The sequence below is a fragment of the Rhizobium sp. CCGE531 genome (genome assembly GCF_003627795.1).
GTDB lineage: Bacteria > Pseudomonadota > Alphaproteobacteria > Rhizobiales > Rhizobiaceae > Rhizobium.
Genome location: NZ_CP032684.1, coordinates 449,265 through 502,562 on the forward strand (window position 1 = coordinate 449,265; position 53,298 = coordinate 502,562).

Below are 53,298 nucleotides of genomic sequence, written 5' to 3' on the forward strand. Positions count from 1 at the left end.
GATGGGGAAGCATGAGAACTATGTGGATGTTCTCGGCTGTCCCGTTGAGGTGACGCTCGACCTCATCGACGGCCGATGGAAAGGTGTCGTACTATTCCACCTCCTCGATGCCGGTTGCCTTCGATTCAACGAGCTGCACCGCCGCTTGCCGGGGATCACCCAGCGGCTGCTCACCAAGCAATTACGCGAGCTCGAGGAAGCTGGGCTCGTGCTGCGAACAGTGTACGCGGAAGTTCCGCCGCGCGTGGAGTACCGCGTCACCGAGGAAGGCGAAGCCTGAGGCCAGTTGTCGAGATGTTGACGCAATGGGGAAGAGCCCGGCTGGATCGACAAAGTGCAAAGCAGACCGCTAAAGGGCAGCAAAAGTCGTTGACGCAAGGCTGAAGCCTTACGCTCTCGGTTCTCGGGGTTGCAATTCCCTACGGCTCCAAGTCGCCGCAGAGTCAGCTATTCGCGGCCGGCGGCGGCCGGGAAGTGTTGCGGCGGGAATGTCGCCTCGTCGCCTGATCGGACCGGACTATAGGTCACCGATATGGCGCCGTTATTGAACATTTTCGCCTGTTCGACCGAAAGGCTCATGGGGCTGCTCGTCTCGTCGAACAACCGCAGGCCGGAGCCGACCACCACCGGACAGATGACGAGGCTAAGCTCGTCCAGCAACCCTTCGCGTAGCAGCGAGCGCACCAGCCTCGGACTGCCGGGAACCTGGATCGCCTTCCCGGACTGCGCCCTCAGTTTCGCCAGCGCAGGCGTGAGATCGCCCTCGAGCACCGCCGCCGGTCCCCACGCGAGCTCGCCCAGCTTGCCGGGGGTCCTTGTCGCCACATATTTGGGCGAGTGGTTCAGGAACCTGGCCATAGGCACATCGTCCGTCTGGTGCGGCCACAGGTTGGCGAAGATCCGGTAGGTCGCTGGGCCAAGCAGGACGGCGTCCGCCTTCTCAATTCCGGCGACGATCCTTTCGCCCATTTCCTTGTTCAAGTACTGGAAGCCCCAGCGCTCGGGCAGCTCAACGACGCCGTCGAGAGAGATGAAAAGCCCCGCCGTTATTTTTCGCATTCTACACCTCCTTGAGTAGCGTGATCGCCCACCAGATCATGGGCGCTAGGGCAGGAAATTAGGGTCAGGGTACGCATTCGAACCGAAGGCTCTATAGCGTGCCGCGGAATTCGCTCTGACCCGAATTCTTCCTCGATGACCTCTGAATTTTTAGTCTTGACTCATTAATTGCTTACTAGCTATATAGCCATATGGCAATTGAAAAATCTACTGCGGACCAGCTGAACCAGGCCTTTTCTGCTCTTGCCGATCCGACGCGGCGCGCGATCCTGGCTCGGCTCGCAACCGGCGAAGCCACGGTGTCGGAACTGCTGGCGCCGTTCGAACTCAGCCAACCGACGATCTCGAAGCATCTCAAGGTGCTGGAGAATGCGGGCCTCATCGAACGCGGGCGTGACGCGCAGCGGCGACCGCGCAAGCTGGTGGCAACGGCTCTTAAGGATGTCGCCGACTGGGTAGAGCCCTTTCGCAAACAATGGGAAGGCAGGCTCGACAATCTGGATCGCCACCTCGCGGAAATGAAGAAGTAGGAGAGAGGCATGACGCTGACAATCGCCGACAGCGGAGTCGTGATTGACCGGGACACGCACACGATCATCGTGACGCGCGTCCTAGCCGCACCCTGTGAACAGGTCTTCGAAGCATGGACGCGGCCCGAGCATGTGACATGCTGGTGGGACCCAACAGGCGAACCGCTGGCAGAATGCGAGATCGACCTTCGCCCGGGGGGAACGTTCAGGTTCCTTAACCGGCATTCCGCCGCCACCCACCAGTTCGCGGGTGTCTATCGCGAGATCGCACCGCCACGTCATCTCATCTTCGAAGCGATGGGGGCGATCGGGCGCGTCACTTTCGACGAGACTGCGGGCGGGACGCGTTTGACGATGAGGATTGAATGCGGCTCGGCGGAACGGCTCGATCAGTATTTGAAAATGGGCATCGACACTGGAACGGCGAAGACCCTTGACAATCTCGTCGTATATGTCCGTGCGACGCCCCAGCGGACGTCAAGCGCGTTGTCAGATGTTCCGAGCACCGAGGGGTAGTATTGCGATGCAACGGTCAGTTTGGATTGCAGCACACCCAGCCTTCCTGGCGTATGCCATCACCTGCACTGTTCTGTGCGTCAATCTTCTGATGCTCTGGGTCTCCAGCGGGGCGATCCGCGCCAAGGGCCGCGTGGCAATCAATCCGGAGGATGGCGCACGCTTTGGTGTCCCTGTGTCAGAATTCGACCCGCCAATTGTCGCACGGCTCCTGCGTGCGCATCGCAATGCCGAGGCTACGATCTATCCATTCCTGCTGCTGGGGCTGCTTTACGTATTCCTGGGAGGAAGCCCTGCAATTGCGATTCCCATTTTCACAATCTTTGTAGCCGCGCGGATCGTGCATTCGATCATCTATCTGAAGGCCATACAGCCATGGCGGACGATCGCTTTTGCGGTCTCCCTCCTCGCAATCGTTGTCCTGATGGGCGCCGTAGTCCACGATTTGATTGTTGCCTGACCGATCCTGAATACCGTCAGCGCCAGTAGTACGAAACTATCATGCAGTGACCGACGAGCCCGAAGTTGATCGATCATGCGTGAAAACCGACACCGCGCCGCGCCCTCGCGCGTCGCGCTTTGTTCAACCCGCTATTACGACCTCCGCACCTTCAATCGCATAGCGGGCATGGCGAAAATCCCGGATGTTGGTGAACTTGTCCCCCACCCACTGTAGCAGAACGAAATACGACGGTGCCGCGGATGGATCGCGAGGGTCGCGCACGAGAAGCGCCGGGCGTCCGTCAACCAGCCCGGGGACAAAATGCCAATCGTCGACGTCAGAGTAATTGTGAAAGTATCGTCCGACCTCGCGCTTGCCATTCATGCGTGTCTTGTTGACGAGTTCCAGTCGCACCTCATCGGCGAGCATGTCCCGGACGGCGTCGAAGTCACGCGCGTTGAAGTTGTCGACGTATTTGGCCAGGAGTAAACGCTCAGGCTCGGCCAGGGCCGGAACGGATAAATCCTCGGGTTCATTGGCAATCTCTCGCAGACCCCTGCGGCCACGGTTTAACGCTGCCTTGACGGCCGGGATGCTGGTTTCTGTCACCTGACTGATTTCGTCCAGCGAGTGACCGAGCACATCCATCAGGATGACACAGCTCCGCTGCGTCACCGGCAACCGCATTAAGGTCCTCAGGCTTGCCGCCGCAGCCTGACGATCGGAGACCGGGTTTATCAAAGCAGCGGTCATCTCTGCCTCCTCATTGGAATGGATGGCCTCGTAGCGCCGCCGTCGGCGCAAAAAATCCAGCGCCGCGTTGTGTGCGATGCGAAACAGCCATCCGTCGAGATTGGCGACCCGTCCAGCCTTCGGAAGCGCCTTGATCGCCTTCATCAGCGCCTCTTGAACGACGTCCTCGCCATCGATCACCGAGCCCGTCATGCGTGCGCAGTAACGGTGTAGCTTTGGCCGCAGTTCGCCGAGACGCCTATCGAAGGCGCTACGGCTTTCGTCGGCTTCAGCTCCGGATGGAGTCATGGCCTTGTCCTCATGCTCTCATGGCTCGCCAAGCATCCGGTAATTGCCGACGACGGTGGCGTCATTTTGCTGCGGCGGCTCGATGCAACGCTCTTTGAGACCCGATCGGAAGGACCGGAACGCCTCCAGCGACGGGATCGGACTGGCCTCGTCCTCGGTCTCTGCGATGCTGACATGAACGAACGTGTCGTCGTCCAGCCTCAAGGAAAGATACCGGACATCGTCCCGCGATTTCGCACGCAATTCCTGAAACACCGCCTTGATCAAATGTTCGTTCTCGTCCGCCGTCTCCGGCTTCGTCCTGTAGCGCACCACGGTCATTTTCATCGAATCCTCCATTGGCCACACGTTTCGATCGTCACCCCCCTAAAGACGTCCCGAACTGCGAAAAGATTCGCCGGAACAAGAAAATTTCCTCCACCGAATCCTTTGGCCGACGCGGTTCGTCTTCGTGATGTGGACCGTTGAACCGCAGCCACGAGGAGATTGCCATGAGTGAGCAGAACAACAAAACGAGTAAATCCTGGGTGTTAGCGCTCGTCTCGATCGCATCGTGCATGGTAGCGCTCGACGCCATGGTCGTCACCACGGCCCTGAGCGCCATCCGGGTCAGCCTGGGGGCTTCGCTCGAATCGCTTGAGTGGACCGTCAACGCCTACAACCTTAGCTTTGCCGTGCTGCTGTTGACTGGCACCGCGCTCGGCGACCGCTTCGGACGCCGGCGCATGTTCTGCTACGGCATCGTGCTGTTTGCCGGCGGATCGGCCGCATGTGGGCTTGCAACCACTGTTGGCTGGCTGATTGCGGCACGCGCCCTCCAAGGAGCCGGCGCGGCCCTTGTCGTGCCGCTCGCGATGGCACTTCTGGGCGCGGCCTTCTCCCGCGAAGAGCGCGGGAAGGCCCTTGGCGTCTTCAGTGGTGTCACGGGCGTCGCGCTCATCGGCGGACCGGTGATCGGCGGCGCAATTGCGCAGGGCTTGGCGTGGCAGTGGATTTTCTGGATCAATCTGCCGATCGCCGCGATTGTCATCCCGCTGGCGGCGCGTCGAATCGACGAGAGCTTCGGATCGGGCTCGGCTCTCGACATTCCAGGAATTGCGCTGGTGACCGGCTCCGCGCTCGGCTTGGCTTGGGGCCTGATGCGCGGGAACAATGCGGGCTGGAGCAGCGTCGAAGTTGTGGCGACGCTCGGGGCGGGCCTTCTGCTGGCGGCCGCCTTCGTCGGCTGGGAACTGCGGGCCCGCGAGCCGATGGTGCCGATGCGATTCTTCCGCTCGTCCGCCTTTGCATCGGGCATCGGGTCGAGCTTCTTCTTCTATGCCTCGATGTATGGCGTCCTGTTCCTCCTGCCGCAGTTCCTGCAAACCGCGCAGGGCCACGGAGCATTCGAGGCCGGCGTGCGACTGCTGCCCTGGACCGCCACGCTGTTCGTGGTGGCGCCATTCGCCGGGAAACTGGTCAACCGGATCGGCGAACGCCCTCTCGTCGTCGGCGGCCTCATCCTGCAGGCGCTCGGCATGGCGTGGATTGGCCTGATCGTCGCACCTGACCTCGCCTACGCGCAACTCGTTGCTCCGATGGTATTTGCGGGTGCTGGTGTGTCGATGGCGATGCCTGCCGCACAGAATGCCGTACTGGGTTCGGTCGCAGGCAGCGAAATCGGCAAGGCGTCGGGCACCTTCAATATGCTGCGCTATCTCGGCGGGGTGTTCGGCGTTGCTGTTCTTGTCGCGGTGTTTGCGCACACGGGCAACATTCACTCCGCCAAGGCTTTCAGCGAAGGCTTTGCAGTGGCGATTGGCGTCTCCGCCGGTCTGTCGGTCGTGGCTGCCATCGCAGGCTTGTGGCTGCCACGCGCCGCAACGGCAGCAGGATCAACCATGACCGTGGTCGTGCGCGGCGAGGCGCAGATCGAACCTGCGATGAGTAGTCACCAGGCGGACCAAACGTAGACCGGAGGCTGCCCGAAGTTTGGCCTCCCCACCGGCTTGGCCTCAGCGACCGACCTATGGGTAGGCGGCGAGATGCTTGCAACGCTAGTCCGAATTATGTGCGGCACCTGCGTGAGTGCGGAAAGTGTTTGAAATCGCTACGATCGTCGGCAACAGGTGTGCATCAAGCTGTCCTGACTAAAGTCGGCGCGGCGGCATTCTGCGGTGTCGGTCAGTAACAATCCACGACCTCGAACTCACGGAAACAGCGCCAGGACGATCCGATCGGCGGCAGCGACGATGATCAGCGCGATCGCCAACGCCGGCCAGCCGACATAATTCAGGATTAAGGCCGCGCCCAGGAAGAATCCGGCCTCAAGAATCAGTCGTCCGGCCGACCCGATTTCGTATTTCCGTTTTGGGGAGAGGAACGTGCCCCAGACGACGGCGCCCGTCGCGCAGAACGCTATTCCCAACAGTGCTTGCACCAACAATGGCACGGCCAGATGCGCGGCCAATGCGGCAAGCGACGCAAGGATGCAAAGTTCAAGGGCAAATCTTATACCAAGCGCGATCGCTCTCATTCTTCCTCCACGCCGGTCAAACGATGGCTCACTCGTCTTGGCAGAAGCCCGAAGCCGCCAAGAAGGCGGATGATATATTCTCTGAGCTGTTCCTCCGTTTGACCCGCAGGTTCGAGGAGGATTTGATGGAGCAAGGCCCCGCTCAGCATGTCTTGAATGAGATCAGGGTCGAGACCCTCGGGAAGGGCGCCGCTGCCCCGGGCACGCTGGATCAGCACGGAGAATGCTTCCCGGCGAGGACGCAGGACCGCCTCGGAATAGATCGCCTTGAGCTCCGACGAGTCCTCCAGGGCCAGTACGCTGCGTGACAGGCTCCGATAGAGCGGATTGAGCATCTGCCTGGGTACATTCTCGACGAACCAGTCCATCACCTCGAAAATCGGACGCTCGGCCCAATCCGAGAACGTCTCCTCCGCCTGCTCGCGGAGGCGACCCAGGGCTCGGGCAATGATTTCTTCCCTGGATCTCCACCGACGGTAGATCGCCGTCCTGCTGACGCCCGATCGCTTGGTGATCTGCTCGAAGCTCACCGCCCCGAGCCCGCCATCGACGAACAGCGCGAGCGCGGCGTCGAGAATTGCGGCATCGACATCGGGACTTCGCGGCCGGCCGGTCGCAGGGTTCGGGGGTGGGCGCATTGACAAGGCTTCCAAGGATACGATATTGTAGCGTATCGTATCGCACCATAAGTCAGACCGTCAATATCGGAAGCTCAGGGAGCTGCACTGACGCTGGAGGGTGGAGAGCAATGGTGGCAACGGTCCTCACAATCCTCGTCACGATCTATGCCGTCCATGCACTGGCGAAGTTTGGCTTCTTCTTCGTGCTAAGTTATCGCAGCCGCCGCAAGGCGCTCGACCGCGTTTATGCTGGGAAGACGAGCGCGACAAAGACCGCGGATGCCGTTCTTTTGGTGTTTGCGATTATTCTGGCAGGTCTGCTCGGCATCCGGGGCGCTGACCATGTGAGCTTTCTCACGGGTCTCCTTGTAGGAATGACCTTGATACAAATCTACTTCCACCAGTTCTCGGTCCCGCTGTCCTCTGACGAAGCGCCGGAGCCACCGTCCTCGCCAATCAAGATCATGTCGTATGCCATCCAGGCCAGGCCCAGCCGGCCCTGGAAGGAGCTGGTTGTGATCGCGTGCTTGCTCGCGTGGTCGCTCTACGGCGTCGCACATCAGTACGGACTGCTATGATGACGCGCCGGTTGCGATGCGGCGCAACATTCGCGGATTGAACGACACTGCTTCAGGCGATCGCAGCTCGGCTTCCGACCGGATTGCGGCAAGCGTCGCCGGCGACCTGCCGGGCGTCAGTCGCGTGATATGGACAGCCCCGTGAGAAGCGGAGCGTACGCGGCGAGCCTGCGGGATACGAACTCCGTGAAGAGCCGCACGCGCTTCGTCTTGCGTGTCTCCCCCTGTGTGAGAAGCCAGAGCGTTCCGTACATGTGCAGGCCGGTGCCCGGCACCCTCACCAGCAGGGGGTCGGCATCTCCGATGAAGCATGGCAGTGTCGTGATCCCGAGCCCTTGCTGTACTGCAGCGATCTGCGCCTCGCCGTCCGTGACCCTGAACGGAACCCCTGTAGTGCGAACCTCACCCTCGCTGGCCCAATCCGGAATTCCATGAATACTTATGACGATCCACCGGATGGGATCAGCCGCGCCCGCGCGCCATGCGGCTAGTCGATCGCGGGACATGTAGACGCCGCCGAACAGCTCCGGTCCCTTCATGCCGTGAAGATTGAGCGGCAGGGTTTTGCGGTCGTAGACGACCCGGATCGCCACGTCGGCCTCTCGGTTGGTCAGATTTGCCAGCTCGCCTGACGACAGGATTTCCATCTCGATGTCCGGATGCAGACGCGCGAAATCGGCGAAGTCCGGCATGAGCAGGTGTGTCGCGAGGGGTGGAGCCAACGTCACCCGCAGAAGCCCGCGCACGCTTTGGTCGCGCCCGAAGACGCGCGTCTCCAGCTGGTGCGACGACGCTTCCATCTGGTTCGCGAGCTCGAGGACCTCCTCGCCCGCAGCCGTCAGGCGGTAGCCTGAAGGCAGCTTTTCGAACATCTGCGCCCCGAGGCGTTCCTCGAGCTGTGCGATGCGTCGCAGCACGGTCGAGTGATACACCCCGAGGCCCTCGGCGGCAGCCCGCACTGAGCCTCCGCGCGCTACGGCAAGAAAGTAGCGAATGTCATCCCAGTCGATCATGGTGCAATCCTGCACCGCGCGGTGCGCCTTCTTAAGCCGTATCTAGCGCATCGTACAGCAGTACGCGCGGTCATCATAGCTTATGTCGACGAGCTCGGCCCAGTTCCGAACAGCGGACACCGATCGTCGCGGCTGGCGTCAATCGTCCAGCCGGATCGATTTTGCACCACCGATGTGCGCGCTTCCGCACTCAATAACTGACGCCGGCGGACCCATTTCGAGGTTCTCGGAGGCAGATGCTGTCCCGACACCACAAAAGGAGAAGTCATGGGAAAGCTTGAGGGTAAGGTTGCAGTCATCACGGGCGGATCGAGCGGCATGGCGCTGGCGAGCGCCAAGCGGTTCGTTGAAGAAGGCGCCTATGTTTTCATCACGGGCCGGAGCCAGGAGGCGCTGGACGAGGCCGTCAAGCTGATCGCCCGGAACGTGACCGGCGTGCGCGGCGACGCGTCCAATCTCGACGACCTCGACCGCCTGTTCGATACAGTCAAGCGGGAAAAGGGCAAGATCGACGTCCTGTACGCGAGCGCCGGCATGGGCGAAGCCGTCCCATTGGGCGAGATTACCGAGCAGCACTTCGATGCGGCCTTCAACCTGAATGCGCGCGGCACGCTGTTTACGGTTCAGAAGGCGTTGCCGTTGTTCAACGATGGCGGATCGATCTTCATGACCGGGTCAGTTGCTTCGGTGAAAGGTTTTCCTGGTTACAGCGTGTATGCGGCGAGCAAGGCGGCGTTGCGCTCATTCGCACGCACTTGGCTCAACGAACTGAAGGGCAGGAATATCCGGGTGAACGTGCTGAGCCCGGGGCCGATCGCCACGCCGATGCAGGACCAAGTTCTCACCGAGGAGGCGAAGCGGATGTTCGAATCCCTGATCCCGCGGGGAAAGATGGGCCGTCCTGAGGAAATTGCGGCGGTCGCGGTGTTTCTTGCTTCAGACGATTCCAGCTTCGTGAATGGGGTGGAGCTATCTGTCGACGGCGGCTTCTCGGCCATCTGAAATCGCGCCTGATCACGGGAAGCGGCTGACCATCCGGCCGCGCGGAAATCATTCACGGCTCTAAGCGTCAATTAAGGAATTCGAACCGATGACGCGCATCGCTTGGGGCGGCAGTCCGAAGATCAGCGAAACGGATAACCCGGCGCCGTTGAGGCTCGGGGAACCAATATCAACACGGATCGGAGAAGTATCATGAGCTATGCAATTATTGGCTTTGGAGCGGTGGGCCAAGCACTCGCTCGAGCGTTCGCCCGCAAGGAAATCGAAGTCACGGTCGCGAGCCGCCGGCCGCCGGAGGCATTGATGCCGCAGGCTCAAGCGATCGGCCCCACGGTCGTCGCCAAATCGCTGCGGGATGCAGTCGAGGCCGACACAATCATTTTGGCGGTCCCGTTCGGGGAGCATCGCGAGGTTGCGAAGGCCCTCCCGAGCTGGGAAGGCAAGACAATCATCGACGCGACGAACGCATTGGTTTCCTCAGAGGAGCTGGGCGGCCTCCCGTCCTCGGCCTTTGTCGCCAGGGCATTCACCGGCGCCAAGCTCGTGAAGGGATTCAATCACCTGATTGCGGCCAAGCTGGCTGCCGATCCGATCGTCGAGAGCGGGCACCGGGTCATCTTTCTGTCGAGCGACGACGAGGATGCGACCGCTCCTGTGGTGGCCCTGGCCAAACAACTCGGGTTCGCACCCGTCAAGCTGGGAAAGCTCGACGAGGGTGGCGCGCTGGTGCACGCCCGCGATCGCATTTGGGGCCAGCTCATCTTCCAGGATTTGTTCAAGAAGGAGCAGTGATCGAAGGCGTATAGACGCTGTTCGGGCACACCAGGACGATCCTCTTGATGTATACGCCGTATATGTATACGATGTATACATGACGACCAAACAGCAAATCTTCGACGCCGCAAAGCGGCGGTTTGAGCGGGAAGGACTTGCCGGCGTCTCCATGCGCACGATTGCCAAGGACGTCGGCATTACCGCGATGGCCATCTACCGGCACTATCCGGATAAGGAGGCCCTGACGAACGCGCTCATGCGAAACGGCATTTCGGCATGGGAGGAACGGGTACGGGCCATTCAGGAGAGCGACCCCATTCAATGGCTCCATGCGGCGAGCGAAGCATTTCTTGCTTTCGCGCTCGAGGAGCCACGCCAGTACGAGGCTGCCTTCCTTCTACCCGCCACTCAGGCAAGGCGTTATCCGGACGACTTCGCTGCCGGCCGTTCCCCCGCGATCGCCATCCTCCACGATCGCATAGAACACGCCAGGAAATTGGGAATGATCGGCAACGTATCCGCGACGGATATGGGGCTCACGCTCAGCGCGCTTGGCCAGGGATTGGTTTCACTTTACCAAGCCGGCCGCTTTGTCGGCGAACCGGAATTCCGCGCAGCCTACCGTATGGCTATGCTGCATTGCATTCACTCGTTTCTAAGGAACGATTGCCGATGACTGCGATCATATGCGCGCTGCTTGGCGGCGTTCTATTCTTCTTTTCTGTAGAACTGAACACGATATGGCCGTTGATGTGGATCGCGCAGGTGCCGCTTCTGTGGCTTGCCTACGGCCCGGCACGGGCCTGGCATGTGTTCGCCGCGAGTTTTACCGCATATGCGATCGGGCAGCTCAACCTGTTCGAAGCATATTGGCAGATGGCGCCTGAATTCTCCATCGTCATCGCCATAACCGCAGCTATTTACGCAGCGACAATGCTGTTCGCGAGAGCAGCGCAAAGACGTCTACCGGCGACAGCCGCTGTGCTCGGCTTTCCCCTACTTTGGACCAGTGTCGAGTACCTTAATGCACGCATTTCGGCGTATGGCAGCTTCGGTGCGTTTGCTTATAGTCAGGTCCCCGCGCCGGTGTTCATCCAAAGCGCCTCCTTAATCGGCCTGTGGAGCGTCAGCTTTCTTATTTGCGCCGTTGCGAGCGCATCAGCTCTTTTGCTCAGGGAGGGACGCCGCGCAACGGTTCCCGCGATTGTCGTGGCTGTTCTCTTCGTAGCCAATTTGGCGTTCGGTTTGGCGCGACTAGCGGCACCTTCCACCGAAACTGTGCTTGTGGCGGCAATCGGAAATGGCGAAACAAACCTCCCCTCCACCGAAGCCGCGGCGCGAAGAGTTTCACAAGACTACGTCAAGGCAATAACGGTGCTAGCAGCTCAGGAAATACACACCATCGTTCTACCGGAGGAGATAGCTGAGCTTAAGCCCGAATGGCGCAATGCAATCGATGGCTTCTCAAGCACTGCCGAGGCGACAGGCAGCCGTATCGTCGTGGGATATCGGGAGGTCGCGGAGACACCTCGCAACATCGCTTTCACCTTCTCCCGCGACGGCACCGCCCGCTATACAAAACGGCATCTCATACCGGGATTGGAGCCGCTTTCGCCGGGCCTCAGCCCGGGGTTCCTGGGTGCGGGTCGCGCCGTCGCCATCTGCAAGGACATGGATTTCGAGGATACGATTCGGCGGGACGCGCGGCTTGGCATTCGCATTCTGTTCGTGCCTGCATGGGATTTCGGCAGGGATCGCGAAGCGCATGCGAACATTGCCATCATGCGCGGTGTCGAAAACGGCTTCGCGATGGTGCGCGCGGCGCGAAATGGGCTTCTGACAATTACGGACGCGCAAGGCCGCGTCACCGCTCGCGCCACTGCTGATTCCTCCGAATTGACAACGATCGTCGGGTCGGTGCCCGAGGGGCCTGGGCCGACGCTCTATACCCGCATCGGCGATGTCTTCGCTTGGGCCTGTACGGCGGGTGCACTAGTGCTTGCAGCTTGGATATTCAGCCGCTCGCGCGGGCGGCCGCATCGCTGATAACGAGCTCCACAATCGCCAAAACGATGACACCCGATAATCGCCTCGGCAATTGGTCGGTCATTGCCCCTTCGAGACGGCTGACCAGCCAAAGACGCCTTCAGCGGAGAGGGGCCCCCGCGTTCCGTGACACCGGCCCGCAACCTCCAGAATATGATAGCCCGCGGCACCCGGAGAAGGGAATCTGCGCTCTCAAACCAGCATCGACTGCTGGGCGGAGATACCCGCCGTCGCGCCGAGCGATATTGCCGTGGTGACCGAGGCCATCGCTGGATTTGCAAGATCGCCGGCGGCGTAGATGCCGGGTGTGCTGGTTTCGCGGCGTTCGTCGGCCTTGAGGGCAATGCCGAGGGGCGTATTGACCGTGGCGAGGCCCAGTGATTCATGCAGGCTTGCGGACGGCTTGTTGCGCGGATGCGCGAACAGGATGTCGACCGTGACATTGGGGGCGGTATCGAGCTTGACAGTGGCATTATGGCCCCCGTGGCGGGCGATCTCGGTGATCCGGCCATCAACGACAGGTATGTTGCGGCGCGCCAGATCGGCCCGGATATCGGGTGCAATGTCGTGACCATCGGCGAAGACCGTCAACGTGTCGGTCCAATCATGGTACAGCCTGACATAAGTGTGCGACTGCGGCCCGGACCAGACGAGGCCCCAATGCTGGCCGGCGACTTCAAAGCCGTCGCAATAGGGGCAGGGCACGATGGATGTGCCCCAGCTTTCGGCAAAGCCCGGAACATCAGGCATCTGGTCGGCAACGCCATAGCTCAGGATCAGGCGGCGCGCGCCGAAGCTTTCGCCATCGCCAGTGAGGACGGAGAAATTGTCGATGGCGCCGGAGACGCTGTCGGCCCGGGCATTGACCAGCTTGACCGTGGGATAACGCGCCAGTTGCTGCCGCGCCTCAGCCAGAATGTCCAGCGGTGGCTTGTGGTCGTGGCCGAGCAGGCCATGCGAGTGGCCGGCGAAACGATTGCGCGGCAGGCCGGTATCGAGAACGGTGACCTTGCGGCGGGCACGGCCGAGCTGCAGCGCGGCGGCGAGGCCGGCAAAGCTGCCGCCGATGATGATGACGTCATCCATGGTGATAAGCTCCGTGTTGTGTATGGAGGGGGTTGGGCTGAGCCTGACGCGAGATATCGTCCAGCGATACGCGCTCGAGACAGGCAGCGAACAGGGCTCCGGCATCGGGGAGAAAGTCGCCCATGACTGTGTTGACCGGGCGGACAATGCCGCATTCGATATCGCCGGGCGACCAGGGGAAACTTGATGGGGAGGACAGGTTGAAACCTCTTGCACATTTCTGATACTGCATGGTATCGTAATTCAAGAATAAAGATACTGTCAAGTACTGGAATTATCGTGACCGAAAATAGCCAGGGCCGGCGCGGCCGGCCCGCCAACGAGGCGCTTGGCCAAACGATAGCCGACGCCGCGTGCGAACTCTTTGTGGAATTGGGTTTTCAAGCGACGACATTGGACAAGGTCGCCCAGCGAGCGAAGATATCCAAGCTCAGCATCTATCGGCACTTCGAGAACAAGGAGGCGCTGTTCAGCGCGGCCATCGCGGCCGGCTGCCATCAGTTGTTTGCACCACAGACCCTTCTTGAAGGCGCCGACGGTTCGGTCGAAGATCGGCTGATGGCGGTGGGATCATTACTGCTTCGCACGCTGTTGAGATCAGACGTCCGCAGTGTCGAAGCCATGGTCATGGCTGACAAGACGGATGAAAAGTCGTTAGGCAAGCTCCATTACGAAGCCGGCCCTGCTCATGTCATCGCCCAGATCGAGGCCCTGTTGCGTCAGTTGCACGCGAAGGCGGTTCTGAACGTGCCCGATCCTCGCCAGTCCGCCCGCTTGTTTGCCGCGCTTTTCAAAGGATCCGATCTCCTGATGATCGCACGCTTCGATGAGGCGAGAGCAGGGGACGACAACGAAATCGAATCCTATTGCCGGTCGGCCGTCGCCATGTTCATCGCCGCGCACGGTGGCAACGACCACGCGGGCGGATAGCCTCAGCAACTCTCTCGCAACAGCACGAAGTTCATTTTCGTATTCGACGAGGATCTTCTACACCCAGCGCAAAATTGAACTTCACTCCCACTCGATCGTGCCGGGCGGCTTCGAAGTCACGTCGTAGACCACGCGGTTGATGCCGCGGACTTCGTTGATGATGCGGGTCGCGGCGCGGCCGAGGAATTCCATGTCGTAGTGGTAGAAATCCGCCGTCATGCCGTCGACGGAGGTAACGGCGCGCAGCGCGCAGACGAATTCGTAGGTGCGGCCGTCGCCCATGACGCCGACGGTCTGGACCGGCAAGAGCACGGCGAATGCCTGCCAGATGGCGTCGTAGAGGCCGGCCTTGCGGATCTCGTCGAGATAGATGGCATCGGCTTCGCGCAGGATCTCCAGCTTCTCGCGGGTGATGCCGCCGGGGCAGCGGATGGCAAGGCCCGGGCCGGGGAAGGGGTGGCGGCCGATGAAGCTGTCGGGCAGGCCGAGCTCCTTGCCGAGCGCGCGCACCTCATCCTTGAAAAGTTCGCGCAGCGGCTCGACGAGCTGCATCTTCATGCGCTCCGGCAGGCCGCCGACATTGTGGTGCGACTTGATGGTGACCGAGGGGCCGCCGGTGAAGGAAACGCTCTCGATGACATCGGGATAGAGCGTGCCCTGGCCGAGGAAATCGGCGCCGCCCAGTTTCTTGGCTTCTTCTTCGAACGTTTCGATGAAGAGACGGCCGATGATCTTGCGCTTGGTCTCGGGGTCGCTGACACCTTCCAACTCGCCGATGAAGCGGTCGGAAGCGTCCACATGCAAGAGATGCAGATTGTAGTGCTCGCTGAACATGGCGACGACGTTGGCCGCCTCGTCCTTGCGCATCAGGCCGTGGTCGACGAGGATACAGGTGAGCTGGTCGCCGACGGCCTCGTGGATCAGCAGCGCGGCAACGGAGGAATCGACGCCGCCGGACAATGCGCAGATGACGCGCTTGTCGCCGACCTGATCGCGGATCGCCTGCACCGCCTTGGCGCGATAGGCCGACATCGACCAGTCGCCCTTGATGCCGGCGATGTTGTGGATGAAATTGCCGATCAGCTTGGCGCCGTCGGGTGTATGCACGACTTCCGGATGGAACTGCACGCCGTAATATCTGCGCTTCTCGTCGGCGATGAAGGCGTAAGGCGCGTTCGAGGAGGTGGCGACCACTTCGAAGCCATCGGGCAGCGCAGTGACGCGGTCGCCGTGGCTCATCCAGACCTGATGGCGCGAGCCGGCCGACCAGAGGCCCTCGAACAGGGCGCAATCCGTGTTGACGTCCAGGAAGGCGCGGCCGAATTCGCGATGATGGCCGCTCTCGACCTTGCCGCCGAGCTGCATGCACATGGTCTGCTGGCCGTAGCAGATGCCGAACACCGGAATACCGCTGTCGAAGATGATCTGCGGCGCCCGCGGCGAGCCTTCGTCGACGGTCGAGGCCGGGCTGCCAGAGAGGATCACGGCCTTCGGCTGCAGCCGCTTGAAACCGGCTTCGGCGGATTGGAAGGGGACGATTTCGCAGTAGACACCCGCTTCGCGCACGCGGCGTGCGATGAGCTGCGTCACCTGGCTGCCAAAATCGACGATGAGAACGGTGTCTGGATGTGCTGTCTGGGTCATGGCGAGCCTTTAATGAAAAGCGCTTTCCCTGGCAATCGGGCAAATCATGCGAGGGCCGATTTTATTGTCCCGATTGTCCTCGATCTGTTTACTTCAACGCAATTCCAGACGGAAAACCGCACTGCACTTTCCCTGGAATTGCTCCGGTGGTTTCCAGCCTTTTAGAACCAGAATACGCCGTCTTCCAGCGCGGTAAACAGGCCGTCGACGGCGTAGGACAGTTTGCGGTCGATCACATGGAGATATTCCGTCCAGTCGGAAATGCGCTGCAGCTCGATCTGGCCGTCGGAAATGCCGCGCAGGCCGATCAGCGGCAGGCCGTAAATCTGGCAGGCGCGCAGCACCGCGAAGGTTTCCATATCGACCATGTCCGTGCCGATGCGCTCATAGGCCTCCGCGCCGGAGACGATATTGGCACCCGTCGAAAGGCTGCCCTCGGCAATGGTGGGGATGCGCAAGGGCAGTTCGATCGTCGCGGGGAGGTCCAGAAAGGGTGTGCGGCCCTTCTCGAAGCCGAGCGGCGAGGCATCCATGTCGCGGTAGGAAACGGAAGTGACCTGATAGACTTCCGTCTGCTCCAGCTTGGCGGAGCCGGCCGAACCGAGCGAAACCACGAGATCGGGCAGGTCGCCCTGCGCCTCGAGCTGCGCGAAGGCGCGGGTCAGCGCGATGGCCGCTTCGACCGGGCCGACGCCCGTCATCAGCGGATCGACGCGCGAGCGCAGGAAGGGGCCATATTCAGCCTCGGCCGCCATGACGAACAGGATCGATTTGCCCGACACGCGCTTCAATTCAAATTTCATCCGCTAATTCCCTCTCTGCCCCGGATGACCATCATCGTTCCCGTCATCGAGGCAATCAGCTTGGCCGGTCCGTCGCCGATGGCATAGCCGCGGCCGTCGGCGACGATGATCGTCGTGCCGGGCTTGGTGACATCGCCGCGAAACAGGAAGCGCTCGCCTCGTCCCGGCGACATCAGGTTGACCTTGAATTCGATGGTCAGGATCGATGCCGAAGGGTCGATGACGCTGTAGGCCGCAAAGCCGCAGGCCGAATCCAGCGCCGCGGCGATGATGCCGGCGTGCAGGATGCCATGCTGTTGCGTCAGCTTCACATCGAACGGCAGCTCGATTTCCACCGTGCCGTGCTCGACGCGCGTCAGTTCCGCGCCGATCGTCGCCATCGCCGCCTGCCGCTCGAAGCTCGTTCGGATGCGGGTCCGAAAATCGCCGCTGGTCCCCGTATCATCTGGCCCTGTCATGCCGTCCCCTTTCGCGGGTGCGAAATTGGCACGGAGAGACCATTTGGACAAGGGTTATCCGGTGGAAAAGCGGAGGCGTCCCGGCCTACCATGCCGACATCGAATTTCCACGATCGGATTGCCATGCTATCGGAGATTAGGAAGCTGACGGCGAGGGCGAAGATGACGACGATCCTGCAATCGGTAACGGCCTACGAGACCTGGATGCGGGCGCAGCTCGGCGCCGATCTGGTGGAAGTCGGGCTGGCGAAGAAGCACAAGCTGATGAAGGGCGACAGCTTCTCTTTCCTGCGCGGAACCTATTGGCGCTGGGCCGAGACCATCCTCGACATTTGTCCCGACCTCAGGAACGCCCCGCAGCTATTGGCGATTGGCGATACGCATCTCGAAAATTTCGGCACCTGGCGCGATGAGGAGGGACGGCTCGTCTGGGGCGCCAATGATTTCGACGAGGCCGCCGTCATGCCCTATGCGCTCGACCTCGTGCGTCTTGCCACGAGTGCTATTCTGGCGCGTGGCGATGACGGGCCGACGCCGCGCCTCGTTGCCGACAGCATCCTGGCCGGCTATCGCCGCGGCTTGCGGCAGCCGTCTCCGGTCATTCTCGAGCGCGATTACAAATGGCTGCGCAACGCCGTGCTGCTGCCGAATGCCGAGCGCAAGGCTTTCTGGGAAAAATATCGCAATCTGCCGCCGGCGACCGATCCCGTCGCGGACCGCTATCTCAAGGCGTTGCACAAGGCACTGCCGGAGCCGGCGACGGCATTCGAGCCGAAGCCGCGTCTGGCCGGTACCGGCAGCCTGGGCCGTCCACGCTTCGTCGCCTATGTCGAATGGCGCGGCGGGCCGGTATTGCGTGAGGTCAAGGCGCTGCTGCAGTCCGGTTGGTCGCTGAAGCACAATCCATCCGACAAGAAAATCCGCACCGGGATCATCGCCGGCGGTCGGGCGCGTTCGCCTGATCCGCGTTATCAGGTGGACGGCACCTTGCTGGTGCGCCGCTTGTCGCCCAACAGCCGCAAGATCGAAGTCGACGGCGATGCACAGGTGCTGCTATCACCCGATATGCTGGATCTGATGGGCTTCGAAATCGCCAATTGCCATGGCGGAGACGCATCGCTCATCCCGGGCATTCTTGCCGATCTCGATGCCCGAGGTTCGGATTGGCTGCGTGCGGCAGCCAAGGCGGCCACCATCGCGGTCAGTGCGGAACAGGCGGAGTTCGCCAGGAAGGGTTAGACCGGCCAAGAGATCGATCAATGCCCGGCGGCTTCCAGGATCAGGCGGGCGATCGTATCGGGATGCGAGATCAGCGAGAGATGGCTGGCCTTCACCTCGATGGTCTTTGCGCCCATGCGCTTGGCCATGAAGCGCTCCAGATCCGGATTGATCGTCCTGTCCTCGGTGGAAACGGCATACCAGCTCGGCTTGCTGCGCCAGGCGGCCTGGGTGGTCTTGCCCGTCAGCAATGCCTTTTGGAAGGGCTCCTGCACGGCGTAAAGCACCTCGGCCTTCGCCTTGGGCAGGTCGCCGGCGAAATCGCGCAGGAAAGCTTCCTCGGTCAGTCGCCCTTCATCGCCGTCGAACACGATGCCTGCCGAGGCGGGGGGTGTCGGGTATGTCTTGGCGAGCGCCGTATAATCTTCACCGGCATCCGGCGCGCGGGCCGCGACATAGACGAGCGCAGAAACCTTCGGATGCACGCCGGCTTCGGTGACGAGCATACCGGAGAAGGAATGGCCGACGAGGACGGTCGGGCCGTCCTGGCGATCGAGAACACGCTGCACCGACGCGACCGCTTCGGGAAGCGTCGTCAACGGGTTCTGCACCGCCGTACAGTTCAGCCCCTTGGCCTGCAGCCGGGCGATGACCTCGGTCCAGCAGGAGCCGTCTGCGAAAAGTCCATGCGCCAGCACGACGTTGCGGGCCTTCAATGGCGCGGACTTGGCCGTGTCGGAGGCCGCAGCCGGGTTGCTGGCGGCCATGCCGCGCGCGGAAATGAGGGAGGCGGCGGCGCCGGCAACAATGGCGGTCGAGAAATTCCGTCTGGTCATCATCATCATCGTGATCCTTGTGGTGTTGAGGATAAATGCGCACCAGAAAGCCGTCCGCGCCGAATGTCGGAACGGTGAAGCTTCTGAAATCTTGTATGTCTCGGAGCGGCATCTGCCCGAACGAGCGGATCAAATATGCCCGATCTTGTATTCCGGTTCAGCGTCGAGCTTGCCTTGTGTATGCAAAAGCGAGGTTGCTGATTGCCTATGTATTCCATATGGCATTTTCAGTCAATAATTGGATGCGTAACGGTTGCGTGATTGCCAATTTGTATGCAGAAGCGATGAGAGGAGATGCTTTTGCATACAAGTGCTGGTTGATGCGTATTCGCAGCATGACGCCATCATGCAGGCTATCGCGGAGAGAGACGGGGAAATGGCGTCGCGGCGGATGAGGGGCACATGCTGAATGCGACGACGGCGATGCTGCGCTTCGTCGAAATCAACAAGCTGGCTTAGGCAGCGTCCGGATCAGCCGCGGGCGATGCGCACGATGTGCTGGTCCCAGGCGACATCGCTGTGCTCGCCGAGGAAATCGCCGCCATAGGAGGAGACGGCAAAGCCATGGCGGGCCGGCGCGATGCCAGCCGCGTTGGCGATGCTCTCCACCTTCAGCACCTTGCCCGTCTTTGCATCGAGCGTCACCGAGGTCCCTTCGACCGGAGACGTGACGCCGATGCGGTTTTCGGCGCGATTGACGGCGATGGCGCCGACATAATTGCCAAGCGCCCGGGTGGTCTCGTCGGGCAGGGTGACGAAAGTCAGATCCTCGCCCCTCGCGAAATGGCCGACAAGCGGCGGAAGGTCGTTGCGACGGCCTTCATACTGGCAGGCAAACCAGACCCGGCCGCTGGCGTCGATGTCGACATGCCGCGTCGAGACCTGGGCATGCTGTGCCGGCAGCGTGTGCTTCTCGATCAGCCGCCCGCCGGCGGCGTCGATCAGCGTCAGCGACGGCTCCATATGGTCGAGGTTGAGCTTGGTGCGGCCGAAATCCGGATGGGTCTCGATGCCGCCATTGGCGACGATCAGATACTTGCCGTCGTCCGAAACCGTCATGTCGTGCGGGCCGACGCCATAAGTCTCGTACTCGCCGATGCGGGCGAAACGGTTAGAGCTATCATAGAGCCCGATGATGCCGCGATTGTTGTCGAAATCATTCTCGCTGGCATAGAGCAGCCTGCCGTCGGGCGAAAACGTGCCGTGCCCGTAGAAATGCCGCCCCTCTTTGGCGGCAATCACGATCGGCTCGGCCTTGTTCCAGGGATCGAAGATCATCGCATAGGTGCCGGGACGGCGCGCGAAGGCGACGGTCTTGCCCGTCGCCTTGGAAAAGGCCATGCCATGGGCACGCGCGGGCAGCGCGACCTGATCGATGATACGCCCCTGTTCGGTCACCGTCGCCACGGCAAAGGAGCCGTCGGCGGCGCGCATGCCGGAGGCATAGACGGCATCGGCTCGCTCCAGCGCCATCAAGGCACCGGGCTTGAGCGCCGCAAGGAAGGTTACACCTGCACCTCTAACGAACGCTCTTCGGTCAATGAGGCCGCTGCGCATCGCTTTCAGTCTCCGTCCGCGAAGGAGAAGCCGGCCGAAAGCCCGATGGCGCCGCCATAGTCGTCGCTGAAGCTGGTGGCGAGGTCGCGGCTGATGGAGAGCAGCCTATCGATCTTGGCGCGCTCCCCATCGTTGCCGATGGCCGCCTCGATATCCGGATTGATCGTCGATGCCGTTGTCGCGAGCTCGTTCAGCAGGCCGCCGATCTTGGTGGCGACGACGCGCTTGTCCGATGGCAGCAGGCTTGCCATGTCGGCCTTTTCCCAGAGCGCCTTCAGACCCTCGATATTGCCTGATAACGATATCCAGCTGTTGGACGAACGCCAGTAGATCGCCATCTTCGGCCGCGCCGTTGCCTGATCGCCCTTGTAGAAGGTTTCCAGCCGCTGGTCGCGGACATTGGCGGCTCCATGCACGAGAATGCCGAGCAGCGCCGTCACGGCCTCCTTGTTGTCCATGAAATCATCGCTGGACTTGCCGGGATATTTCCAGGATTTCTGCACGCCGTCGGGCGCATCCCACTCGTCGGCGATTTCCTTGGCGGTGTTTTCGATATTGCCGGCAACCGCCGCGCCATAGCGGCAGCGGAAGCTCTGCTTGTCTTTGCTAAGAACATCCGAACCATTGCCGAAGAGCACATATTCCAGCGCCGTCATGCTCATCAGCGCCACGCTCTTGCCGGCGACGGCCTCGACGGTCGTGTCTTGCTCGTCCGCCTTGACGATCAGCGCCTGCACCTGCTTGAGGCCAACACCCTTGCGGTCGGGATAAAAGAGGATGTGCTCGCGGCGGTTCTTCTCGATGATCGGGCCGGTATCGACGATCTCGATGCGTGACCAGTTTTTCACCGTATCGCCGAAGGCTGATTTGGCGCCGGAAAGCGTCGCGTCCGTGGGGTCGGCGCAAAGCGCCTTCATCGCCGATGTCAGTTTCGAGGCGGAGCCGTGCATGGCGCCGTAGCCCGGGCGGATGACGTCGTCCACCGCCTTCTGCAGCACGGCCGGCACCGCCGCTTCGTTCAATCCGGCGCCGGTGGTTGTTGCATCCTCGGCATGGGCGGGCAGGGCCGCGACGGTAAGGAGAAGGCTGGCAGCGAGGCGTTTCCAGTGGCGCATCAAAGAGACTCCAGAAAGTTGATGAGAGCTTGCCGATCGTCCTTCGAGAGGCCGGCGAATGCATTGCGGGCTTTTTCCGCCTCTCCTCCATGCCAGAGGATGGCTTCGGTCAAGGTGCCGGCGCGGCCGTCATGCAGATAGGTTTGCCGGCCGCTCACCGTCTGCGTCAGGCCTATACCCCAGAGCGGTGGCGTACGCCAATCGCGACCGGATGCCACGCCCACCTGCTGCCCGTCAGAAAGGCCTTCGCCCATGTCATGCAGCAGGAAGTCGGAATAGGGCCAGATCAGCTGGAAGGCCTGCGGAGAGTCCTTGCCGTCGCTGCCCTTGAGGTTGTCGCGGGTCACGAATTTCGGCGTGTGGCAGGCCGCGCAGCCCGAGCGGTAGAACATCTCCTTGCCGTGCAGCACATCGGGAAAGCTCGCCTTGCGGCGGGCCGGCACGGCGAGATTTTCGGAATAGAAGGTGACGAGCGGAAGGACCGGATCCGGCGCTTCCGTATCGCCCAGCCGCTTCTGCACACCGTTCGGCATGGCAAGGCATTGCGGTTCCTTGGCAGTGCAATCGCCATAGGCGTTCGGCCGGTCCGGCGTCGAAATACCGATATCGGCTGAGAAGGCATCCGCCACCTGGTCGCGCACGGTGGCGTTCTGCGCCTTCCAGCCGAAACGGCCGAGCGCGACCTCGCCCGTGCGGTGATCGTGGACGATGGCTGGGCGGCCGCGAATGCCGGTGCCTTTCTTGTCGTCAGGATCGGCATTGGCAAGGATGTCGGCGTCCGCAATGGCCTCGATCAGGCCGAGGCCGATCATCGGCGGCGCGATGCGCTGCGAAATTGTCGTCGTGGGGTCGAGCGGTCCATAGGCGAGGTCGCTCACGCCATATGCCGGCTTGCGCAATGTCACTGTCTCGCCGCCCGCAAGCGTCACCATCTCCTCACTGTAGCTGACCGCCACCTTGCCCTCGGCGGCAAGTCCGGGCACGGCGAGATCCTGCAGCTGCGCGCCATAGGTGGAGTCCGGAAAATTCAGCGCGTGGAAATCCCTGATTGCCTGCTCTTCTTCCGGCGTGATGGCGGTCCGTGCCAGGCGCAGGACCATCGAGGTCGCGGCAGTTCCGGCGACATTAGGCGGATGGCCGCGGCCGTCACGGATGTGGCAGCTCTGGCAGGAGCGGGCGTTGAACAGCGGTCCCAGCCCATCGGAAGCCTGCGTCGAAGAAGGGGCCGAAACCCAGAGCTTGCGAAAGAGGGCGTTGCCGAGATGGAAATCCTGTCCGCGCTCCGAGCCCAGATTGGCCGATGGCTGCGAGAAGATATCGCGGTTGACGGGATCGATCGAGGTCAGCGCGCCGCCCTGCATCGCTTCATAGGGCTCGGCCTTGGAGAAATCCGCGGTCGCGCGGGTGACGTCGCGCACCCGCGTCAGCTGTTCGGACGCAAGATCGGTGCGGGTTGCCGGAAAGTCGAGAATGCCGGCGGCGGCCAGGGTGATCGAAACAACCAAAAAAACCGCGGCGAGGGCGGGCAGCAGGGCGCGGTTGGCCGGGATGCTTGTCATGGGTGTCGGGGTGGCAGCGCCGTGTCGCGCTGCCACCGTCCCTATTATTTCTTGAAGACGGCGTTAGGATTGTCCAGGCTGGCCGAACCTTCAAGCTTGATCGTGCCGAGGTCGAGTGCGGCGATGACGCGCTGGATGCTTTTCGTCTGGTCGAGCAGGCCGTCGATGGCCTTCTGGACCGTCGCGTTGCCTTCCTTGTTGCCTTCGCCGATCATTTGGTCGTATTTTTCGACCGTCTCGCCGCGATGCACCAGCGCCTTCATAGCGGCAAGCGTCGTGTCGAGCTTGCCTTCCATTTCCTTGTCGAGTGCCGGATCCTTGGCCTTGACCAGATCGTGCAGCGACGGACCCTTCATCTTGGTGCCGTCGGCGCGGGTGTAGTTGCCGGTATAGGCCGAGGCAATGCCGATGGCGTCGCCATTGTGCTCGTTATAGGTGTTGTCGGAGAAGCAATCCTGTTCTTCTTCCGGATCGTGCAGCAGCAGGCCGAGCTTCATGCGCTCGCCGGCAAGCTCGCCGTAGGAGAGCGAACCCATGCCGGTCAGGATGGCGGTGAGGCCGGCCTTCGGATCAGCTTCGAGATGCTTGGTGGCTTCGCCTTCCGGCGCCCACTTTTCAGTCATGTCCTGCAGATCCGCAACGAGCAGCGTCGAGGCGGACTTCAGATATTCGGCGCGGCGGTCGCAATTGCCGTGCGTGCAATTCTTCAAATCATAGTCGGTTGCGGGACGCTCGCCGGCGCCCGGTCCGGTGCCATGCAGATCCTGGCCCCATAGCAGGAATTCGATGGCGTGGTAGCCGGTCGCGACATTCGCCTCGACACCGCCGGCCTTGTGCAGCGTGCCCGACAGGAATTCCGGCGTCAGATGCGAAGCGTCGACATCCTTGCCGTTGATCTTGATGGTCTTGTTGGCGATGACATTGGCGACATAGAGCGCGTTCTCGTCGCTTTCCGTGCCGTAGGAAGCGTCGACATAGTCGATCAGGCCTTCATCCAGCGGCCAGGAGTTCACCTGGCCTTCCCAGTCGTCGACGATCGGGTTGCCGAAACGATAGGCTTCCGTCTGCGCATAGGGAACGCGAGCCTTGATCCAGGCCGCGCGCGCCGCCTTCAGCGTCTTGTCGCTCGGCTCGGCAAGGAGCGCGTTGATCGCCGTGTCGAGCGCCTGCGCCGTCGTCAGGGTGTCCTGATATTTGGCATGTCCTAGTTCCGTATAATGCTTGAGGACGGCAGCCGGCTCGGGAGTGGCGGCAAGGGCGGGAAGACCGGATGCGGCAGCCGTAGCAACGGCCACCGCAAGCGCGGCACCAAAATTGATCTTAAATTTCATGTTCCCTCTCCTGATGACGGCGGGGCACCGTCGAAAACTTGGCGTTTTGTGTCATGTATGAAAAATAAACTTGTGTCAAACACTCTAGTTTAGAATGATTTTAACGCCGAATCTTATGGGCATCGGCCTTGCAAGCGGGTGGATTATTGAAAAAAGAGGCATCCGCCTGCCATCTGTCACGGGCAGATGGATTGAGCCTCATCCCTTCCGCTTCAGCCGGCAGAAGAAGAAGCCGTCCGTATCGGTGGAGGCGGGCGTCAGCGTGATGGTCCGGCCATCCGAGGATAGCGGCCGCGGGATCTCCTTGCCGAATAGCTTTTCCCAGGAACTCAGGGCTTCGACCACCTCGAAATCCGGATTGAGGTTGGCAAAGCGGTTGACCTGCGCCTCGTTCTCTTCCGGCAGGACCGAACAGGTGACGTAAAGGAGCGCTCCGCCGGGGCGGACGAATTCGCTGGCCTGGGTCAGAGCTTCCTGCTGCTGGCTGGTGCGCTCGTCGAGATTCTTCTGCGTCAGCCGCCACTTCGTATCGGGACGGCGCCGCCAGGTGCCGGTACCGGTGCAGGGCGCATCGACGAGAACCTTGTCGAACTTGCCGTGCAGGGTAAGCAGTGCGTTGCGCTCGTCATGGACCTGGACATTGCGGGTTCCGGCGCGCTTCAGCCGCTCGATGATCGGCGCCAGCCGCCGACGATCGGTATCATAGGCGTGGACCTGGCCCTTATTGTGCATCGCCGCCGACATGGCCAGCGTCTTGCCGCCGCCGCCGGCGCAATAGTCCAGCACCTGATCGCCTTCCTCGGGCAGGACGAGATCGGCAACGATCTGCGAACCCTCGTCCTGCACCTCGAACCAACCCTTCTGGAAGGAAAGCTCGGCGGTAACGTTCGGCAGGCGCGATGCGCCTTCACCGGCGGGAATGCGGATGCCGAAACGGGCGATCTTCGATGCTTGCGCGCCTGCGCGTTCCAGCGCCTTCACGACCTTGGCGCGGTCCGCCTTCAGGGCGTTGGCGCGAAGGTCGAGCGTGGGGCGTTCGGAGAGAGCCCTTGCTTCGGAAAGCCAGTCATCGCCGAATGCGTGCTGGAAGGATGCCTCGACCCATTCGGGAATATCGCCCTGGATATGATGGGGTGCGTCTTCGAGCCTGCGGGTGGCAAAGGCGGAAAGTGCCTCGGCGCTCGGTGCCTCGGGGGCGAATTTATCGCCGTCGAGCTCGGCGGCCAGCGCCTCGGGCGTCAGGCCCCATTGGCGAAAGAGTACGGCATGGGCAAGTGCCGAGGGGCTGTCGTTACCCATCAGCCAGGCATGGGAAAGCCGCATGCGCAGGGCGTCGTAGACGATGTTGCCGATCGCGGCCCTGTCGCCGGAACCGGCAAAGCGATGGGCAAGGCCCCAATCCTTCAGGGCATCGGCCACCGGTCGCTTGCGCGCTTCGATATCGGCAAGAACTTCGATGGCCCCCTGCAATCGGCCGCCCAGACGCATTCACACTCTCCTGCTTGCGCACCATCCCGAACTCAGCGGAGTTCACCGGGAAGCGTCACGCCCTGCCAAAATCGCAGACACCTCATCAATCCGCACGAATAATGCACATAGCGGCGGATTATTGAGACGTCCTAACCGCGTGGTAGCCGCGATTGACGGAGAGAGCAAGCGTCGTGCCGAAATGCCTGATGGTTCCGGCCAGATCGAGCGATTACTTCGAGGCGACAACCTCGTAACAGACCTTGGCGGTGCCAGAGGCGACCATGCCGATATCCTGAGCGGCGGCGCGGGAGAGATCGAGAACGCGTCCGCGAATGAAAGGTCCACGGTCGTTGATGCGAACGACGACGCTACGGCCATTATGCTTGTTGATGACCCGCAGACGCGTGCCGAAGGCGAGCGAGCGGTGGGCGGCAGTAAGGTTTCTGGAACTCATACGTTCCCCGGAAGCAGTTTTGGAGCTTCCTCCGTACCATGAGGCGCCTCCGCATCCGTTCGAGGCTAGAGCCTCGGTCGAAAGAAGAGCAAAGGAGGCGGATATAGTTGCGGCGATTGCCAAAGAACGTGTGATTTTCTTCAAACCGATTTTTCCCTCAAGCTATTGAACTTGCGCCCTGGGTAGGCGGCGGGGGCTTAAATCCGGGCAAAAGTGGCGAAAAAGTGCCATTATCAATCACGGAATGTTACAAGCTGCAACATTTACGGATCAGGCAAATACTATGACTATTCAGTGTTTTTGTTCGGTTATGGAAAAAACCCAATAAAATCAGTTAAAAATGGAACGATTTTTCTCACGGCAGTGTCGCAATGCCAGAGATCACGAAAATTGGAAAAATAATTTTCCGGCTTTGCCATAATTGCTGCCGCATTTGTGCAATTTTAGAGGTCGTTAACCATAAATGCGGAGCAAATTGAACTAGGCCAGCCGGCTAAGTAGGAATTTTCGTGCGATTTTTCTCTGCGCGGAGAGCGGCTCTTTAGCCGCGCCATCGTCCGGACGACCAGAGCTCGGCAAGCGACATGCGGTATTCCGGATAGCGGAAGGCGAAGCCGAGCGAACGCAGCTTCTTGTTCGAGACGCGCTTGTTCTCGCCATAGAAGGAGCGAGCCATCGGCGTCAATTCCGCGGTTTCGAAAGCCTGTTCCGGCGGCGGCTCGACACACATGAGCCGGGCGGCCTCGGCGATCACATCCTGCGGCGGTGCGGGCTCATCGTCGGTGACATTATATATGCCGCCAAGCTTGTGCTCGGACAGGAAGCGGGCGCAGGCGCCGATATCCTCGACGCGGATACGGTTGAAGACCTGGTTCGCCTTGATGAGCCGTCGCGCCGTGCCCTTTTCCAGATTGCAGAAGGCGTTGCGGCCGGGGCCATAGATACCGGAAAGCCTGAGCACGGCGACGGGAAGGTCGAGCCTGATGCCGACGCGCAGCCAGCCGTCTTCCGCCTCGACACGCTCGACGGAGCGATCCGCGATCGGATGCAGCGAGGTCTGTTCGCTAACCCAGGCGCCCTTGTGGTCGCCATAGACGCCGACGGTCGAGAGATAGCAGATCCATTCCAGCTTTGGCATCAGCGCCTTGAGATTGAGCTGCGCCAGCCGCAGCAGCGGATCGCCGGATTTGCCCGGCGCGATCGACTGCACCAGATGCGTCGCTGTGGTCATCGCCTCGGCCAGGGCGGGATCGAGCCTCTCGCCATCGAAGACGAAGGCCTCGATGCCTTCCTTCGTCAGCAGCTCGGCCTTGTCGGCGGAGCGGGTCGTGCCGGTGATGCGAACGCCGGAACCGGCGAAAGCCTTGGCGATGGCCGTTCCCGAATAGCCGCAGCCGAAAATCATCACATGCATCATACCACTCCCGCCAATGTCCATTCGGCGCGAACCTCTTCGTCCGCCTCGTCATCTCTTTCTGCCGCAAATGCACGGAACTCGCCAGCCGTCATCAGCTTCGACAGCGCCCAGACGGCCATGCCGCGCACGACGGGCGAGGGGTCCGCGGCCAATTCGCGACATCTCTCTATAAAGGAGCGCTCGCTGGAATTGCCGGCCGCAATCAGCACATTGCGGATGAAGCGGTCGCGGCCGATGCGCTTGACCGGCGAACCGCTGAAGAATGTGCGGAAGGCCGCGTCGTCCAGATCAAGCAGGAAGGCGATCGACGGTTCCTTGAGATCCTCCCGCGCGACCAGCTTCATTTCCGAGGCGGCGCTTGCGAACTTGTTCCAGGGACAGGCGGCAAGACAATCGTCGCAGCCATAGATGCGGTTGCCGATCATCGGCCGGATCTGCGGATCGATCGGCCCTTTGTGCTCGATGGTCAGATAGGAGATGCAGAGGCGGGCATCGAGCTGGTAGGGCGCAGGGAAGGCCGCGGTCGGGCAGACGTCGAGGCAGGCCCGGCAGGAGCCGCAATGGTCGATCTCGGGCTGGTCCGGCTCGAGATCGGCCGTGGTGAACATCGAGCCGAGGAAGAGCCAGGAGCCAAAGTCACGGCTGACGAGATTGGTGTGCTTGCCCTGCCAGCCGAGGCCCGCCGCTTCCGCCAGCGGCTTTTCCATGACCGGCGCCGTATCAACGAAGACCTTGACGTCCTCCTTCGAGCGCGCGGCAAAGCGGGTGGCGATCTCCTTCAGCCGTCCCTTGATGATATCGTGATAGTCGCGGTTTCGCGCATAGACGGAGATTGCCGCCTTGTCTTTATTCTCGAGGATACCGCGCGGATCTTCATCGGGACCATAGTTGAGGCCGAAGACGACGATGGAGCGGGTTTCGCTCCAGAGCACGCGCGGATCGCCACGCCTCTCGCGCGTCTCCTCCATCCAGCCCATGGTGCCGTGATGGCCCTTGTCGAGAAACTGGCCAAGCCGGACGGCAGCCTCGGGAATGGCGTCCGGTTTGGTGATGCGACAGAGATCGAAGCCTTGGGTGCGCGCTTCCTCCCGCAGGAAGGCGGTCAGCGTGCTTTTCCGCTTGTCAGCTTTTTCCGTTTCGCGATCATCGGGCATATTGAGCCCTCGTCATAGCAATTCCAGGAAAAGTGCGTTAGCGGTTTTCCCACAGGAATTGCGTGAAAAAAGATAGAGCGCTTTCGTTGTTCGAAGAAATGCGAAAGCGCTCTAGAAATCCAGATCGGCGTAGTGCGAAACCGGAGTGACGCCGCGCACGCGCTCCGCCAGGATCGGTCGGAATGACGGGCGCGATTTCAGCCGCTGGTACCATTCCTTGGCGATCGGCGATTCCGTCCAGTCGATCTCGCCCAAATAGTCTAGCACGGAAACCGAGGCCGCGGCGGCAAGATCGGCATAGCTCAGCCGCTCGCCGGCAAGCCACTGCCGCGAGCCCGCAAGCCAGGACAGATATTTCATATGCTGGCGGATATTGCCGCGCGCCATGCGCATCACTTTGGAATCGGGCGCGCCGCCACCCTGGTCGGCGGTCATCTGCAGCTTGAACACGCGCTCGCGCGTCAGCGGGCGCGTGACGTCCTGTTCCATCTTCTGCATGAACCATTCCGTCAGCCGGCGGATTTCCGCGCGCTGGAACGGATCTTCGGCCAGAAGCCGGCGATCCCGCTTCAGCACCCCATGCGTTTCGTCGAGATATTCGGAAATCACGGTCGCGCCACAGAGCGCCCGCATGCTGTCATCGACATAGACGGGCAGGGTGCCGGCGGGATTGAGCGCCAGGAAATCGCGTCGCTTTTCCCAGGTCTGCTCCTCTATCAGTTCCGTCTGATAGCCGTATTCGGTCAGGATCAGACGAACGAACCGTGAGGAGGATGACATCGGGTGGTGATACAGCGTCGGCATTGGTACTCGGGTGTTTCTGATGGATGCTACGGAGTTTTTGGGTCGCTATTCTGCGGCCTAGTCATTTGTCATCGGTTGAAGCTATAGGATCTTGGCCTAGTTTGCACAAGCGAATCGGGCCGCCCTGCCGTTTGACAAAGGACACGATATGGCTGAACAAATTATTATCGCGCTGGTTTTGGGCCTTGTGGAGGGGCTTACGGAGTTCATTCCGGTCTCCTCGACGGGCCATTTGATATTGCTCGGACATTTTCTCGGCTTCAAGGAAGCCGCTACTTTTGACGTTCTGATCCAGCTCGGTGCGATTCTCGCCATCCTGCTTGTCTATTTCAATCGGCTCGTCCAGATCGCCAAGGCACTGCCCGTCAGCGTCAAGGCTCGCCACTTCGTGCTGGCCGTCCTGTTCGGCTTCCTGCCGGCCGCCGTCATCGGCGCTCTTGCGCATGATTTCATCAAGACCGTGCTGTTCGATTCACCGAAGGTCATCTGTGTCTCGCTGATCCTCGGCGGCATCGTCCTGCTTGTCATCGACAGGATCGAGTTCAAGCCGAAATATACCAGCGCCTATGAATTCTCCTGGCCGATGGCAATCAAGATAGGCTTCTTCCAGTGCCTGGCCATGATCCCCGGAACCTCGCGCTCCGGTTCCACCATCGTCGGCGCGCTGCTGCTCGGCGCCGACAAGCGCTCCGCCGCGGAATTTTCCTTCTTCCTGGCCATGCCCACTATGGCGGGCGCCTTCGCGCTCGATCTCTGGAAGAGCCGTCACGATCTGAGCATGGATCAAGGACTGCTGATCGTCATCGGCTTCTTTACCGCCTTCATCTCGGCGCTGCTCGTTGTCCGGGCACTGCTCGATTTCGTCTCGCGTCGCGGCTACGCCCCCTTCGCATGGTGGCGCATCATCGTCGGCGTGCTCGGCCTGATCGGTCTTTACACGATCGGCTGAGGCGCATCGCCTGACATCAAGAAACCGAAGAAAGCAAAGGCCGGTGAGAACCGGCCTTTTTCGTGCCCGATCAGTTCGGGGAGGAGGTGTCGATAGAGCCCGTGGTGCAGGGATCGACGCCATAGGTCGGCGCACATTCGCCCTTTACCGAGGCGATGCTGCCGCGGGCCACGAAAGAGCCGGCGAGAATCACCAATGCCGCGCACGCAAACAAAAGCGCGATAGACTTGCCCATCGAAAAATGCCTTTCCGCAGAAGTGTGAAGCGCGCCACGACCGGTTCATTGTCCAAGCTCGAGACGCGCGGCTGTGTTAGTCAGTGAGATGAGCAATAGCAATAAATGTTCATATTAAATTTGACGTTAATGCGACTATTTTCATACTGCGTCTTTTAGGCAACGCTAAGCTGTGAATCAGAGTGCGATTACGGCGCGCGCAGATGTCTGCGGCTGCTTTCGAGCAATGAAAAACGCCGCTCGGCGGAGCCGGCGGCGTTTTGTATTTCACTGAATTGCCGAATCGTCAGGCGGCTTTGCCGGAACCGGTGAACTGGCCCTGCGGGCGATAGCGGACGAGATAGGACGGCAGCACGGAGACGAGCAGCGTCGGCAGCAGGCCGATGCCCTTCAGCGTGCGTCCTTCCGCTTCCGCCTGCTTGGAAACGACGTTGTCGCTCTTCAGCAGCGTGACCTGATCGGAGGTGATCGGCGGGGTGATAAGCGGCACGAGCGAAGCGACCGAGCCGATGAGCGAGGCGATGCCGAACGGAATGGAGACGAGCGACTTCTTCCGGTTGATGACCGAAAGCGTGGTCTCGAGACATTCGCGGAAGGACAGCACTTCCGGGCCGCCGAGCTCATAGGTTGTGCCCGCCTTCAGCTTGCCGTCGACACTGCGGGCAACGGCTTCGGCAATATCCTCGACATAGACAGGCTGGAACTTCGTCTTGCCGCCGCCGATCAGCGGCAGGAAGGGCGCCGTGCGCGACATGTCGGCAAATTTGTTGAAGAAGCCGTCTTCGGGGCCGAAGACGATGGACGGCCGCAGGATTACCGCATCCGGCTTGATCGACAGGATGGCGGCTTCCGCGCGAGCCTTGGTGCGCGCATAGGCCGAAGCGGAGCTGGCGTCAGCGCCCAGGGCCGAAATATGCGTCAGCGAAGCGCCGACGCCGCGTGCGGCCTCAGCGATCGCCTTGGCGCCGAATTCCTGCACGGCATCGAAAGTGTTGCGGCCGCCTTCGGCAAGGATGCCGACACAGTTGACGACATGCTGCGCGCCTTCGACGGCACGGTCGATCGAGTTGCGGTAGCGCACATTGGCCTGGACGATCGAAATCTGGCCGAGATTGCCGAGCGGCTGCAGGAAGCCGGCAAGATCGGGACGGCGCACGGCAACGCGGATGCGATAGCCACGCTTGGCGAGCGCACGCACGACATGCCGCCCGATGAAGCCTGATCCTCCGAACACGGTAACGAGCGGCGGGAGGTTGGACAGGGTCATGGCAGGCTCCTCGAAAGGCTTTGATTGGGCTGATCTGGTTTCGTCTTAGCCGATCCGGGCGCCGAGGTGAAGTGCTATCGCGCTGCATCGCAGCGTCGCGTTTCAAAGGGTTTAAACCCCTTCGACGACGACCATTTCCGCATCCGCCACCTGCTGCCGGATTTTGGCGGCGATCTGGTATTCCGGCGAATTGTAGCAATCGACGGCATGCTGCAGCGACGGAAACTCGATGACGACGTTCCGGCCGCGCGCCTGTCCCTCAAGCGGCGTGAATGCACCGCCGCGCGCAAGGAAATTCGCGCCGTATTTCTCGAAGGCCGGTTTGGCGGCGGCAACGTAATCCTTGTAGCGCTCCAGGTCGCGGACATCCACGCGCGCGATCCAATATCCCTTTGCCATGTTTTCCTCCCTGCGTATTCTGGTGGTTTAGAGTGCGGCGTCCATCTCGGCGAGGATGGCGCGTGCGGCTTCCCTCGGATCGGCCGCCTTGACGATCGGCCTTGCGACGACGAGATGGCTCGATCCGGCCTTGATGGCGTCTGCCGGCGTCATCACCCGCTTCTGGTCGCCCCTGTCGCTGCCGACTGGCCGGATGCCGGGGGTCACCAGCGCCATATCTGGCCCGATGATCTTGCGGACCGCGGCGGACTCCTCCGCTGAACAGACGATGCCGCCCATGCCGGCGAGATGCGCCTGTTCGGCCCGGCGCAGCACCAGCGTATGCGGATCATATTCATAACCGGCGGCGATGAGATCCCCTTCGTCCATCGAGGTCAGCACGGTGACGCCGAGCAGGCAGAGGTCCGATCCCTTGGCCGCTTCGACGGCCGCCTTCATGGCTTTCGGATAGGCATGCAGCGTCAGCATCGACATGCCCATCTTGACGATGTTCTCCACGCCGGAGGCCACCGTATTGTCGATGTCGAGCAGCTTCATATCGAGGAAGATCTTCTTGCCGTCAGCGGCGAGATCGCGCGCGAATTCCAGGCCGCCGGCGAAGGCGAGCTGATAGCCGATCTTGTAATAGAGGATATCGTCGCTGAGGGCACCGACCACTTTTTCGGCCTCCTGAAGGTTTGGAACATCCAGTCCAACGATCAAGCGGTCGCGTGCGGTCATATCAAGCCCATCCCATCCAGTCTTCCATGGGTGTCCAGTCGCATGAGACGACGCGCTTCGCAAGGTCGAAACAGAAAAGATTGCCGCCGCCGGGAGGCTGGTCGCCTTGCCGCGCGATCGGCTTCCCCTCCAGATGGCATTTCAGCAGCGTGCCGACGCCACCATGGCCGACGAAGGCGATCGGCACCAGCGGATCGTGTCGCGAAAGAACGGTGTCGACATGGGAGACGATCCTCGCCTGCGCGTCGATGGCTCGTTCCCAGCCCTTGAAGCTTTCATGCGGATTGGCGAAGAACCAGTCCGCTGCCTTCTCGAATTCCGGCGGGGCCAGGAAGCCCGTGGCGCTGCGGTCGTTTTCGTGCGTGGCCTCGATGATTTCGATCGGCGCGCCGCTTGCTGCTGCCAGAGCCTCGGCTGTTTCTATCGCCTTGCGTTCGCCGCTGGAGACGATCAGGCCAAGCTTGCTTGCCCATGGTCCGCTCGCCGCCCGCCGCGCCCGCTCGGCGCCTATTTCGGACAAGCCCCACTCCGGCACGGGCACGGCGGGATCGATGCGCACCTGCGGGTGCGTAATATAAAGAGCGTACATGAATTGCCTCAGCCGCGGCTGTAGACCCAGAGCTGGGCCGGCGGAATGTTGCGGACGATGAAATCATAGTGGCGGATATGGTAGCGGTCCGGCTTGGCGATGATCGGCGAAACCGGCCCGTAGGAAATCTGCACCACCGGACGGCCTTGCGGCATGCGATCCAGCAGGCTTTCCAGCAATTCGACGCGCGCCTTCATGGGGAAATTGAGGAGAGGGATGCCCGACACGACGGAATCGAAGGTCTGGCCGCGCAGCACGCCAAGCGTCGTATCGAGATCGAAGGCATCGCCATTGATGAAATGGACGCCGGGATAAAGCTTCACGAGGTGATTGTAGAAATCGGTCGAATATTCGATGGCGACGAGGTTTTGCGGCTCGACGCCACGTGCCAGGATCGCCTTGGTGATGGCCCCGGTTCCCGGCCCGAGTTCCAGCACGGGCAGGCCGGATTGCGTGTTGACGACGCTCGCCATCTTGCGGGCTGTGATCGATGAGGTGGGAACGATCGACCCCACAGTCTTCGGCCCTTGCATCATGCCTTTGAAGAAACGGATCTCCTCGTCGAATTTCTTGCCCAGCCGTTCCTTGAGACGCAGCGCCATGTTCTCCCCCACCAGATGTTACGGTCGCGACCTACATACCGCTTCTCTAAAATCTTGCAATGCGATGACGCAATAACAAGAGAAAATGTCGCAATTCACAAAGGATCAAATAAAAGCGCCCTTGCGTTGTATAAACGCATGAATGGGCGCTTTGGTTTCGCTGGAGCCGGATGATTTAGGTCTGTTCGACCTAAATCATCCGGCTCTAAAATCAAAGAAGTAGAGCGTGATGTCGTCCGAAATCCCCTGACACTTTTCGGCATCATGCTCTAGACGCGCATCGGCATCAGCACATAAAGCGCGTCGTCGCCGGCGGTGTCGCGGATGAGCGTCGGAGAACCGGCATCGGCAAGTAGGAACACGGCCGCATCGCCGGAAAGCTGCGCGGTAATGTCGAGCAGATACTTCGCATTGAAGCCGATTTCCATCGGGTCCATCTCATAGCCGACGGCGACTTCTTCCGTCGCGCTTCCCGAATCGGGGTTGTTGACCGTCAGGAGCAGTTGCCCATCCGACAGTGCCAGCTTCACGGCGCGGCCACGCTCCGACGAAATCGTCGAGACGCGGTCGACAGCCTGTGCGAAGCTCTGGCAATCGACGCGCATTTCCTTGTCGTTGTTGGCCGGGATGACGCGCTGGTAATCGGGGAAGGTGCCGTCGATCAGCTTCGACGTCATGACGATGGAGCCGATCGTCAGGCGGATCTTGGCGTCGGAAACCTCGACGGTCACGATCGTGTCCGGTGTGTCCACAAGCTTCTGCAGCTCGCCCACCGTCTTGCGGGGAATGATGATGCCGGGCATGCCTTCGGAGCCGGAAGGCGCGCTGACATCGGCGCGGGCCAGGCGATGACCGTCCGTGGCGACGGACCTGAGCTTCAGATCGCCGCCGCTCTCGATCGTGTGGAAGAAAATGCCGTTCAGGTAGTAGCGCGTTTCCTCGGTGGAAATCGCAAATTGCGTCCGGTCGATCAGCATCTTCAGATCGGCCGCCTTCAGCTTGAAGGAATGGCTGAAGCTGCCGGCAGTGAGATCCGGGAAATCCGATTCCGGCAGGCATTGCAGCGAGAACTTCGAGCGGCCGGAGGCGACCGTCATCGAGCTGCCGTCCGCATTGGTGGCAAGAAGCACTTCCGAGCCGTCGGACAGCTTGCGCACGATGTCGTAGAGCAGATGCGCCGGTACGGTTGTGGCGCCGGGCTGCTCGACATTGGCGGGCGTCGCCTCGGTGATCTCCAGATCGAGATCGGTTGCCTTCATGTCGAGGCTTGTACCCTCGGCCTTCAGCAGCACGTTGGACAGGATCGGGATCGTGTTGCGACGCTCGACCACGCGATGCACGTGGTTCAGCGACTTCAGGAGGTTCGACCGCTCAATTGTAATACGCATGGATGCTACCGCTTTCGACCGTGACTTGCCGGGCGGCCCGAGGCGCCCGAGCGACTGGTTTTCGGACAAGGCCCGAAAGATTGGACAGGCAACTTGGCAGACTTCAGCATCCGAATGCAAGAGGCATAAGCCCTTTGTCGAGCGCCAATCGAACATTTGGCCGACAATGCTCACAGGAATTGCACCGCTCTTGCCGTCCGCTCTTGCCTCGCCCATAAAGGCTTGTGAATCCCAAGCGAATTCAGGACCGGCATGAACGAAGAGCATCCAAGCAGCGGGACGCGCAGTTTCCGCCTGCACAACAACCAGATTCCGGCCCGTCCCCTCGAACCGGCGCTCTACCTTGTCGCCACCCCCATCGGCAATCTCGGCGATATCACGCTGAGGGCGCTGGAGACGCTGGCCGGCGCCGATGTGCTGGCCTGCGAGGACACGCGCGTCACCCGCGTTCTGCTCGATCGCTACGGTATTCAGAACAAGCCCTATGCCTATCACGAATACAATGCCGATGAGGCCGGTCCCCGGCTGCTGCAGGCGCTGGAAGGTGGCCGGTCGGTGGCGCTGGTGTCCGATGCCGGCACGCCGCTCGTCTCCGATCCCGGCTACCGGCTTGCAAGGCAGGCGATCGAGGCGGGATACAAGGTCGTTCCCATTCCCGGCGCTTCGGCGCCGCTTGCGGCCCTCGTCGGTTCCGGCTTGCCGAACGACGCTTTCTTCTTTGCCGGTTTCCTGCCCGCCAAGGACAAGGGCCGGCGCGACCGTCTGGCAGAACTTGCGAGCGTCCCCGCGACCCTCATCTTCTTTGAATCGCCGCATCGCATTGCCGCCACGCTTGCCGCCGCCGCCGATGTGCTCGGGGCTGAGCGAGCCGGTGCCGTCTGCCGCGAGCTGACGAAGACCTTCGAGGAATTCCGCCGTGGCACGCTTTCCGAACTCGCAGCATTCTATGATGCCGTTGACAATGTAAAAGGCGAGATCGTCTGGCTCGTCGGCCCGCCGGCGGAAAGCGTTGCGACGGAGGCCGATGTCGGTGCCATCCTGGCCGATCTCGCAGGGACGATGCCGACGGCCAAGGCGGCAACCGAAGCCGCGCGCCTTACCGGCCTGCCGCGCAAGGAGCTTTATCAACGGCTGCTCGACATGAAGGAGCCCCATGGCTGACATGGGGCCTGACGCAAGCCAAAGGCTGAAGCGGCAAAAAGCCTGGCGACGCGGCCATGCCGCCGAATATTTCGCGGCGGCCTTCCTGATGCTCAAGGGCTATCGCATCCTGGCCATCCGCCACCGCACCAAGCTCGGCGAAATCGATATCGTTGCGCGCAAGGGCGATCTCGCCATCTTCGTCGAGGTCAAATCCCGGCGCGGCGCGCAGGAGGCGATCGACGCCGTTTCCTTCTCGTCACAGCGACGCATCCGCGCCGCCAGCGACCTGTGGCTGGCGCGGCAGCCGGATTTCGCCTGTCTGTCGCAACGCTACGATATCGTTGCCATGCTGCCTGGCCGCTGGCCACAGCATTTTCCGGATGCTTTCTAGAAATAGCCGTTAATTCTTGGATGAGGTCAAAACCGGCAAGGCGGGCGATGCTTCACACTGCGCGTCGCTTTGCCTGCAACTCGCGTCGCAAGTTGCCAAGGTTTGCATTCTCGCACGCTTCTTCCGTGCCCGATGTCTATTGTCAACTTTATGGCTGCTTCTTGCGAAATGGTCCTTGTTGATTGTCAATCATGGTGGCGTAGCGTGTTTCCGGTTCAACGCAAATGCGATCTCCCGGAAAGGCATCGCGAAAAACATAACCGGACAAACATGTATCTGCTCCGTAAGGGCCACCGTTGGAATTGCGCCGAGAAGCTGCGCGCTGGTTGTCCTGAAGCACCCGCAGAAATGTATCATCGGTGACGCAAACGTGGTCGCTTTCGACAGCAAGACGCCACCTATACGGCTCAAGACAATCATTTTGCATGGAGGAAATAGAGTTGCCGCGCACCCAGGCAATAAACGGGAAATCCTTAACGGCGCCGACAAGACCCGATAGTGCGGCTACTACCGCAGTAATCGCGGTAATCCTACCTGTCAGTGTGGACAGAAATCCACCTCGGTCCCGGCTGTTACTCATCAGCGCCCCCGTTTGAATGAGTACCGGCATCATCTTCCCTGGTCGACGGAAGTCAAGAAATTTTATATATAACGTGATAATTCGAGGAAATTTTCCTTGCTATTCGTAGTATGTTCTAAATTTATTTTAAGGTTAAACAAATTTATATAAATAATGCTGATCGAGACATCAAGGTTATATCGGCTTTAAATTTAAGTATAAACTTACATTGGCGTTAAGCGCTCATTTTGTATTTTTATGTTTCTGTAAGTAACTGTGAACCTATGGCATACTGAATAGATCTGTTGGTCATGGATTCTATGGGAGGGACATTGAGGTCAAGCTCGGCGGGCAGCACTTGGCCAATATTCTGGATCTATTTGCCCGAGCGAAGGATCGTTGGCTGACCCATCACACCCAACAACTTACAATTCAGCCATCACAGCAGCGTCATAAAACGTGCTTATGCCCCTATGACTTTACGCGGTTCGCTCCAGCTGGGGCCGTTCGCTTTTCCCATCTCAATAGGCCACGCCATGATCCGCAGCACCGTTTCCGCCTTCTCCGTCCCTTCGCAGGATGAGCGCAAAAGCTTCATCTCGCTCGAAAAAACGCCGGCCATTCATGCCGCTATCTTGGCGTCGCTTACCTGCATGAACACGGTGCGGATCGGTGGCATTGAAGCCAAAGTCGGGGCCTTGTCCTTCCCCTTCACGGTCGCTGCATGGAACCTCGAGCGCTGCCTGTTTCCGGAGGAAGCCGCGGCCAAGCTGCGCGCAACCGGAGCGTCACTGGTCCTGCTTTCGGAGATGGATGAGGGCATGGCCCGCACCGAGCAGCGTGATCCGACCGCCGTCGTCGCCGTTGAACTCGGCATGAATTACGCCTATGGCGTCGAGTTCCTGGAACTCAGCCTCGGTTCCGAAATCGAGCGTTCCTACTGCCGGGACGACTTCAACGAAAAGGGTTTTCACGGCAACGCCCTGATGGCTTCCGTTGCCCTGAAAGATGCTTTCCTCTTCCGCTTGCCGGGCAAGGCCGTCTGGTTCAATGACGGCAACGAGCAGCCGCGCATCGGCGATCGTTGCGCTGTCGGCGCCATCGTCGAAACCGAAGCCGGTCCTTTCGTCGCCGTTTCGGTCCATCTCGAAAGTGTCGCAACCGCCGCCTATCGCGAGCGGCAGATGGCGGTGCTGATCGACGCCGTCGAAGCCTTTGCGCCGGGCCTTCCGATCCTGATCGGCGGCGATCTCAACACCGGCAACCACACCGGCGGCGACTTCTCGACCGATACTCTCTTCGCCATGGCGGAGAGCCGCGGCTTCGAATGCCATGGTGGGCCGCTCGATCAGACGAGTACGCGCCCGAGCCTCATCACCCGCTTTCCCGATCGCGCCATGAAACTCGACTGGTTCCTGAGCCGGGGTCTGAGGATCAGCGAAAGCCATCTCGTTTCCTCGCTGAACGAGGAAGGCAAGCCGCTGTCCGATCACGACATGATTGTCTGCACCATCGAGGGTTTTGTCGCCTGATTGCTGCAATCGTTAAAATGCGAGGCTTTTCCTGAACCGTGCCGTTACCTCTTCCATGCGATGAGATCGCAGACGCGCATGGAATTGGGGGATTGCATGGTCTTGAAACTGATGTTGGCGAGCATGGCGGCCTTTGCCGCGCGTGCCGTGCCGGTCGTGGTCGCGCTGCCGCGGTCGAAAAGCTTCGTGGTTGGCGCCAGCAACGAAATGGAAATGAAACCGTCGCCGATCGAGCCATCCTGGATCCTGGCGGGCAATCCGGTTGCCCGCATCGCCGAGCATTCGCGCGGGCAGGACGATGCCGCCATGACCGCGCTCTGGGATTGCACGGCGGGTGAATTTCGCTGGTATTTCGGGTGGGACGAAACGGTGATGATCCTCGAAGGCGAGGTGCATATCACCACGGAAGACGGCATCGAGCGTACGCTGAACGCCGGCGACGTCGCCTATTTCGCCGGCGGCACCTGGGCGACATGGCGCATCGATCGCTATCTGCGCAAGGTCGCCTTTTTGCGCAAGCCGTTCCCGAAGCCTTTGACCATGGCCTATCGCCTGCGCAACTTCGTCCGCCAGGGCGGCGCGCAGGGTCTTGCCGCCTGAGCATCCTGTGCCTGACCAAAGCCCTTGAATAGCCGTTGCGTTTGGATGCGGGCCGACCTACATCTGTGCGCAAATTTGAGCGAGGGCTGACTATGGCTGGTATCAAGAATGTTGCGGTCCAGATGGACCATGTGAAGAGCATCAACATTGCGGGCGACTCCACCTTCGCCATGAGCCTCGAAGCGCAGAACCGTGGCTACAAGCTCTTCCACTATACGCCCGAGCGGCTGAGCATGCGCGACGGCAAGGTCTATGCCTCCGTCGAGCCGATGATCCTGCGCGACGTCAAGGGCGATCACTTCGAGCTCGGTGAACCGGAGCGTGTCGATCTCTCGACCATGGATGTGGTGCTGCTGCGCCAGGACCCGCCATTCGACATGGCCTACATCACCTCGACGCATCTGCTCGAGCGCATCCACCCGAAGACACTCGTCGTCAACGATCCGGCCTGGGTGCGCAATTCGCCGGAAAAGATCTTCGTCACCGAATTTGCCGACCTCATGCCGAAGACGCTGATCACCCGCGATGCCGGCGAAATCCGCCGTTTCCGCGACGAGATGGGCGATATCATCCTGAAGCCGCTCTACGGCAATGGTGGCGCCGGCGTCTTCCACTCGACGCGCGATGACCGCAATCTCTCGTCCCTGCTTGAAATGTTCGGCCAGCTCTTCCGCGAGCCCTTCATCGCCCAGCAATATTTGCCCGACGTGCGCAAGGGCGACAAGCGCATTATCCTCGTCGACGGCGAGGCGGTCGGCGCGATCAACCGCGTGCCGGCCGAGCATGACGCCCGCTCCAACATGCATGTCGGCGGTCGCGCCGAAGCCACCGAGCTGACGACGCGTGAACAGGAAATCTGTAAGCGCATCGGACCGGCCCTCAGGGAGCGCGGCTTCCTGCTCGTCGGCATCGACGTCATCGGCGACTATATGACCGAGATCAACGTGACGTCGCCGACCGGCCTGCGCGAAGTCAAGCGCTTCGGCGGCGCCGATATCGCCAGCCTGCTCTGGGATGCGATCGAATCCAAGCGGGTCTGAGCGGCGGATGCCCACCATGCTTTTCGGCTGAGCAATAGCATTCATCCAGGCACGTCGATGATTTAGACATGTCTGGGTGAGGTTTTTGTTCGTTTATTGTTCTTGTTTCATTCCTTGTCTTATGCCAGATTGCAACCCGAAGTTTGCTGATCGGGGCACGTAACGGCAAACGGGTTCGGCGACAGGGGATAGGGCATGGTAGCGCGCGTCAGTACGGTGGCGTTTCAGGGCATTGAGGGCGTACCCGTCGAGGTGCAGGTGATGATAGCGCCCGGCAAGGTGCTGATGCATATCGTCGGCCTGCCGGACAAGGCTGTGGCCGAAAGCCGGGAGCGGGTCCAGGCAGCGCTACATGCCTCCGGCCTCGCATTGCCGCCGAAGAAGGTCACGGTCAATCTCGCACCGGCGGACTTGCCTAAGGAGGGTAGTCACTTCGACCTTGCGATCGCGCTCGGCCTGATGGCGGCGCTCGGCGCGATCCCGGCCGATGCCCTGTCATCCTATACGGTCATCGGCGAACTCAATCTCGACGGTACGATCGCGCCCGTAGCCGGCGCGCTTCCAGCGGCGATCGCCGCGAACGCCATGGGCAAGGGGCTGATCTGCCCGGCCGAAAGCGGGCCGGAAGCCGCCTGGGCCGGCAAGGAGATCGATATTCTGGCGCCGCGCAGCCTGATCGCGCTCGCCAATCATTTTCGCGGCACGCAAGTCCTGTCGCGGCCGGAACCATCCGTTCGCGCCAATGCTGCCAATCTGCCCGATCTTGCCGATATCAAGGGTCAGGAAAGCGCCAAGCGCGCCTTGGAAGTCGCGGCGGCCGGCGGACATAATCTGCTTTTCGTCGGACCTCCCGGTTCCGGCAAGTCGATGCTCGCCTCGCGCCTGCCGTCGATCCTGCCGCCGCTGTCGACCCACGAGCTGCTGGAAGTGTCGATGATCCATTCGATCGCCGGCCAGCTTTCCGGCGGCAAGCTCTCCGACCGGCGACCCTATCGCGCGCCGCATCACTCGGCCACCATGGCGGCCCTTGTCGGCGGCGGCATGCGCGCCAGACCGGGCGAGGCATCGCTCGCTCATCATGGCATCCTTTTCCTGGATGAGCTGCCGGAGTTTTCGCCGCAGGCACTCGATGCGCTGCGCCAGCCGCTCGAAACCGGAGAATGCGTCATCGCCAGGGCAAACCACCGCGTCTCCTATCCGGCCGGCATCCAGCTCGTGGCGGCGATGAACCCGTGCCGCTGCGGCATGGCCGGGGAACCAGGCCACACCTGCGCGCGTGGTCCACGCTGCGCTAGCGATTATCAGGGCCGCATTTCCGGCCCCCTGCTGGATCGTATCGACATCCGCATCGATGTGCCGGCGGTATCGGCCGCCGACCTGATCCGGCCGGCAACGGCGGAGAAGAGCGCGGATGTTGCGCTCCGCGTCGCCCGCGCCCGCGAAAGGCAACGGGAGCGCTTCGAAAGGGCCGGCGTAAAGAACATTTCGACCAACGCGCGTTGCTCGACCGCGATGATCGAAACCATAGCTGAACCGGATGCCGCCGGGCTGCAATTGCTGCGCGATGCGGCCGAGAAGATGAAGTTCTCGGCCCGTGGCTATCATCGCATCCTCAAGGTCGCGCGCACCCTTGCCGATCTCGATGACAAGCCGACCGTCGGGCGCATCCATCTCGCCGAAGCCATCTCCTACCGTATTGCCGGCGAGCGGCTGGCCGCGCATGCTTGAAATTCCAGGTTCAGGTGGCGCCGTCTCCGGCCTGCCTGAATGAAAAAAGGGGCGCCGAAGCACCCCTTCTAATTCAATCCGATGGCAGGTTCTTTTAGCCGCCAAGGCCTTCGAACAGTGCCGTCGAGAGATAGCGCTCGGCGAAGGACGGGATGATGACGACGATGGTCTTGCCTTCGTTTTCGGGGCGCTGGCCGACCTTGATGGCTGCTGCCAGCGCGGCGCCGGAGGAAATGCCGACCGGCACGCCTTCGAGCTTGGCGACAAGACGGGCATGCTGGAAGGCCTCGTCATTGCTGACGGTGACCACCTCGTCGTAGACATGGGTATCGAGAATCTTCGGCGCGAAGCCGGCACCGATGCCCTGGATCTTGTGCGGGCCGGGATTGCCGCCGGAAAGAACCGGCGAATCCGTCGGCTCGACGGCAATGACCTTGATATCGGGCTTGCGGGCCTTCAGCACCTGGCCGACGCCGGTGATCGTGCCGCCGGTGCCGATGCCGGAAACGAAGATATCCACCTTGCCTTCGGTATCGTTCCAGATTTCCTCGGCTGTCGTCTTGCGATGGATTTCCGGATTGGCCGGGTTTTCGAACTGCTGCGGAATGATCGCGTCCGGCAGCGTAGAAGCCAGCTCTTCCGCCTTGGCGATGGCGCCCTTCATGCCTTTCGGCCCCTCGGTCAGCACCAGTTCGGCGCCGAGCAGCGCCAGCATCTTGCGGCGCTCGATCGACATGGTCTCCGGCATGGTGAGGATCAGCCGGTAGCCTTTTGCGGCCGCGGTGAAGGCGAGCGCGATACCGGTATTGCCCGAGGTCGGCTCGATCAGCACGGTTCTGCCAGGGGCGATCTTGCCCTGCGATTCCAGGCTCTCGATCATGGCGACGCCGATGCGGTCCTTCACGGAGGCGATGGGATTGAAGAATTCGAGCTTTGCCAGGAGGTTGGCCTTGACGCCCTTCTCCTTCGCCAGCTTGTCGAGACGGACGATCGGCGTGTCGCCGATGGTCTCGGTGATCGAGGTATAGACGCGGCCGCGACCGGGTTTGCGGGTGTCGGACATGGGTAGCTCTCCCTACATTTGAATTATGCAGTGACAATAGGATCAAACGCCTGCGGAAACCAGAGTGTGCACCCTGTGTCGCCGCGTCGACCGTGAGAAAAGAATCTCCCATGGCCTTTCTTTTGGGATGTTTATTTCAGGCTGCACGCGCCGCGATGAAGGCGGCCGTGGCGGCGAGGATACTGGCCGCAACCCGGTTCAGGATCTGCAGCGCTCTCGGCTTTTTGAGGAAGGTTCGGGCTCGAGAGGCAAGCAGCATATAGGGAACGAGTACGATCAGGAGAACGACGAAGGTTGCCGCTACCAGCGTCGCATATTCCCGCAGGCCGACGCTGCCGATGTCGATCAGCGTCGGCACGAGCGCAACATAGAAAAGCATGGTCTTCGGATTGCCGAGCGTCACCAATAGGCCCGAGAGAAAGGACATGCCGGCACCATTCGATTTCTTGGCCGCGATATCGGCGGCGAGCAGACCGGCCGTCCAGAGTTTCCAGGCGATATAGCCGAGATAGAGAGCGCCGGCGATCTTGATGACAATAAAGATCTCGGTGAAGGTCTGCGCCACGAAGGCGAGACCGAGAATGACCGCAGTCAGATAGATGGTGTCGCCGAGCACGAGGCCGAGGCCCATGAAGAAGGTCTCGCGAAAGCCGGAGCCGAGCGCGCGCGCGACGATTGCCGTGATGCCCGGGCCGGGAATGGCGGCCGCGACGAAGAGAGCGCCGCAATAGGCGAGCAGGGATGCGAGCGTCATGGCCATTTCCTCCTCAGATAGCGCCTGCTCTATCGCACCACCTTTGCGTTTTCAAGCGATTGCGCTGGCGCTGCGAACATATTACCAAGACGTGGACGGCACATCGAAACCGCTTTGCCCAAGGATATCATGTCTTCCGCATTGCTCCTGATCGATCTTCAGAATTCCATCCTGACCGGCCTTGGCACGCCGGAGCGTCAGCCTGATATCGATGCGGCGCTGGAGGCGGTCGTCGCCAAGCTCGCGGCGCTGAAGCACAGCGCCCGCGCCGCTGGCATTCCCACCTTCATCGTCCAGCATGACGGTAGCCCGGGTCATCGCCTGGCAAAGCGTGGCGAGGGCTGGCAATTGCGCCGGGAAATCGCCCCCGAAGCCGGCGATGCCGTGGTGCACAAGACGAGCTGCGATTCCTTCTTCGAAACCGACCTCGAGGCGCGGCTGCGGGCGCGCGGCGTAAGCCACCTCATCGTTGGCGGCTGCATGACGCAGTTCTGCGTCGATACGACCGCGCGTCGCGCCGTTTCACTCGGTTTCGACGTCACGCTGGTCTCCGACTGCCACACCACGGCCGATATGGGCAAGCTCACCTTCGAAGACATTGTCACCCATCACAATATGCTGCTTGACGGCTTCGATGCCGGGCCGCATGAGATCAACCTAGTCGCATCCAGCGAAATTTCCTTCTGAAGCCCTTTCCCCGCCGGAGGCTCCATGCCGCATCTGACCAGTATGATCGCCTTTGCCCTGATCGCTCTCGGCATGGTGCTGACACCCGGGCCGAACATGATCTATCTAGTATCGCGTTCGATCTCGCAGGGGCCGGCTGCAGGGTTGATCTCGCTTGGCGGTGTCGCCTGCGGCTTCCTCTTCTACATGTTCTCGGCCGCGCTCGGCATTACCGCCTTCGTCCTCGCCGTACCTTTCGCCTATGATGCATTGCGGCTGGCGGGCGCTGCCTATCTCGTCTGGCTTGCCTGGAGCGCGCTGAAGCCCGGCGGTCGTTCCGCCTTTCAGGTGCGCGAGCTGCCGAAAGACAGCACACGCCGGCTCTTCTCCATGGGGCTGGTGACCAGCCTGCTGAACCCGAAGGTCGCGGTTCTCTATCTCTCGCTGCTGCCGCAGTTCATCGATCCCGCCGCCGGCAGCGTCTTCACGCAATCGCTTGTTCTCGGCTTCGCGCAGATCGTCATCAGCGTGACATTCAATGCCATCTTCGCGCTGAGTGCCGGCTGGATCGCGATGTTCCTCACCCGCCGCCCGTCTTTCGCCCTGGTACAGCGCTGGCTGATGGGCACGGTGCTGGCCGGGCTCGCCGTCCGCATGGCTTTCGAAGCGCAGCGTTAATGAGGCGCGTTTCGCAGGCGCTCACGACAGGCCTTCTGGCGCTCGCTTCGCTCTCGAGTTTCGTGCCGGTCGCTTCGGCGGCGGCCGGTAAACAGACGATTGTTTTCATGCGGCATGGGGAGAAGCCGGAGGCCGGACTTGGCCAGCTCAGCTGCCAGGGCCTTAACCGGGCACTGGCTCTGCCGCCAGTGTTGGCGAAGCTCTTCGGCAAGCCTGCGGCGATCTTCGCGCCGGATCCGTCGACGCGGAAGAAGGATTCGGGCGTTTCCTACGACTACATCCGGCCGCTCGCCACAATCGAGCCAGCGGCGATTGCGTTCGGCATGCCCGTCGATACCAGCTTCGGTTATGATGACATCGAGGATCTAAAGGCCGAACTGAAGAAGCCCACCTATGCCGGCAAGCTGATCTTCGTCGCTTGGGAGCACAAGCAGATCGTCGATCTCGCCCGTCAGCTGATGAGCGAGAACGGCGGCGATGCCGACGCAGTGCCGAAGTGGCACGGCAAGGATTTCGACAGCCTCTATGTCGTTCGTCTCGGCGGCGATCGCGCCAAGCCAGGCGCTACTTTCGAGAAGCTGGCCGAAGGCCTCGACGGCCAGCCGCAGATTTGCCCGCAGCCGGCTAAATAATCTCAGAAGACCGGACGCATGAAGCTGCGCTCGTAGCTGACGATGCAGCGCGTTTCCTCGTTATAGGCAAAGGCGGCGAGGCATTCCTCATCCTCGGCCATCTTGAGCCGATAGTCTTCATAGGCGGCAAGGCTCGGAAAGCTGAAGAGCGCCAGCGCGATGTTGTTCGCGCCTTCGTGCGGCATGAAATAGCCGTGATGCGTGCCGCCCAGCCGGTTGACCAGCGGGATCCAGAGCTTGGCGTAATGTTCGAACTGGGCGAGCTTGTAAGGGTCGATCGTATAGCGCAGGTAGCAGGTGATCATTCGGCGGTCTCCTTTGAAAGACGATCGTTTTTATGATGGGGCAGGGGGATCGTCCAGCCCAGGTTCATGCCGGCTGCAGCGCCCAGAATGATGATCGCACCGACGATCTGTGCCGCGCCGAGCACATGGCCGAAGGCGAAGCGGTCGACGACGATGGCGGCGATCGGATAGATGAAGGATAGCGCGCCGGTCAGATGCGTCGGCAGCTTCTGGATGGCGCCATAGAGCAGTACATACATCAGCCCGGTATGCAGGACGCCCATGGTGACGAGGATCGACCAGCCGCCGGCATCCTGCGGAACGCCGGAGAAATCGGTGAAGGGCGCCAGCATCAAAATGCCTGTCGAAACCTGGATGAGAGCGATCAGGTGCGGCGGAGTGCCTTTGAGCCATTTTGCGGCAATGGCCGCCAGCGCATAGAAGAAGGCCGCGCCCAGCGAAAGCAGGATTCCGATCGCATAGCTTCCGGCGTCGGCTCCCTCGCCCGACTTGCCCTCGACGATGACTGCCATGCCGGCAAAGGCGAGAGCCAGCCAGAAGAGCTTGGTAAAGGTGATCCGCTCGCCGAGAAACAGGGCGCCGAGCCCCAGCAGCATGAAGGGCTGCGTATTGTAGACGGTCGTGGCAATGGAAATGGAGGCGTGCGAATAGGCGGCGAACAACAGCAGCCAGTTGAGAACGATGGCGATCCCGCCGCCGACCGCGATGGAAAACGTCTTGAGATTGAGGATGCCGGGACGCAGCAGGCCCATGGCAGCGCATATGACGAGCAGCGTCAGCGCGCCGAAGAAACAGCGCCAGAAGACGACGCCGGTTACGGCCTGTCCTGACATCAGTACAAACCAGCCGATTGTGCCTGAAATCAGCATCGCCGCCGTCATTTCCATCGTGCCGCGTCTTATCTCGTTCATTATCCCAGCTCCCATCTATCGGAACCAATCATATTGCGGCGGGAGCATGGATAATATAGGTTTACTTAGGAATGAAAATCTTATCACCTAATTAAGTAAGGCTATATCATGGGTGTTCCTAATGCTTCCCTGAGTCTCGACGAGATCGACCAGCGAATGCTGGAGGCGCTGGCGCGCAATGCCAGGATATCGTTGAAAGAGCTTGCGGAAGCAGCCGGTCTTTCGTCGCCGAGCGCGGCGGAGCGGCTGCGCCGGCTGGAGGAGCGCGGCATTATCTCAGGCTTCACGGTCGATATCGCGCCGGAGGCCATCGGCTATCCCCTGCAGGCGATCGTTCGCATCCGGCCCTTGCCCGGCCAGCTGCATGTCGTCGAGCGCATCATTCAGGAGACCTCGGAATTCATCGAATGCGACAAGGTCACCGGCGACGATTGCTTCATCGGGAGGCTGGTGGTGCGCTCCATGGGCGAACTCGATGGCATATTGGACAAGATCGCCGAGCGCGCCGAGACGAACACCTCGATGATCAAGGCGACGCCGGTCAAGCGCCGCCTGCCGCCGCTTTCGCGTTAAAGCTTATTATCACACGCCGGTCGAGCCGAAGCCGCCGGCGCCGCGCTTGGTTTCGCTCGCCTCCGTCGCCTCGACGATGCGGGCCTGCGTGACCGGCGCGATGATCATCTGTGCGATGCGCATGCCGCGGCTGATCTCGAAAGGCTCTTCGCCGAGGTTGATGAGCAGCACCTTCACTTCGCCGCGATAATCGCTGTCGATCGTGCCGGGCGAGTTCAGGCAGGTGATGCCGTTCTTGAAGGCGAGGCCGGAGCGGGGGCGGATCTGCGCCTCGAAGCCATCCGGGATTTCGAAGATGAAGCCGGTGGGAACGAGCGCCCGTTTCCCCGGAGCGAGCGTCAACGCTGCGCCGTCCTCGACCGCCGCGCGCAGGTCCATGCCGGCGGCACCCTTGGTTTCATAAGCGGGCAGCTCCAGGCCTTCGCCATGCGGCAGGCGGATGAGCTTCACGGTCGGGCTGATATCGGTGTGAATGGTCATGCGGCATTAGTTTGCGCTCGAATGCCGGAGGTCAATTGCATTTAGGGCTTTGAGTCGCTAGATACGGCCGCAATTCACAGGATTCACAAGCATGGCCGAAAGTCTCGCCGAGGCGGTCTCCCGCCGCCGCACATTTGCTATTATCGCTCACCCGGACGCGGGCAAGACGACGCTCACCGAAAAGCTGCTGCTGTTCGGCGGCGCCATTCAGCTTGCCGGCGAGGTCAAGGCGAAGAAGGACCGCATGCAGACGCGCTCCGACTGGATGAAGATCGAGCGCGAACGTGGCATCTCGGTCGTCACCTCGGTCATGACCTTCGAATATGAAGGCAACGTCTTCAACATTCTCGATACGCCCGGCCACGAAGACTTCGCCGACGACACCTATCGCACGCTGACGGCGGTCGACGCCGCCGTCATGGTCATCGATGCCGCCAAGGGTATCGAGCCGCGGACGCTGAAGCTGTTCGAAGTCTGCCGCATGCGCGACATCCCGATCATCACCTTCATCAACAAGATGGACCGCGAAAGCCGCGACCCCTTCGAGATTCTCGACGAGGTGGAAGAGAAGCTGGCGCTGGATACGGCGCCGATCACATGGCCGATAGGCCGCTCCAAGACCTTCTGCGGCTCCTATCATCTGGCATCCAATACTGTTCGTGGCTCCGACACCGAAGTCACCGCGACCCCCGTCAATGGCCCGCGGACCGTTGCCGACAGGCTGCCGGAAAACGAGCGCAAGGCCTTCATCGACGAAACGGAACTTGCAATCGAGGCGTGCCGGCCCTTCGATCGGGAATCCTTCCTTGAAGGCCACATGACGCCGGTCTTCTTCGGCTCGGCACTGCGCAATTTCGGGGTGCGCGATCTCATCAACGCGCTTGGCGCATTCGCGCCGCCGCCGCGTGACCAGGTCGCCGATATCAGGACGGTTCACGCCACCGACGACAAGATGACGGCCTTCGTCTTCAAGATCCAGGCCAACATGGACCCGAACCATCGCGACCGCATCGCCTTTGCGCGCATCTGCTCCGGCAAGCTGGAGCGCGGCATGAAGGCGCGGCTGTCGCGCACCGGCAAGCAGCTCGGTCTCACCGCGCCGCAGTTTTTCTTCGCCTCGCAGCGCCAGCTCGCCGATACCGCTTATGCCGGCGATGTCGTCGGCATTCCAAACCACGGGACGCTGCGCATCGGCGATACGCTGACGGAAGGCGAATCCCTCGTCTTCCAGGGCGTGCCGAACTTCTCGCCGGAAATCCTCCGCCGCGTGCGCCTCGAGGACGCCATGAAGGCGAAGAAGCTCAAGGAAGCGCTGCAGCAGATGGCCGAGGAAGGCGTTGTGCAGCTCTTCTCGCCCGAGGACGGCTCGCCCGCCATCGTCGGCGTCGTCGGCGCCCTGCAGCTTGACGTGCTGAAGGAGCGGCTGATGGCGGAATACGGCCTGCCGGTTTCCTTCGAAATGTCGCGCTTCTCCGTCTGCCGCTGGATCTCGGCCGATCAGTCCGTCGATCTCGAAAAATTCGTCACCGCGCGCCGCGGCGATATCGCCCGCGATCTCGATGGCGATCCGGTCTTTCTCGCCCAGGACGGCTTCTCGCTGCGCTACGAGGCGGAACGTTATCCGGCTATCAAGATGGTCGCAATCAAGGAATATCACGCCGTCAAGGCGGCGTGATATCAGAGACGTTGCAGCCACGGGCGGTCAGCCGGTGGCGTATAGCGCTACTGCTCCGCTGCTGCGTTCATCAGTTCCGCGTAGTGCGCCTCCGTGGCGTCATCCAGCGGAAACATGCACTCGACCCGCAGTTCCTGGGTCGTGATCATCTGCGCGGTGCCGACCGTCGTGACCAGCGAGAAAAATCTCAGGATATGCCCGTCCTTCACGAAGGACAGGGGAATGATCGGCGCATTCTCGATCGCCGGCGATGTCTGCCATTCGGCATCCACGTCGGGGTAGGCGAGCAGGCTATCGATGAGCTCCTTCGTCCGCGCGTCGATGACACGGCCGACGGACTCGCGGAAGACGCGCCCCAAAAGGCTTTCGGCCGTCGTCTTCCAATCCGGAATGAAGGGCCGCATGCCCGAGGGATCGAACATGAGATGCAGGAGATTGCGCGGCGCCGGACGTGCGGCCATATCGATGAACTGGCCGAAGAAGCGAAGGGTGGCATCATTGGTCATCAGGACATTCCAGTAGCGGTCCATGACGACCGCCGGAAAAGGCTCATGCTGACGCAGCATGCGCTTGAGCGCGTTGGTAACGCCCTGCATCTCGCGATCATCGAAACTTCCTTCCGAATAGATCGGTGCGTAGCCGGCGGCAAGCAGCAGCGTGTTGCGCTCGCGGAACGGCACGTCCAATGCATCGGCGAGACGCAAGACATTCTGGCGGCCGGGCGTGCTCCTGCCGCTTTCGATAAAGCTGATCTGGCGTTGCGAAATGCCGGTGTCGAGGGAAAGCTCAAGCTGGCTCTTGCCGCGCGTGTCGCGCCATGCGCGCAGCTGCGGGCCGAGTTCGTTTGGCAGTCTCAGATTTAAGCCGGAAGAACTCATCTTGCAAAGACCTCGCTTCGCTCATGTCATTGCGGCGGGGTGTCATTCAACAACCCCGCCGATGTCAATTCCTATCCGAACGCGATCGGCCCGACTGATCCGTACCAGTGACGCACCTTGGTGGGGTCGGCCTCGTCCATATAGAAGAAGTGCGTCATGACCGGTTTGACCACGGCTTGCGTTCGGTCGTCGGGCGTCATGGTAACCGTGCCGCGAAACACTTTCAGCGATCCGCCGTCCCAATATTCGGTGACATCATGCAATGCGGTGAAGCCGGTGTCGATGAAGGCGCGCAGGTTTTCGCGAATGGTGTCGCGCCCCTTCCAGTCAGCAATGCCGAGGTTGCATGTTGCGTCTTCCGCGAAGCAATTGAAGCCTTCGCCGAAGGTCTTGTCGTCGATTTCCTGCCAGAAGGCCAGCAGCCATTCAGGGGCTTCTTTCTTGGTGAATGACATCGTCGTCATGGATTTCTCCTGAGCCTGCCGTTGGAACGATGTCGTGGCCATCGACGTCATGCCGGGTGAAGGCTCTCTTTGGTTGAAGGGCTGAATAAGCTCTTCCTGCAAGAAGATGGTCTTTAAATACGCCGGGACGAATGCCGCTCTCAATTACATGCGATGTAATGAAGACCGGTCGATTGCGCCTCAAGCCGGCGTGATCGGTTCGGATGCGTTTCATTTTGGAATACTGCCTTCGCGATGTTCCATCCAATATAGCGCTATGCCATAGTGCCGCCCCGAGGTCCCCTCGATCAAGACGAGCAGCTTTTATGATGAAATTTCTTGCGGTTCTCGCGCTGGCCTTTGTCGGCCTGGTGCCGGTCGCGGCCGAAGCGCGAATCATCACCGATGCAGCCGGCCGCACGGTGTCCGTCCCAGATAAGATCAACCGCATTTTGGTGGCTGGACCGCCGGCAGCCGCGCTAGTCTATGTGCTGGCGCCCGAGAAACTGGTGGGCTGGGTTCACGCGCCCGATGACGCCGCCAAGGCCTATCTGTTGCCATCCGCGCGGTCGCTGCCCACGATCGGGCGCCTGACGGGCAAGGACGGCACGACCAGTTCGCAGGCCGTCATGGACGCCAAACCAGACATCATCCTCGATGCCGGCACGGTCGACCCCACCTACAAGGCGCTGGCCGACAAGGTACAGAGCGAGACGGGCATTCCCTATATTCTTATCGACGGCAGCTTCGCCCGCACCGCCGATACGCTTCGCGACGTCGGCGCCCTGATCGGCGTCGAGGACCGTGCCAACAAGCTGGCCGATTACACCGATGCGGCGATCAAGGACCTGAACGAGAAGCTCGCGACGCTGCCGAACGATCCGCGCCCGCGCGTCTATTATGGCCGCGGCGCCGATGGCCTGGAAACCGGGCTCTCCGGCTCGATCAATCTGGAGATCCTCGATGCCGTCGGCACGATGAACGTCGCCGCTGCCGCCGGCAAGGGCGGTCTCGCCAAGGTGACCGTACAGCAGGTCGTCGGCTGGAATCCGGATATCATCATTGCCGAGAGCCCTGCTTTCGCGGTCTCGGTGAAGAGCGATCCGCAATGGGCTGGGATCAAGGC

General features: G+C 61.2%; 59 protein-coding genes and 2 pseudogenes (1 of these 61 cut by a window edge). 26 read left to right on the plus strand and 35 right to left on the minus strand.

Annotation, left to right across the window (positions count from 1 at the left end):
• Position 1: 1 nt before the first annotated feature.
• Positions 2-384: pseudogene (locus CCGE531_RS02205) on the plus strand (helix-turn-helix domain-containing protein).
• 63 nt (positions 385-447) lie between these two features.
• Here the strand turns inward: CCGE531_RS02205 and CCGE531_RS02210 are convergent.
• Entirely contained in the window at positions 448-1,059 is a 612-nt protein-coding gene (locus CCGE531_RS02210; RefSeq protein ID WP_120662717.1) for a dihydrofolate reductase family protein, read from the minus strand.
• Positions 1,060-1,250: 191 nt separating this feature from the next.
• On the opposite strand from CCGE531_RS02210, the gene CCGE531_RS02215 reads away from it, so the two are divergent.
• Genes CCGE531_RS02215 through CCGE531_RS02225 form a run of 3 tightly spaced genes read left to right on the plus strand, consistent with a single transcriptional unit; the run spans position 1,251 to position 2,565 of the window.
• Positions 1,251-1,589 (plus strand): metalloregulator ArsR/SmtB family transcription factor, encoded by a 339-nt coding sequence (locus CCGE531_RS02215; RefSeq protein WP_120662718.1) that lies wholly within the window; start codon positions 1,251-1,253, stop codon positions 1,587-1,589.
• Positions 1,590-1,598: 9 nt separating this feature from the next.
• On the plus strand, positions 1,599-2,105 hold the full coding sequence (locus CCGE531_RS02220) for an SRPBCC domain-containing protein (protein WP_120662719.1): 507 nt from the start codon (positions 1,599-1,601) through the stop codon (positions 2,103-2,105).
• 7 nt (positions 2,106-2,112) lie between these two features.
• Entirely contained in the window at positions 2,113-2,565 is a 453-nt protein-coding gene (locus tag CCGE531_RS02225; protein ID WP_281024452.1) for an MAPEG family protein, read from the plus strand.
• Positions 2,566-2,688: 123 nt separating this feature from the next.
• Here CCGE531_RS02225 and CCGE531_RS02230 read toward each other — a convergent pair whose 3' ends face one another.
• Both CCGE531_RS02230 and CCGE531_RS02235 read right to left on the minus strand, forming a co-directional pair.
• Positions 2,689-3,588, minus strand: coding sequence for a sigma-70 family RNA polymerase sigma factor (locus tag CCGE531_RS02230; RefSeq protein WP_120662721.1), 900 nt, complete (start codon positions 3,586-3,588; stop codon positions 2,689-2,691).
• 18 nt (positions 3,589-3,606) lie between these two features.
• Positions 3,607-3,915, minus strand: coding sequence for a hypothetical protein (locus CCGE531_RS02235; RefSeq protein WP_120666398.1), 309 nt, complete (start codon positions 3,913-3,915; stop codon positions 3,607-3,609).
• A gap of 164 nt (positions 3,916-4,079) precedes the next feature.
• On the opposite strand from CCGE531_RS02235, the gene CCGE531_RS02240 reads away from it, so the two are divergent.
• Positions 4,080-5,540, plus strand: coding sequence for an MFS transporter (locus tag CCGE531_RS02240; RefSeq protein WP_120662722.1), 1,461 nt, complete (start codon positions 4,080-4,082; stop codon positions 5,538-5,540).
• Between the two features lie 236 nt (positions 5,541-5,776).
• Here CCGE531_RS02240 and CCGE531_RS02245 read toward each other — a convergent pair whose 3' ends face one another.
• Together CCGE531_RS02245 and CCGE531_RS02250 are read right to left on the minus strand one after the other, a co-directional pair.
• Positions 5,777-6,103 carry a YrdB family protein gene (locus CCGE531_RS02245; protein WP_120662723.1) on the minus strand — a complete coding sequence of 109 codons (327 nt, stop codon included), beginning with the start codon at positions 6,101-6,103 and terminating at the stop codon, positions 5,777-5,779.
• Complete coding sequence (locus tag CCGE531_RS02250) at positions 6,100-6,741, minus strand: TetR/AcrR family transcriptional regulator (protein ID WP_120662724.1); 642 nt, start codon at positions 6,739-6,741, stop codon at positions 6,100-6,102. Before CCGE531_RS02250 ends, CCGE531_RS02245 begins: the two co-directional genes overlap by 4 nt.
• Before the next feature lie 110 nt (positions 6,742-6,851).
• On the opposite strand from CCGE531_RS02250, the gene CCGE531_RS02255 reads away from it, so the two are divergent.
• Positions 6,852-7,301, plus strand: a complete 450-nt coding sequence (locus CCGE531_RS02255) for a hypothetical protein (protein WP_120662725.1) — start codon at positions 6,852-6,854, stop codon at positions 7,299-7,301.
• A 116-nt stretch (positions 7,302-7,417) separates the two neighbouring features.
• On the opposite strand, the gene CCGE531_RS02260 is transcribed toward CCGE531_RS02255, so the two are convergent.
• Positions 7,418-8,314: a LysR family transcriptional regulator gene (locus CCGE531_RS02260; protein WP_120662726.1), complete on the minus strand. Its 897-nt coding sequence runs from the start codon at positions 8,312-8,314 to the stop codon at positions 7,418-7,420.
• 267 nt (positions 8,315-8,581) lie between these two features.
• Here CCGE531_RS02260 and CCGE531_RS02265 point away from each other — a divergent pair, with 267 nt between their 5' ends.
• The 4 genes from CCGE531_RS02265 (at position 8,582) to CCGE531_RS02280 (ending at position 12,136) form a co-directional block, all read left to right on the plus strand.
• The gene (locus tag CCGE531_RS02265; RefSeq protein ID WP_120662727.1) at positions 8,582-9,316 is read left to right on the plus strand and encodes an SDR family oxidoreductase; all 735 of its coding nucleotides are present in this window, start codon (positions 8,582-8,584) and stop codon (positions 9,314-9,316) included.
• A gap of 192 nt (positions 9,317-9,508) precedes the next feature.
• Positions 9,509-10,108 (plus strand): NADPH-dependent F420 reductase, encoded by a 600-nt coding sequence (locus CCGE531_RS02270; protein ID WP_120662728.1) that lies wholly within the window; start codon positions 9,509-9,511, stop codon positions 10,106-10,108.
• A gap of 79 nt (positions 10,109-10,187) precedes the next feature.
• Positions 10,188-10,766, plus strand: coding sequence for a TetR/AcrR family transcriptional regulator (locus CCGE531_RS02275; RefSeq protein WP_120662729.1), 579 nt, complete (start codon positions 10,188-10,190; stop codon positions 10,764-10,766).
• Entirely contained in the window at positions 10,730-12,136 is a 1,407-nt protein-coding gene (locus CCGE531_RS02280; RefSeq protein ID WP_162943836.1) for an apolipoprotein N-acyltransferase, read from the plus strand. Before CCGE531_RS02275 ends, CCGE531_RS02280 begins: the two co-directional genes overlap by 37 nt.
• Before the next feature lie 192 nt (positions 12,137-12,328).
• On the opposite strand, the gene CCGE531_RS02285 is transcribed toward CCGE531_RS02280, so the two are convergent.
• Entirely contained in the window at positions 12,329-13,222 is an 894-nt protein-coding gene (locus CCGE531_RS02285) for an NAD(P)/FAD-dependent oxidoreductase (protein ID WP_120662730.1), read from the minus strand.
• 279 nt (positions 13,223-13,501) lie between these two features.
• Here CCGE531_RS02285 and CCGE531_RS02295 point away from each other — a divergent pair, with 279 nt between their 5' ends.
• Positions 13,502-14,152: a TetR/AcrR family transcriptional regulator gene (locus CCGE531_RS02295; RefSeq protein WP_120662732.1), complete on the plus strand. Its 651-nt coding sequence runs from the start codon at positions 13,502-13,504 to the stop codon at positions 14,150-14,152.
• Positions 14,153-14,233: 81 nt separating this feature from the next.
• Here CCGE531_RS02295 and guaA read toward each other — a convergent pair whose 3' ends face one another.
• The 3 genes from guaA to CCGE531_RS02310 all read right to left on the minus strand — a co-directional run bounded on the left by guaA (position 14,234) and on the right by CCGE531_RS02310 (position 17,057).
• The gene (guaA, locus tag CCGE531_RS02300) at positions 14,234-15,796 is read right to left on the minus strand and encodes a glutamine-hydrolyzing GMP synthase (protein WP_120662733.1); all 1,563 of its coding nucleotides are present in this window, start codon (positions 15,794-15,796) and stop codon (positions 14,234-14,236) included.
• A gap of 161 nt (positions 15,797-15,957) precedes the next feature.
• The gene (locus CCGE531_RS02305) at positions 15,958-16,599 is read right to left on the minus strand and encodes a 5'-methylthioadenosine/S-adenosylhomocysteine nucleosidase (protein ID WP_120662734.1); all 642 of its coding nucleotides are present in this window, start codon (positions 16,597-16,599) and stop codon (positions 15,958-15,960) included.
• Complete coding sequence (locus CCGE531_RS02310) at positions 16,596-17,057, minus strand: PaaI family thioesterase (protein WP_120662735.1); 462 nt, start codon at positions 17,055-17,057, stop codon at positions 16,596-16,598. Before CCGE531_RS02310 ends, CCGE531_RS02305 begins: the two co-directional genes overlap by 4 nt.
• 162 nt (positions 17,058-17,219) lie before the next feature.
• Between CCGE531_RS02310 and CCGE531_RS02315 the strand changes: the two genes are divergently transcribed.
• Complete coding sequence (locus CCGE531_RS02315; protein ID WP_120666402.1) at positions 17,220-18,296, plus strand: DUF2252 family protein; 1,077 nt, start codon at positions 17,220-17,222, stop codon at positions 18,294-18,296.
• Positions 18,297-18,313: 17 nt separating this feature from the next.
• Here CCGE531_RS02315 and CCGE531_RS02320 read toward each other — a convergent pair whose 3' ends face one another.
• A complete protein-coding gene (locus tag CCGE531_RS02320; protein ID WP_120662736.1) occupies positions 18,314-19,117 on the minus strand; it encodes an alpha/beta hydrolase in 804 nt (267 codons plus the stop codon).
• A gap of 325 nt (positions 19,118-19,442) precedes the next feature.
• Here CCGE531_RS02320 and CCGE531_RS34720 point away from each other — a divergent pair.
• Positions 19,443-19,570: pseudogene (locus tag CCGE531_RS34720) on the plus strand (GntR family transcriptional regulator); the annotation flags it as partial.
• Positions 19,571-19,582: 12 nt separating this feature from the next.
• On the opposite strand, the gene CCGE531_RS02330 reads toward CCGE531_RS34720, so the two are convergent.
• From CCGE531_RS02330 to CCGE531_RS02370, 9 genes are all read right to left on the minus strand, one after another.
• Positions 19,583-20,668, minus strand: coding sequence for a DUF1513 domain-containing protein (locus tag CCGE531_RS02330; protein ID WP_120662737.1), 1,086 nt, complete (start codon positions 20,666-20,668; stop codon positions 19,583-19,585).
• 5 nt (positions 20,669-20,673) lie between these two features.
• Complete coding sequence (locus tag CCGE531_RS02335) at positions 20,674-21,783, minus strand: imelysin family protein (protein ID WP_120662738.1); 1,110 nt, start codon at positions 21,781-21,783, stop codon at positions 20,674-20,676.
• Entirely contained in the window at positions 21,783-23,342 is a 1,560-nt protein-coding gene (locus CCGE531_RS02340; RefSeq protein WP_120662739.1) for a di-heme oxidoredictase family protein, read from the minus strand. Before CCGE531_RS02340 ends, CCGE531_RS02335 begins: the two co-directional genes overlap by 1 nt.
• Before the next feature lie 44 nt (positions 23,343-23,386).
• The gene (locus CCGE531_RS02345; RefSeq protein ID WP_120662740.1) at positions 23,387-24,673 is read right to left on the minus strand and encodes an imelysin family protein; all 1,287 of its coding nucleotides are present in this window, start codon (positions 24,671-24,673) and stop codon (positions 23,387-23,389) included.
• A 198-nt stretch (positions 24,674-24,871) separates the two neighbouring features.
• Positions 24,872-26,161, minus strand: coding sequence for an RsmB/NOP family class I SAM-dependent RNA methyltransferase (locus CCGE531_RS02350; RefSeq protein WP_120662741.1), 1,290 nt, complete (start codon positions 26,159-26,161; stop codon positions 24,872-24,874).
• Positions 26,162-26,372: 211 nt separating this feature from the next.
• Positions 26,373-26,741, minus strand: a complete 369-nt coding sequence (locus CCGE531_RS02355) for a septal ring lytic transglycosylase RlpA family protein (protein WP_120662742.1) — start codon at positions 26,739-26,741, stop codon at positions 26,373-26,375.
• 397 nt (positions 26,742-27,138) lie between these two features.
• The gene (locus CCGE531_RS02360; RefSeq protein WP_120662743.1) at positions 27,139-28,011 is read right to left on the minus strand and encodes an SDR family oxidoreductase; all 873 of its coding nucleotides are present in this window, start codon (positions 28,009-28,011) and stop codon (positions 27,139-27,141) included.
• Positions 28,011-29,168, minus strand: a complete 1,158-nt coding sequence (gene queG / locus CCGE531_RS02365; protein ID WP_120662744.1) for a tRNA epoxyqueuosine(34) reductase QueG — start codon at positions 29,166-29,168, stop codon at positions 28,011-28,013. The genes CCGE531_RS02360 and queG overlap by 1 nt, the downstream gene beginning before the upstream one ends.
• A gap of 111 nt (positions 29,169-29,279) precedes the next feature.
• Positions 29,280-29,972 (minus strand): glutathione S-transferase family protein, encoded by a 693-nt coding sequence (locus tag CCGE531_RS02370; protein WP_120662745.1) that lies wholly within the window; start codon positions 29,970-29,972, stop codon positions 29,280-29,282.
• A gap of 148 nt (positions 29,973-30,120) precedes the next feature.
• On the opposite strand from CCGE531_RS02370, the gene CCGE531_RS02375 reads away from it, so the two are divergent.
• Positions 30,121-30,921, plus strand: coding sequence for an undecaprenyl-diphosphate phosphatase (locus tag CCGE531_RS02375; RefSeq protein ID WP_120662746.1), 801 nt, complete (start codon positions 30,121-30,123; stop codon positions 30,919-30,921).
• 70 nt (positions 30,922-30,991) lie between these two features.
• On the opposite strand, the gene CCGE531_RS34105 is transcribed toward CCGE531_RS02375, so the two are convergent.
• The 7 genes from CCGE531_RS34105 to dnaN all read right to left on the minus strand — a co-directional run bounded on the left by CCGE531_RS34105 (position 30,992) and on the right by dnaN (position 36,121).
• Positions 30,992-31,156, minus strand: coding sequence for a hypothetical protein (locus CCGE531_RS34105; protein WP_162943837.1), 165 nt, complete (start codon positions 31,154-31,156; stop codon positions 30,992-30,994).
• A 286-nt stretch (positions 31,157-31,442) separates the two neighbouring features.
• Positions 31,443-32,423, minus strand: a complete 981-nt coding sequence (locus tag CCGE531_RS02380; protein WP_120662747.1) for a complex I NDUFA9 subunit family protein — start codon at positions 32,421-32,423, stop codon at positions 31,443-31,445.
• A gap of 111 nt (positions 32,424-32,534) precedes the next feature.
• Complete coding sequence (locus CCGE531_RS02385; protein WP_120662748.1) at positions 32,535-32,822, minus strand: DUF1330 domain-containing protein; 288 nt, start codon at positions 32,820-32,822, stop codon at positions 32,535-32,537.
• Between the two features lie 27 nt (positions 32,823-32,849).
• Positions 32,850-33,542 carry an orotidine-5'-phosphate decarboxylase gene (pyrF, locus tag CCGE531_RS02390; protein ID WP_120662749.1) on the minus strand — a complete coding sequence of 231 codons (693 nt, stop codon included), beginning with the start codon at positions 33,540-33,542 and terminating at the stop codon, positions 32,850-32,852.
• A 1-nt stretch (position 33,543) separates the two neighbouring features.
• Positions 33,544-34,131, minus strand: a complete 588-nt coding sequence (locus tag CCGE531_RS02395; RefSeq protein WP_120662750.1) for a histidine phosphatase family protein — start codon at positions 34,129-34,131, stop codon at positions 33,544-33,546.
• Between the two features lie 8 nt (positions 34,132-34,139).
• A complete protein-coding gene (pmtA, locus tag CCGE531_RS02400) occupies positions 34,140-34,733 on the minus strand; it encodes a phospholipid N-methyltransferase PmtA (protein ID WP_120662751.1) in 594 nt (197 codons plus the stop codon).
• Positions 34,734-35,002: 269 nt separating this feature from the next.
• Complete coding sequence (gene dnaN / locus CCGE531_RS02405; protein WP_120666404.1) at positions 35,003-36,121, minus strand: DNA polymerase III subunit beta; 1,119 nt, start codon at positions 36,119-36,121, stop codon at positions 35,003-35,005.
• A gap of 252 nt (positions 36,122-36,373) precedes the next feature.
• Between dnaN and rsmI the strand changes: the two genes are divergently transcribed.
• Both rsmI and CCGE531_RS02415 read left to right on the plus strand, forming a co-directional pair.
• Positions 36,374-37,282, plus strand: coding sequence for a 16S rRNA (cytidine(1402)-2'-O)-methyltransferase (gene rsmI / locus CCGE531_RS02410; RefSeq protein WP_120662752.1), 909 nt, complete (start codon positions 36,374-36,376; stop codon positions 37,280-37,282).
• Complete coding sequence (locus CCGE531_RS02415; protein ID WP_205586462.1) at positions 37,275-37,655, plus strand: YraN family protein; 381 nt, start codon at positions 37,275-37,277, stop codon at positions 37,653-37,655. Before rsmI ends, CCGE531_RS02415 begins: the two co-directional genes overlap by 8 nt.
• Before the next feature lie 148 nt (positions 37,656-37,803).
• Here CCGE531_RS02415 and CCGE531_RS34110 read toward each other — a convergent pair whose 3' ends face one another.
• Positions 37,804-38,268 carry a hypothetical protein gene (locus tag CCGE531_RS34110; RefSeq protein ID WP_162943838.1) on the minus strand — a complete coding sequence of 155 codons (465 nt, stop codon included), beginning with the start codon at positions 38,266-38,268 and terminating at the stop codon, positions 37,804-37,806.
• Positions 38,269-38,750: 482 nt separating this feature from the next.
• On the opposite strand from CCGE531_RS34110, the gene CCGE531_RS02420 reads away from it, so the two are divergent.
• From CCGE531_RS02420 to CCGE531_RS02435, 4 genes are all read left to right on the plus strand, one after another.
• Entirely contained in the window at positions 38,751-39,746 is a 996-nt protein-coding gene (locus CCGE531_RS02420) for an endonuclease/exonuclease/phosphatase family protein (protein WP_120662753.1), read from the plus strand.
• 96 nt (positions 39,747-39,842) lie between these two features.
• Positions 39,843-40,346: a cupin domain-containing protein gene (locus CCGE531_RS02425; protein WP_205586463.1), complete on the plus strand. Its 504-nt coding sequence runs from the start codon at positions 39,843-39,845 to the stop codon at positions 40,344-40,346.
• A gap of 92 nt (positions 40,347-40,438) precedes the next feature.
• Entirely contained in the window at positions 40,439-41,386 is a 948-nt protein-coding gene (gshB, locus tag CCGE531_RS02430; protein ID WP_120662755.1) for a glutathione synthase, read from the plus strand.
• Positions 41,387-41,581: 195 nt separating this feature from the next.
• Positions 41,582-43,114 (plus strand): YifB family Mg chelatase-like AAA ATPase, encoded by a 1,533-nt coding sequence (locus CCGE531_RS02435; protein WP_120662756.1) that lies wholly within the window; start codon positions 41,582-41,584, stop codon positions 43,112-43,114.
• A 94-nt stretch (positions 43,115-43,208) separates the two neighbouring features.
• Here CCGE531_RS02435 and cysK read toward each other — a convergent pair whose 3' ends face one another.
• Both cysK and CCGE531_RS02445 read right to left on the minus strand, forming a co-directional pair.
• On the minus strand, positions 43,209-44,177 hold the full coding sequence (cysK, locus tag CCGE531_RS02440) for a cysteine synthase A (protein ID WP_120662757.1): 969 nt from the start codon (positions 44,175-44,177) through the stop codon (positions 43,209-43,211).
• A gap of 136 nt (positions 44,178-44,313) precedes the next feature.
• Positions 44,314-44,931 carry a LysE family translocator gene (locus CCGE531_RS02445; protein WP_120666408.1) on the minus strand — a complete coding sequence of 206 codons (618 nt, stop codon included), beginning with the start codon at positions 44,929-44,931 and terminating at the stop codon, positions 44,314-44,316.
• 129 nt (positions 44,932-45,060) lie between these two features.
• Here CCGE531_RS02445 and CCGE531_RS02450 point away from each other — a divergent pair, with 129 nt between their 5' ends.
• The 3 genes from CCGE531_RS02450 to CCGE531_RS02460 are packed head-to-tail and all read left to right on the plus strand — an operon-like array spanning position 45,061 to position 46,907.
• Positions 45,061-45,618, plus strand: a complete 558-nt coding sequence (locus CCGE531_RS02450) for a cysteine hydrolase family protein (RefSeq protein ID WP_120666410.1) — start codon at positions 45,061-45,063, stop codon at positions 45,616-45,618.
• Between the two features lie 24 nt (positions 45,619-45,642).
• The gene (locus CCGE531_RS02455) at positions 45,643-46,275 is read left to right on the plus strand and encodes a LysE family translocator (RefSeq protein ID WP_120662758.1); all 633 of its coding nucleotides are present in this window, start codon (positions 45,643-45,645) and stop codon (positions 46,273-46,275) included.
• A complete protein-coding gene (locus CCGE531_RS02460) occupies positions 46,275-46,907 on the plus strand; it encodes a hypothetical protein (RefSeq protein ID WP_120662759.1) in 633 nt (210 codons plus the stop codon). The genes CCGE531_RS02455 and CCGE531_RS02460 overlap by 1 nt, the downstream gene beginning before the upstream one ends.
• 2 nt (positions 46,908-46,909) lie before the next feature.
• On the opposite strand, the gene CCGE531_RS02465 is transcribed toward CCGE531_RS02460, so the two are convergent.
• Complete coding sequence (locus CCGE531_RS02465) at positions 46,910-47,212, minus strand: NIPSNAP family protein (protein WP_120662760.1); 303 nt, start codon at positions 47,210-47,212, stop codon at positions 46,910-46,912.
• Complete coding sequence (locus CCGE531_RS02470; RefSeq protein WP_205586464.1) at positions 47,209-48,138, minus strand: DMT family transporter; 930 nt, start codon at positions 48,136-48,138, stop codon at positions 47,209-47,211. The genes CCGE531_RS02465 and CCGE531_RS02470 overlap by 4 nt, the downstream gene beginning before the upstream one ends.
• Before the next feature lie 93 nt (positions 48,139-48,231).
• Between CCGE531_RS02470 and CCGE531_RS02475 the strand changes: the two genes are divergently transcribed.
• Entirely contained in the window at positions 48,232-48,696 is a 465-nt protein-coding gene (locus CCGE531_RS02475; protein WP_120662762.1) for an Lrp/AsnC family transcriptional regulator, read from the plus strand.
• A gap of 9 nt (positions 48,697-48,705) precedes the next feature.
• On the opposite strand, the gene dut is transcribed toward CCGE531_RS02475, so the two are convergent.
• Positions 48,706-49,176 carry a dUTP diphosphatase gene (gene dut / locus CCGE531_RS02480; protein ID WP_120662763.1) on the minus strand — a complete coding sequence of 157 codons (471 nt, stop codon included), beginning with the start codon at positions 49,174-49,176 and terminating at the stop codon, positions 48,706-48,708.
• A gap of 91 nt (positions 49,177-49,267) precedes the next feature.
• Here dut and CCGE531_RS02485 point away from each other — a divergent pair, with 91 nt between their 5' ends.
• Positions 49,268-50,851 (plus strand): peptide chain release factor 3, encoded by a 1,584-nt coding sequence (locus CCGE531_RS02485; RefSeq protein ID WP_120662764.1) that lies wholly within the window; start codon positions 49,268-49,270, stop codon positions 50,849-50,851.
• A 47-nt stretch (positions 50,852-50,898) separates the two neighbouring features.
• Here CCGE531_RS02485 and CCGE531_RS02490 read toward each other — a convergent pair whose 3' ends face one another.
• Positions 50,899-51,729: a helix-turn-helix transcriptional regulator gene (locus CCGE531_RS02490; RefSeq protein ID WP_120662765.1), complete on the minus strand. Its 831-nt coding sequence runs from the start codon at positions 51,727-51,729 to the stop codon at positions 50,899-50,901.
• Between the two features lie 71 nt (positions 51,730-51,800).
• Entirely contained in the window at positions 51,801-52,193 is a 393-nt protein-coding gene (locus tag CCGE531_RS02495) for a nuclear transport factor 2 family protein (protein ID WP_120662766.1), read from the minus strand.
• 305 nt (positions 52,194-52,498) lie between these two features.
• On the opposite strand from CCGE531_RS02495, the gene CCGE531_RS02500 reads away from it, so the two are divergent.
• On the plus strand, positions 52,499-53,298 hold the 5' portion of the coding sequence (locus CCGE531_RS02500; protein ID WP_120662767.1) for an ABC transporter substrate-binding protein. 226 nt of this gene lie beyond the right edge of the window; 800 of the gene's 1,026 nt are visible here — the first part of the coding sequence; its start codon is at positions 52,499-52,501; its stop codon lies off the right edge, out of view.

Excerpts from the sequence above, each read along its gene's own strand:
- CCGE531_RS02285 (WP_120662730.1), bottom strand. The coding sequence starts at position 13,222 with ATGGATGACGTCATCATCATCGGCGGCAGCTTTGCCGGCCTCGCCGCC.
- CCGE531_RS02415 (WP_205586462.1), top strand. The coding sequence starts at position 37,275 with ATGGCTGACATGGGGCCTGACGCAAGCCAAAGGCTGAAGCGGCAAAAA.
- CCGE531_RS02255 (WP_120662725.1), top strand. The coding sequence starts at position 6,852 with ATGGTGGCAACGGTCCTCACAATCCTCGTCACGATCTATGCCGTCCAT.
- CCGE531_RS02485 (WP_120662764.1), top strand. The coding sequence starts at position 49,268 with ATGGCCGAAAGTCTCGCCGAGGCGGTCTCCCGCCGCCGCACATTTGCT.
- CCGE531_RS02420 (WP_120662753.1), top strand. The coding sequence starts at position 38,751 with ATGATCCGCAGCACCGTTTCCGCCTTCTCCGTCCCTTCGCAGGATGAG.
- CCGE531_RS02495 (WP_120662766.1), bottom strand. The coding sequence starts at position 52,193 with ATGACGACGATGTCATTCACCAAGAAAGAAGCCCCTGAATGGCTGCTG.
- CCGE531_RS02335 (WP_120662738.1), bottom strand. The coding sequence starts at position 21,783 with ATGCGCCACTGGAAACGCCTCGCTGCCAGCCTTCTCCTTACCGTCGCG.
- CCGE531_RS02460 (WP_120662759.1), top strand. The coding sequence starts at position 46,275 with ATGAGGCGCGTTTCGCAGGCGCTCACGACAGGCCTTCTGGCGCTCGCT.
- CCGE531_RS02375 (WP_120662746.1), top strand. The coding sequence starts at position 30,121 with ATGGCTGAACAAATTATTATCGCGCTGGTTTTGGGCCTTGTGGAGGGG.
- guaA (WP_120662733.1), bottom strand. The coding sequence starts at position 15,796 with ATGACCCAGACAGCACATCCAGACACCGTTCTCATCGTCGATTTTGGC.
- CCGE531_RS02380 (WP_120662747.1), bottom strand. The coding sequence starts at position 32,423 with ATGACCCTGTCCAACCTCCCGCCGCTCGTTACCGTGTTCGGAGGATCA.
- CCGE531_RS02470 (WP_205586464.1), bottom strand. The coding sequence starts at position 48,138 with ATGGGAGCTGGGATAATGAACGAGATAAGACGCGGCACGATGGAAATG.
- cysK (WP_120662757.1), bottom strand. The coding sequence starts at position 44,177 with ATGTCCGACACCCGCAAACCCGGTCGCGGCCGCGTCTATACCTCGATC.
- CCGE531_RS02220 (WP_120662719.1), top strand. The coding sequence starts at position 1,599 with ATGACGCTGACAATCGCCGACAGCGGAGTCGTGATTGACCGGGACACG.
- CCGE531_RS02270 (WP_120662728.1), top strand. The coding sequence starts at position 9,509 with ATGAGCTATGCAATTATTGGCTTTGGAGCGGTGGGCCAAGCACTCGCT.
- dnaN (WP_120666404.1), bottom strand. The coding sequence starts at position 36,121 with ATGCGTATTACAATTGAGCGGTCGAACCTCCTGAAGTCGCTGAACCAC.
- CCGE531_RS02385 (WP_120662748.1), bottom strand. The coding sequence starts at position 32,822 with ATGGCAAAGGGATATTGGATCGCGCGCGTGGATGTCCGCGACCTGGAG.
- CCGE531_RS02235 (WP_120666398.1), bottom strand. The coding sequence starts at position 3,915 with ATGAAAATGACCGTGGTGCGCTACAGGACGAAGCCGGAGACGGCGGAC.
- CCGE531_RS02370 (WP_120662745.1), bottom strand. The coding sequence starts at position 29,972 with ATGCCGACGCTGTATCACCACCCGATGTCATCCTCCTCACGGTTCGTT.
- CCGE531_RS02230 (WP_120662721.1), bottom strand. The coding sequence starts at position 3,588 with ATGACTCCATCCGGAGCTGAAGCCGACGAAAGCCGTAGCGCCTTCGAT.
- CCGE531_RS34110 (WP_162943838.1), bottom strand. The coding sequence starts at position 38,268 with ATGATGCCGGTACTCATTCAAACGGGGGCGCTGATGAGTAACAGCCGG.
- pyrF (WP_120662749.1), bottom strand. The coding sequence starts at position 33,542 with ATGACCGCACGCGACCGCTTGATCGTTGGACTGGATGTTCCAAACCTT.
- CCGE531_RS02265 (WP_120662727.1), top strand. The coding sequence starts at position 8,582 with ATGGGAAAGCTTGAGGGTAAGGTTGCAGTCATCACGGGCGGATCGAGC.
- CCGE531_RS34105 (WP_162943837.1), bottom strand. The coding sequence starts at position 31,156 with ATGGGCAAGTCTATCGCGCTTTTGTTTGCGTGCGCGGCATTGGTGATT.
- CCGE531_RS02310 (WP_120662735.1), bottom strand. The coding sequence starts at position 17,057 with ATGACAGGGCCAGATGATACGGGGACCAGCGGCGATTTTCGGACCCGC.
- CCGE531_RS02350 (WP_120662741.1), bottom strand. The coding sequence starts at position 26,161 with ATGCGTCTGGGCGGCCGATTGCAGGGGGCCATCGAAGTTCTTGCCGAT.
- CCGE531_RS02340 (WP_120662739.1), bottom strand. The coding sequence starts at position 23,342 with ATGACAAGCATCCCGGCCAACCGCGCCCTGCTGCCCGCCCTCGCCGCG.
- CCGE531_RS02210 (WP_120662717.1), bottom strand. The coding sequence starts at position 1,059 with ATGCGAAAAATAACGGCGGGGCTTTTCATCTCTCTCGACGGCGTCGTT.
- CCGE531_RS02395 (WP_120662750.1), bottom strand. The coding sequence starts at position 34,131 with ATGTACGCTCTTTATATTACGCACCCGCAGGTGCGCATCGATCCCGCC.
- CCGE531_RS02425 (WP_205586463.1), top strand. The coding sequence starts at position 39,843 with ATGGTCTTGAAACTGATGTTGGCGAGCATGGCGGCCTTTGCCGCGCGT.
- CCGE531_RS02225 (WP_281024452.1), top strand. The coding sequence starts at position 2,113 with ATGCAACGGTCAGTTTGGATTGCAGCACACCCAGCCTTCCTGGCGTAT.
- CCGE531_RS02445 (WP_120666408.1), bottom strand. The coding sequence starts at position 44,931 with ATGACGCTCGCATCCCTGCTCGCCTATTGCGGCGCTCTCTTCGTCGCG.
- CCGE531_RS02275 (WP_120662729.1), top strand. The coding sequence starts at position 10,188 with ATGACGACCAAACAGCAAATCTTCGACGCCGCAAAGCGGCGGTTTGAG.
- CCGE531_RS02245 (WP_120662723.1), bottom strand. The coding sequence starts at position 6,103 with ATGAGAGCGATCGCGCTTGGTATAAGATTTGCCCTTGAACTTTGCATC.
- CCGE531_RS02435 (WP_120662756.1), top strand. The coding sequence starts at position 41,582 with ATGGTAGCGCGCGTCAGTACGGTGGCGTTTCAGGGCATTGAGGGCGTA.
- CCGE531_RS02465 (WP_120662760.1), bottom strand. The coding sequence starts at position 47,212 with ATGATCACCTGCTACCTGCGCTATACGATCGACCCTTACAAGCTCGCC.
- CCGE531_RS02450 (WP_120666410.1), top strand. The coding sequence starts at position 45,061 with ATGTCTTCCGCATTGCTCCTGATCGATCTTCAGAATTCCATCCTGACC.
- dut (WP_120662763.1), bottom strand. The coding sequence starts at position 49,176 with ATGACCATTCACACCGATATCAGCCCGACCGTGAAGCTCATCCGCCTG.
- CCGE531_RS02360 (WP_120662743.1), bottom strand. The coding sequence starts at position 28,011 with ATGCATGTGATGATTTTCGGCTGCGGCTATTCGGGAACGGCCATCGCC.
- CCGE531_RS02475 (WP_120662762.1), top strand. The coding sequence starts at position 48,232 with ATGGGTGTTCCTAATGCTTCCCTGAGTCTCGACGAGATCGACCAGCGA.
- CCGE531_RS02330 (WP_120662737.1), bottom strand. The coding sequence starts at position 20,668 with ATGCGCAGCGGCCTCATTGACCGAAGAGCGTTCGTTAGAGGTGCAGGT.
- CCGE531_RS02345 (WP_120662740.1), bottom strand. The coding sequence starts at position 24,673 with ATGAAATTTAAGATCAATTTTGGTGCCGCGCTTGCGGTGGCCGTTGCT.
- CCGE531_RS02315 (WP_120666402.1), top strand. The coding sequence starts at position 17,220 with ATGACGACGATCCTGCAATCGGTAACGGCCTACGAGACCTGGATGCGG.
- CCGE531_RS02305 (WP_120662734.1), bottom strand. The coding sequence starts at position 16,599 with ATGAAATTTGAATTGAAGCGCGTGTCGGGCAAATCGATCCTGTTCGTC.
- queG (WP_120662744.1), bottom strand. The coding sequence starts at position 29,168 with ATGCCCGATGATCGCGAAACGGAAAAAGCTGACAAGCGGAAAAGCACG.
- CCGE531_RS02320 (WP_120662736.1), bottom strand. The coding sequence starts at position 19,117 with ATGATGATGACCAGACGGAATTTCTCGACCGCCATTGTTGCCGGCGCC.
- CCGE531_RS02260 (WP_120662726.1), bottom strand. The coding sequence starts at position 8,314 with ATGATCGACTGGGATGACATTCGCTACTTTCTTGCCGTAGCGCGCGGA.
- gshB (WP_120662755.1), top strand. The coding sequence starts at position 40,439 with ATGGCTGGTATCAAGAATGTTGCGGTCCAGATGGACCATGTGAAGAGC.
- CCGE531_RS02240 (WP_120662722.1), top strand. The coding sequence starts at position 4,080 with ATGAGTGAGCAGAACAACAAAACGAGTAAATCCTGGGTGTTAGCGCTC.
- pmtA (WP_120662751.1), bottom strand. The coding sequence starts at position 34,733 with ATGGCGCTGCGTCTCAAGGAACGGCTGGGCAAGAAATTCGACGAGGAG.
- CCGE531_RS02250 (WP_120662724.1), bottom strand. The coding sequence starts at position 6,741 with ATGCGCCCACCCCCGAACCCTGCGACCGGCCGGCCGCGAAGTCCCGAT.
- rsmI (WP_120662752.1), top strand. The coding sequence starts at position 36,374 with ATGAACGAAGAGCATCCAAGCAGCGGGACGCGCAGTTTCCGCCTGCAC.
- CCGE531_RS02490 (WP_120662765.1), bottom strand. The coding sequence starts at position 51,729 with ATGAGTTCTTCCGGCTTAAATCTGAGACTGCCAAACGAACTCGGCCCG.
- CCGE531_RS02215 (WP_120662718.1), top strand. The coding sequence starts at position 1,251 with ATGGCAATTGAAAAATCTACTGCGGACCAGCTGAACCAGGCCTTTTCT.
- CCGE531_RS02455 (WP_120662758.1), top strand. The coding sequence starts at position 45,643 with ATGCCGCATCTGACCAGTATGATCGCCTTTGCCCTGATCGCTCTCGGC.